Genomic DNA, 57,671 nt, shown 5'->3' with positions numbered 1-57,671 from the left:
CGGATTGACTGCAAAGTAACCATAAGCTATATCACTCTCTAACCAACCAGCTTTTATAGCTTTGGTCTCCAATTCAATATATGAATTATAGAACAGGTAGATCGGATCGATATATTCCTGCCATTCTTCTCTTCTGACCCCATCAGAACTAATAATTCTATAAAGTATTGTTGCTCCTGAAGTAGTAGTTATCAGTTCCAGATCGATCGGCTCATCAAATGGTGTACCTTGTTCTACCGGATCAAAGGTCGGAGTAACTACTTTCAGCTCATAACTGGCATAACTTATTTCTGAATCTGCCCAGTTATTTCTCGTTGCCATTGCCCAGATCTCAGTGTTTTGAGTTATATTAACAGAGTTCCCAGCAGTCCAGTCATTACCCTCTGCCGTTTTATACCAGATAGTAGCTGCCGGAGTTGCTGATGAAATAGTTACGGTAAACTCCTGATAGAACGGTTCAGCTTGTTGAGGTGGATTAAATGTCGGTGCTGCTACTGTTCCTTGGAGTGTAGTAACTTCTACAGTATTGGACGGAACTGATTCGCCATGAGTTTGATAAACAGCGGTTACATAATAACTGTAAGTGACACCATTCCCTAATCCGCTATCAGTGTACTCCGTCTCTGGAGTTGTGACATTATTTATATATGATCCGTTGCGATAAATATTGTATGATAACAATGTTCTTATTGGAGGTGCATCCCAATCCAGGAAGACAGATCCAGCTCCCGGTACTGCAGATAGATTTATCGGTGCTGCCAGAGGAGTTGCCTGTACTATGTTTGATGCTTCAGACTCGCCTTCTGTATAAACTGCCGTCACATAATACGAATAGGTCGTTCCATTCACAACTGTATTATCAGGATACTCAGTGCCGATGACTATTTCAGGATTTATTTGCACACCATTGCGATAGACATTATATCCAAGTAATGATCTTACTAACGGTGCATCCCAGCTTAAATTCACAACACCATCTCCGGCTACTGCTGACAGATTTGATGGTGGGTTCAGTACCATACCAAAAATACTAAGAGTGGCTGGAACAACAACATCAGCACCGGCATTGTTAGCAATGACAATATCTGCTGTGTGCACTGATCCGGCTGGTAGTCCTATAGAAACAAAAGAGACATCAACTATCTCACTCTGACCCGGTTGTACTATTCCACTTATCGGAGATACCGACAGCCAAGAACCTGAAGAGTCATAAAGCAAGCCGCGAATACACCAATTTGTATTGAAACCAAAGGCAGTGATCTGCGTCCATGAATTACTCCAATAGATCCACCCCCCTTTGTTTGCTACTAAAGGACCACTGTCAATACTAGCCGGGCTGCCTCCTGTTGCATTTATGGAATATCCTATCCAATATTCGTTACCGGTAATCAATGAGACCGGTGTTGTCAGGATATGAGTTGACCAGTCGTTTATTACTACAGACGATGTTACGTCTTGTGAATATATCTCAGTTCCGGAATTACCGGAACTGCCACCTTCCCAAACCTTAACTGTCACATTAGTGAATTGAGAAGTTCGGATATGATACTTAATGCCCAAAATTTGATAGTCTCCATAATAGGCAGCTAATTCATCAGCAGTAAAACGGACAGCTGAGATCCAATAAGCTGCTCCTCCGGCACCGACTCCGTTACCTGAATAACCGTTATCATAATGGATCTCTGTAATTCCTCGTGTTGTTTGATCAGCAGCACCATCGATATGCATAAAGCTGTCATCAGTATTAGCTCTTCGTGTTTCCACAACACTGATACTATATTCAAGATCAGCTTCTCCATCATTACTGATCGTCATTTGCTCTGTAGTGAATTCGCCGGTATTCAATTCTTCGAAAAAACTTACCGGAGTAACATCTATAGTTGGTAATAAAACATATTCATCACCGGTGATAAGGATATCATCTACACACCAATAATAACCCCAAGTACCTGTGTAATTCCATTTGAATTTAACCTGTGATTGTCCCTCCAAGGCAGGAATGGTTTGGCTAAAATATACTGGATTGCCTGTAGTTGATGTCCAGGATTGAATAGTTGTCCAAGTTGTTCCATTATTGATACTATAAGATAAAGTTGCTGTAGAAACATTTTGATACTGCCTGAAATAATGGGTAAAGGAAAGATTAACATTATAATTGTTACTCAAATCTAGTGTTGGAGTAACCAAGTCGGCATTCTGGGTATTGCCTGAGCCATAAGCATCACTGTTCAGATAAGCATAGTTCCCTGTAGTACCGCTCAAACCACCGGAAGTTGTACCAAATTGCCAGACCTGACCGTTACCCTGATGATCTATGATCTGCCAAAAATCGGGTAGTGTAGTTGAGGCATTAAAATTCTCGGAAAAGGGTAGCGTGAATGGTTCATAAAGAGTTGTTGCCTGGGCATTCAGTCCGGAAGAGTACTCATTAGAAGAATTATAAGAAAAAGCCCTGTAGTAATATGTAGTCCACGAATTCAGTCCAGTATGATTGTAGGAGGTAGCACTGCCTCTGTATAAAACCGTTCCGCCACCGGGAATATTTGTTCCTGCAGAATATACAGTTCCATCAACAGGAGTACCAAAAGTTCCTGTTGCAGACCAAGCAACCATAACATTATTGTTATCAGTGTTCTTGACCCAGTTAAGGTTTATTTGATGTAAACCGGCTGATGTAGCTGTAAAACTCTGGGGATTAGGAACTCCTAAACCAATATAAGTCATTGTTTCGACTAAAGCAGCATGAGCATTGAGCCGTCCGGTTCCTAACTGACCAGTATATCCGGGATTGACCCCATAATGATTATCGGTAGAATCACGTAAAATATTTTTGATATTAGAATTATTGAGAGTAAATCCGTTCCGATGAGCATAGGAAACCACGAGTGCTGCAACTCCTGATACATGCGGACAAGCCATCGATGTTCCCTGATAATAAGCATAACTGCTCCCTGCTATTGTGCTTCTTACACCTCGGGCTGCAACACTGATTACTTCACCACCGGGTGCTGACACATCTATCCAGGTTCCATAGTTGGAATAATATGCTTTTGTATCTGTATTGGTCGTAGCAGCAACGGAAAATGCTCCGCTATAGTAACCGGGATACCAAGCACCGTTGTCATCATCATTACCGGCTGCAAAGATAGTAATTCCGCCGTTTAAAACAGTTCCACCACCATTAGCATTGAAATAATCAATAGCATTCAGATCAGGTGTATTATAAACTCCTGAATTTTGATATCCCCAACTGTTCTGGGAAATGGCAGCACCATTATCAGCTGCCCATACAGGAGCTGTACTGAAACCACCCTGGGATATACCCCTGAAAACCTGACAGGTCATCAAACGCACCCCATTTCCAGAACCTGAACCACCAGCTACTCCGGCTACTCCTACGCCATTATTATTAACTGCAGATACAGTTCCTGCTACGTGAGTTCCATGATCATCAGCTGTGATGGTTGTATTATTATCGACAAAATTATATCCGATGCCACTCCACATATTAGCTGCAATATCGGGATGATTAGTTTGAATACCACCGTCAATGATGGCAACAATAACAGCAGTATGTCCCTTTTCAATATCCCAAGCTGTCACGAGTTTGATATCGGCTCCGGGAGTGCCACTCTGCTGCCCTGTATTATGGTAATGCCACTGGGTAGAGAAATATGGGTCATTGGGAGTCCAACGGTAAGTCGGATCATCTCTGTCCTCAGCGAAATATCTTACTTTCTTATATTCAGGTTCAGCTACTTCAATAAATTCCAATTCTTTATAGGCAGCAACAGCTTCCCTTATGTCCTGCTTCTCCGAAAAATAAAGCTCATACCAGAGATGAAAGCCCCAGGCACGGTGACGGTCTTTGTATTCATTATCTAAGGCAGGGCTGTCAAAAAGAGGTTTTACCTCTTTAACACTGAAATAACGATTTAGTTCGTCAATTTCTGGTAAGTCAAATATGGCATACCCATCCCTGTCATATCTAACCGGATTATTATCAAGATGACCCGTCAGATCCGAACTGAATTGGATAAGGATATGGGTTTGATGAAATGCATCATCGGAAACTCTTGTTAAATCTATTTCCGGTCTCTCGCCAAACTGAACTTCATAAGCCCAGCTTATTGTCAGCGAAAATAGGGTTAAGAAAAAAACTAACAGTACGGTTTTCATAAGATCTCCTTTAAAACTCATTTCTATACTCCTTAAAATTTTAATAAATTTCTACATGTATTCTTATATATGAGTGTTATTTTTAGTCAAGCAATAAATTTGGTTATTTTTACTAACTATCGGCACTAAAACTACTTAGAGTAAACAACGAGTTCAAGTTATAAAAAAAGATCAATAATGTACTATTCTGTTGTGGCAATAACTCTGTAGAATCTCATATCAGATAATGATTCTGAAAACAGGAGTTCATTTGTTGTTGCTATCGGTTCACCCCAATCATCCAAACTAATATCAATAGTGGCATAGACCTTATAGCTATTGGCATTCTCTACCGGAAGCCAACTCAAAATAACATTATTTCCAACTATCTCAACAGAAACGACAGGTGCTGCCAGAACAGTTTGAGATATTGTGTATTCTATTATGTCTGTCCCGTTATCACTGAATCTGATAATTCCACTACTCCAGTTATCTATGAACTGACTGGTGAAGGAAACCGTTTGGGAAAAGTCAAAAGAAGCGGGATAGAAATTGTAGGTATTTCCTGTGTCGAGTTCTATCTCCCTGATAATTGGGAAATGTCCATCAACATCAGAGTAATCTAGACTGAATAGATAAGTGTCACCATCTTGTATATATTGGATATTGTCTATTTGAGGAATATTATTGATAAAAGGATCGAGGATAAACTCCTGCAGGTAAACATTGTGGTAATAACCTTCATCCATGATAGTAATAGTAGCACCAAAATCCTCGATCTTCTGGGTCAGAGCAGTTATGATCAGTCCATTATCGAGAGAGTAAGCAGCAGCAAAGTCAGGATCATTCATTAAGTCGCTTATCAGGCACGAGAGATAAAGAGTGTTGGTATTCTGATCCACCTGTGTAGTGATAGAACCAATTTGAGTCATTTCTTCTGTTGCTGAATTAATTTTAAACAGCCCGGGATTGACATATGGTGCTAAACTTACAGTTTGGAGCAAGGTATATACATAAGGGGGAGTTCCTGTTACTGCAGGCCAAAGGTTAATAGTATAGGAGTAAAAAGGTCCAAAGAGACCGCCACTAACCGGAAAACCACCACCGAAATTGTTTAGGGCAAAATAGAGTCTATCATCGGAAAAAAGCATCTTTTCTCCGGCAATGTTGAGATGATCAGGAATAGCAGTATCTCTAACGTATTCCGACAAAGAGGTCATTTGCGTAAGGGATGTTGGCTGCTGAGCAGTAAAACCGGGAATAATATAGATATCACTGTCATTCTCTATCCGGAAACTTAAAGGTACTGATTCAACGTTAGAAAAGGGGATTGAGCTTTGAAATGATGTGTCAAAAATATTCTCAAATAGGTTATAAGACCATTCATCATTCTGATAATAGTATATCCGATGTTCGTAGCTAATATCAAGAGTACTCTCATACTGAAAAAAAATCTCACCATCAGAGGTGTATGAACTATTCCTGATATTTGACCAGACAGCAAAGAGACCGGAACAGAAAAATAAAAAAACCAAGAAAACAATAATTTTTAAATATTTCATTTTAACCTCCAAAATATATCAAAGCTTTTTTTATAACTATCTCTTTCTTTTTATCATCTATCTCCTGATAGAGTATTATCTGGAATAAGATCAAATACAGGGGCTTCTTCAGTAGATGCGATCACCCGGTAGAATTTTCTCTCTTCAGATATTATTTCAACATAACCTGGTGATCCGACAATAGCTATCTCATTCCCCCAATCTTCCTGATAAGGATTATCAGTTGCATATATTTTATAGGAATTACTCCCTGAAACAGCTTCCCAATTTAGATGAATATAGCCATCAATAATCTCTACGGAAACTATTGGTGTATCTATCTCTATCATCATTGAAGGTCGATAGGCAGCGATTATATGCCTGAGTTCTCTTAAAGTGCGGGCATTATCGCCCAGTGTAGCATGTCCAGTAGGAACTCCTTCATAATTGATCAAAGGATTAGAGAAATGAGCTACTCTGGCATGATCTAAACCATCGGGGAAATAGGAACCGCTGGTATAGGTCATTACAGAACAATATCTTTGGTTGTTATTACCTGTCCACCTCCAGCCGGCAGACCAAGTGTTTTCAGACCAATTAAACCATTCAGTTGGACCCGGTTGAAAATTCTGCTCTGCATGATGATGTAAACCCATGTTATGACCCATTTCATGGACATGGGTATATGTCCACGATGCTTGTTGCACGCGAGTCAAAGAGAAACCTATCTCGGGATAACCCCATCTATCTTGTAAAAGGAAACCGACACCACCTACATCATCTACTAAAGCGAACAAAGCAACTAAATCAGCCCCATAGATATCTCGCCAGATATGTACTTCATCGAGATATCCGGGGATATAATAACCATTCACATAATCACCCCAAGGGTTAAAATCTGGCGATGCTGCTAAACGTATTAAGTCAATTGAAGCGGATCCTGATTCTTGATAATCCACCTCGGCTGCATAGACAAGATCAACACTCATAAGTGTATTACTATTATCTAAAGATATCTGTCCGTTTTGCATGGCGCCGTTTATAACATTATATATCCCTCCACCGCTTGTGTTAGCCCAATTGGCAGCAGCTGGTGTATAAACAACCATTACATCTATCGTTGCCGGATCGGTCAGAATAACCTCTTCTAAAGATCTCCTGATCCGTTCCTGTTCATGTCTGCTGCTCTCTTGTAAAGGTGGAGGGGTAACAGGTGGTGCCGTAACCAATTCATCTGCTTCTGCTAAATTGATCTCCAGCAGATAATGAGAAAGAGTTACGGGATCACTAATGATCGTGAAGTATTCATTTCTTTCCGGTATGTAAATAATGGCTAAACTTCTATCTTCTGTAGTAGATATAATGATATAACCCATCTGGCAGTCTTCGATCCTTGCTCTGACCGTAAAAGTTCCTAACCTGTTGAGTTCAAGATGATCAATAACTGCAGGATAATTGATTTCATTAAATAGATTAAGCACTAATCTGTCCCCGACAACGATTTCGGAGGGTGTTGTTAACTCTATTGGCAATGATACCTCTTGATAGCGGGTCACAGAAGATCTATTGTCATAGAAGGACAATGGCTCGATCTGTTGAGTAGTCATTACTAAACCAGACTCTTCTATCAGTAACAACTCGTTATTAATGATCTGTCCAAAGAGAGCGATAGTGAAGTAGAAGAGAAAGAGGAAAGTGATTAGTCCTTTGGCTTTCATAAAAACTCCTTACAACACATTTATTATACCTAAGAAAATGAAACATGATATTGTCAAATCAAAAAAGAGCTACACTCTTTGATCATTGCTGAAAATCTATTGAATATTTATCCGGCTAACCATTAGGGAACCCTATAGTCGGCACCCTTCCAACTATAGGACTGCTTATTGGTAAATAAAAGTATGCAGATAGTGTAGAGACATGTTGTTTAATGGAAAGATGGTTAAGAAGAAATCTGGATAATATCTCTAACAAATGTTTACTTAACTATTGTTGCTGTGATGCTTGCCAGATCTTAGCTTCCAAGAGTGTACCTTCACCTAAACCAAAATGGAGGAACTGGTCGTTTTGTGAGGTTGTGCCTTTACCCCCGTTAAGTTCTCTAATCAGGGTTTTTTGACTACCATCAGGTAATTCGATCTTTACCTGAACTTTTATGCCAAAAGCAGGAGAATTGGGGATCGAAGAATGCCAATCCTCTCTCTCTATGATCTTGACCTCTTCCCCATCCCAGTAAGGTTTGAAAAAAACACTTGTATGCTCGTTATCAGTATCATTGCGAAATTTTCTGACTCCATTTCCGCTACCGACGATCAGATCTAATCTACCGTTTCCATTAAGATCAGCGACGGAATTACCCCAGCCATTATAAACCCGAGTTCCGGAGAGCCACGTGATATCAGTAAATGTGCCATCAAGATTGTTAAGATAAAGATAGCTACGGTCATTTTCATACACAGAGGTAATATAGAGATCGAGAAAGCCGTCATTATCGGCATCAAACCAGTTGGGGTCAGAATGAAGTTCATCGAAGGTTATCCCCGCCTCTTTGGTGACATCAGTAAAGTTATGATAAACGATAGCAGTATCTCCGATAACTCTGGCAGCGAGACCATCATTACGGAGCAGCATACTGATATCGGAAAACTCTATGAATCTGGGATGTGCTAAATTGGCGATAAAGAGGTCTAAATATCCGTTATTGTTGTAGTCACCCCAGTCAGCACCAATGGTGTGTCCGTAATAGCCAAGATGATCAGGGATGCGGTACTTATGCCCGGCAACTCCTTTCAGGGCGGCATGATCTTTAAAAACTCCATTAGAATAATCCCAGAGATAATTACGATTCAGACGATAATTGCTGACAAATATTGATTGAATGCCGTCATTGTTATAATCAGCAGGAGAGACACCTCTTCCAGCTAAACCGGGATCATCGGTGTATTCAGGAGCTAAGAAACCTAATTGGGCTGTTTGATCTATGAATCTGCCTTGGTCGTTATACCAAAAGAAATCACGAAAGCCGGGTTGAACCTGCCACATTTCATAATTAGCCGTATAAAGTGAGGGGTAACCGTTTTTCTCAAAATCTACCCAGGCAGCACCTTCTGTTGGTGAATGATTATTGATCCGATACTCCGGAGAATCCAGCATTTGAAAGCTGCCATCACCAATGTTTCTGAAAAGTGTATCTCCGGGATTTTCCCTTGATGAAGAAAGGGCCACAAAATCCAAAAGACCATCTTTATCGAAATCAGCCCAAAGACCCCCAACAAAAGAGTGATTAACAATACCGGCTTCTTCCGTGACATCGGTAAAATCAAAATTCCCATCGTTACGATATAAACGACGCCCGTTGAAGAGCAGATCTGTTTTGCCGTCATTGTTGTAATCACCAATACTTATTCTGGTGAAACGTAAATCGCTAAATCCACTCTCTTCTGTCACATCAGAAAAGATGGGACCACGGTAGTTCTTGATCTTTCTGCTCCAAGTCATCAGATCATCTTTTGTTCCGGATCGCTCATGAAGATACTTGAGATATTTGAGAGCTGACTCATCAAACCGCTTTCTGGGAGCACTAGCTATCAGGCAATCGATAAAGTATTCGGCTGTTTTTCCGAGTTTGGTCTCATCATCGAATAGTACAGAATATCTTCCCAACCAATATTTATGCTCGGCTATTTCACCAAAATCATTGTTTAATGGATTTATGAAGTGTAAAAGATCTAAGCCGGTTTGATATAGCTCATACGGTTGTTCAAGTATTCCAGCGATCAAATCTTCATCTCCCCAGTAATGATATTCAGATATCAGCTGATGATATATTATTCTGGCTTTCTGGAGAGCTCTTTTATTTTCCCACTGCCGATCATCCCATTTTTGATATAGCACTGAGATGGTTTGAGTATCAAATGGAAATGCAGCATTTTCTGTGATAAAAAGAGCTTTATCTAAAAGTTCTTGATTATCTGCTCCATTATGAAAGGATTTGCGGAGATTTGAGTCGGTCAAAATTCCCGAGACCAGAAAAGAGAGAGCAGGAGAATAGTCATTTTGGGAATCAATCAACTCAATAGCATCAGTGTATTTTTCCAGATTGAGCAGTGAAATGAGAAGATAGTAGATATTTGTATCTTGCCAGCGTGATGCGGGGAATTTTCGATAGAAATCCTCAGAGAGATTGACCCTTAAACTATCACTTCGTTCGACTGCAATTTCATTTACAAATGATTGGATATAATTATCAAAGAATTGCGGATAAGATGGCAGCTGAGACATCTCATGATACAATTCTTCTTCCTCAATATCTCCCATAGCCCATTTGATGAGGTTTTTATCACCTGTCGAATCAAATATCTCTTCTATTAGTGATCTCTTCTCTATTAATGCCACTGTTGATAGTGTATATTTTTCTTTGAGAAATTTGAGTAACCGAAAGGCATCGTTAAAGTCTTGAAGATTGATCACTCGTTGTTCAAGAATATTTATAAAAGCTAAGGTGTCTTGTTTCGCGATTGCCATATCTTCCAGAACATCATAGAGTAAAGAATTCTGAGGATCGTTTATGGCCAGTTCCCTGATCTCCGGTTCATAACGATTCAACAATTGCCATAATTCTCTATAGTAGCAGAATTCGACATCGTCTATGCTGATCGCACTAATAAAAGTGATAGATAGGACTACGTGAATAATGAATATAAAGAGTATCTGTAATCTCACTCTAAAGAAAGACAAAAATATCCAGTTCAAGATCTTTTCCCTATCAGATTCTCTGTTTATCGATCAATTAATAAAGCAGAACTATTTAGCTGATTCATCCAGATGCTTGATAAGTTTCTCCACGACAGTCTTGGCTTTCATACCTTCAGCTTCAGCAGCAAAGGAAACGATCACTCTATGTTGCAGAACTATCACCGCTACCCTTCTGACATCTTCTTCCGCTGGAGTCGCTCTCCCATCGAGAGCAGCTTTGGTTTTGGCTGCTAAGACCAGATATTGAGAAGCACGAGGACCGGCACCCCAACTAACCCATCTTTTAATAAAGTCTTGTGCCTCCGGATAATCAGGTCTGGTAGCCCGGGCAAGTTTTACGGCATAATCAAGAACATGTTCACTGACTGGCAAAGTAAGGATCATTTTCTGCATTTCAAGTATTTCGTCAGCGGTAAGCACCGGTTCTATATTAATCGGATCAGAACTGGTAGTTTTGATAACTATTTCACGTTCTTCTTCATAAGAAGGATAGTAGATATTGATATTAAACATAAATCTATCTAATTGTGCTTCCGGTAGTGGATAGGTGCCTTCTTGTTCAATGGGGTTTTGCGTAGCCAATACCAGAAACGGTTGATCAAGATTATAGGTGCTGTTTCCGGCGGTTACCTGATATTCCTGCATTGCCTGTAGGAGAGCGGATTGGGTCTTGGGGGGTGTTCTGTTGATCTCGTCGGCTAAGATGATATTGGAAAAAATAGGACCTTTGATGTATTCGAAATATCTTTTCCCATCTGCCTTACTTTCCGCCAGAATATCGGTTCCGGTAATATCGGAAGGCATTAAGTCGGGTGTAAATTGAATCCGGCTGAACTTGAGATTCAACGCTTTAGCAAGTGAGGAGATCAACATAGTCTTTGCCAATCCGGGTACACCTTCAACCAGACAGTGCCCTTTAGCAAAGAGGGCTATCATAACCTCTTCGATTACCTTATCCTGTCCTATTATCGCTTTTCTTAATTCTTGCAAGATCTTCTCTTTGTCGGTCTTTAATTTTTCCAGAAGTGCAATCCTGTTCTTTTCGTTACTCATTTAAAACTTCTCCTTTATTAATTATCGTCAATAATTGTACTCCACTGTAACTGTAAGAGATTAACCCGATAGTTACAATGATCAATCCTGTCAAGATATGAGAAAAAAGCATAATGGCCCCTGCTTTATCTGCCTGCATGCCAAAACCGGCTGCAAAGATAAGAAACATCAATAACTCATTGCTACCCAACTGAGCTGGAGGATGAGGAATTATATAGGACAGGTAGATCAGAGTATAACCGAGTAAAATGTAAAAATAGTTTATGCTAATTCCAAATGCTAAAAAGAGAGCAAAAAAGAAAAAACTATCGAAGAAGATGGCGATGATCGAAAAGAGTATCACCGGGAGCAGCAGTTGCTTATGGTCTTTGAAAACTGCTAAACCTTCAACAAACAGAGATAGAGTCTCATCTAACTTAACCTCATATTTAGTCGGAATGAAAAAAAAGAGTTTTTTTAACAAACTTACTATCTTGCTTTCGGCATAAATGGCTGATATGAGGATTATACAACCAATTATCAATAGCAAAGAAATCAATATTAGCAAGATATTCAAAGTAGCAGGTAAAGAGACCGAAAGAAGCGGGACAAGCAATAAAACGAACAAAATCCCGATCGAGTCAAAGAGTTTATCAACAAAAACAGATGGTAGAGTTTTCGTCATTCTGGTTCCGTGCATTTTCTTGATGAAATAGCAGCGCATCAATTCTCCAACTCGGAGAGGAATCAGATAATTAGTGAAGTTTCCTGCCATCATGATCAGATAAGATCTCATTTTTGATAACGGTTGAACTCTTTTAAGCAGGAGATTCCATCTTAAAGAACGAATAAAATAAGCAGATAAATAAAATAGTATACTAATGATCACATACTGCAATTTCAAATCTTTGATCATCTGGGAGATCGTACGGAGATCAACTAATTGCAGCCAAATAGCTGTAAAAATAATGCCGATTAATGTGCCTATTACTATAGTCAGTATCTTCTTTTTCATATCAGTTCGAGATAAATAAGAATCGGACTATTATCTTTAGAGATAATAATCTTTCCTCAGTCAAATATCTATTACCTGCCTTTCTTTACGTATAGATAATAATGATGATGTGACCAAAACCGTTTCAATAAATTTGGCAGTTTTTTTTCCAAGCGATTGTATTTCATCATTTTTTCGGGGAATTGGTCATCATCTCCACGATAATAGTCCATTATAGAATTCTGATGCTGTTGCTCAGTATGCCTATCAAGCAAAAAACTTAAGAAAAGTTTCTTGGCTAAAACTTCTTTTTTCATCCCTATATCAGGCCAAGGAGGGCAATCTATCAAACCATGTTCGACTTCTTTCCAACCAAGATCTAATAAAATCTTGGAAAAACAAGCAGGTCTGATCCATTTAGTATTAACTATATCTTTATAACCCCTGGAACTGCTTAGAGACTGAAAAATGAATCCTAAACCGCTTCTATTAGGAACTATCAATAAAATCACTTTCTTAGCCAGGCGGTTAAACTCCGCGAGAAAACTGCTTAAATCTTTAACAAACCAAAGGGCTGAAAAATTCCAACAGAGATCAAACTCTGCATCATCATAAGGCAAGATCGAAAAATCTTGTGAGTATTTGATATCAACAGGTAGTTTTCGTTCCTGCCAGATGGTTTCGACCATTACTAAACGTTCACTATTACTATCTATCAGGGCAACTTCTTTACCTTTAAGCGCTAGATTCATACTATTAATACCTGATAAACCGGTGAATCCAAACAGAGGTGCCTCTAAAACCTTTTGAATACTATACTGATCGCAGACCCTCTCCAGAAGCTGATTAATAATTACTCTTTCGTAAGAAGAGCCGAGCCCTTCATTCTCATCTGTAAAATAGTTCTTCCAATTGGTTATTATCGGGATAGCCATTATTAAATACCTACTTGATATGATGAATTTTCTTGTACCAGTCTATAACAATCTTGAATTCAGGAATGGTTTTTCTGGGTTGGATGGTCAGCTCCTTGTAGCTTGGTGTAACATCATAGAACCAGCTATAATTTATCAATCTGAGCTTGGTATGTAAGCTGTTGAATCCGTATCTTTGGCATAAAGTTGTTATTTTGCGAAATTTTCTGGCAGAGATATATCTGTTTTCAGGATAAGGATTGTCTCTCAATCTATGACTGATGAAATCCACAAGTTCTTTTAGTTTAACTGGTGAAGGATCCGCAATATTGTAGATCTTATTCCCGGTATAATCCTCTACTGCAAGCTTGTAGAATGCTTCAACGACAGTATTAATATGCGCTAAGTGGATTCTGATTGCCAGATCAGGTAAAAGAAGAAGCTTTCTGTGAATCAACTTCACTAATGTATAGGGAAACCCATAATCATTTTCACCATAAGTTATTGTCGGTCTCAAGATGACACTCTTTAGTCCGGAAAGAGCATATTTTTTGATGATAGACTCTGCTTTAATCTTTGTGTAATGATAAAAATTATCAGATTGATATACCGTATTAACATTTGCAGGCAATTCTTGAGGAATAGCACCATAGACACCTACAGACGAACAAAAAAGTAATTTGGAATCATTCTTGAGACAGTTTAAAATGATCTGTTCAGTAGCTTTGACATTCGTATCGTAATAGGTTTTCTGAGGGTATTTACGACCACCTCGTAAAGCACCAATATGAATTACCGTCTCGAATTTGCTCTTATCTAAAAAATCCTTTAAAGAATCAACTGATGACAAATCCAGTTCAACTATCTCACATTTATCGGTTAAATCTTTTAATTTGGTACTATTCGTACCGGGTCTGACCAGTACTGCGAAATCTTGTTTTTTAGAAGCTAATACTCGGGCTACATTCCGACCAATAAATCCGGTTGCACCTGTTAGTAAGATACTTTTATTCATCTCTCAAGAAAACTTAGCAATTTATGCAGAATATTTCCCGAATTCTTTCTCTCGTTTAGAGGTGATATTTTTTGATTAAATAGAGCAATTTTTTCATTAGAAATAATCTTCGCCGCATTATCATATATGAGGGTATTTATTTGCTCTTCTGAATAATTATCCAAGAGCATATTTCTGAGTTTCAATAAAGAATACGATTTGCTGATACAATGTTCATCAGAAGCTATGAAATGCAAAAATCCTCTATGAAACAACTTCCAGACTGTCTTAGAAATAGTCGGACCATAATGACCTAAAAAACTACCGGAATTTGCCTGTAGATAGACATTTCGATATATGAGGTCTTCGGCAACTGAGATATCTTCAATTATGTTTACATACCTTTCCGGATGAGCAAATATTGGTTTATAACCCTTTCTGACCATATAAAATAGTACGTCTAATAGATTCATTGGAAAACCGTTGAGTGCGGTCTCGACCAATATGTAGTCACTATCTCCCATACGAAAATCACTAAAGTTAATATTCTGGGCTTGCGAATCGGTCAAATAGAGCTCCAATCCGCAATGTAGTCTGATGGTGATATTCTCCTGCTCTGCTGCTAACTTCAAAGAATAACATTTATCCAGAATATTATTTTTGGTATTATTATACTCGCCAGGAATATAATGTGGTGTAAGAAAAAGATCAGAGACCCCGCTATCCTGAATCAATTTAAGATATTGCAAAGAAGTCTCTAAATCAGGTGAACCATCATCAACACCTGGAAGTATATGGGAATGGATATCTATCATTTTCGCCATCTATGAATTGCTTCCACAAAATCAGCTAATAACTGGTGATTCTCTTCGTCTTCCATGACTGTACCGGTTACAATAATATCTGCTCCGACTGCAGCAATTTCTGATGCTGTATCAGCTTTTCTTATTCCTCCACCGACGATAATCGGCAGATCTGTTGTTAACTTTACCTGTTTTATCATTTCCAGAGGAACTGGTTGATTGGCTCCACTACCAGTTTCTAAATAGATCATCTTCATCCCAATATACTCAGCTGCTAAAACATGGGCTATTAGGATATCGGGTTTGTCTCTCGGAATGGGCAAGCTGTTGCTGACATATTGGACAGACGTCAATTTCCCCGATTCAATGAGTATGTAGGCAGTACTTATCGACTCCAACCCTAATTTCTTTAGCAAAGGAGCTGCTCTTACCTGCTCACCTATCAATAACTGAGCATTACGGCTGCTGATCATATTAAGGAATAATATAGCATCAGCTAATGGTGAATAAGTATTCAAAAGACCAGGAAAGATTATGATAGGGATTTTGACCAGTTTTTTCATTTCACGCAAGCAGTTATCTAGATTGTCGTGAAGAAGCAAACTGCTCCCTATTAAAAGCCCATCAACACCTTTTTGTTCTGCTAAAACTGCTAAGCTTAAAGATTCTTTAACTCCAGTTTTATCAGGATCTATAAGCACAAAATAGGCAGGTTTGGGCATTTGTAAGATTTGTGAGTAGATCTTGTCATTCTGATCTTTAGAATACAAATTTCCGTTAATACTGTCTAAAGTACTCATCCCAATTCTATCCTTAATTTATTATTGAACTATCTGAGGTAAAAAGTTTCTCAACCTCAAATTACTATGATATATGTTATCAATAAAATCAACATATGGATCTTAATAAATACTGAGCTGCGGTGTAACCTTTCCGGATTAATCTTGATTAGCAGATATAGGTAAATAAAAATCAAAGGGATCAAATAGACTAATATAACTATCTCGAAGAGACTTTTCGATATTAGTTTCTCAATATAATAAATATACAAACTGATAGCAAGAAGTAAAGCTGGTATTAGAGAAATATAAACAGCTTGCTTTTGTCCGAATGCTGTAGCATAAGTCTTAACACCGATTATTCTATCTGCCTTTTCATCCTCAGCATCTTTAATGATCTCTCTCACGAAAGTATACAAAATTGTAAATATAATAAGAGGCAGTATATTAAGAATATTGTTAGTAATTACGGCACCATACAATAAAGCACTACCTGTGATATAAGAGATAACCAAGTTACCCCAAAGAATTGTGTTCTTCAAAGATTTGGCATAATGATAGAGAAGTATCGAATTGAGAACTGCTATAAAAATCGCCCAGAAGTTGATCGTAAAAATGCTGATCGATATCCCGAACATGAATAAGAAGAGGGCATACATGAAAGCAAATTCCGGTTTGAATACCCCTCTGGGTAATAACCGATGAGGTTTATTGATCGAATCAATTCTTATATCGAAGAAATCGTTAATTACATAACCACCTGCACCGATTAACATCGCTACTAACATTGCTATTAATAGTACAGGATAGCTCTCAACTTCCGTGTTGAGCCAACCTCCAACAAGGACAGCAAATCCAATGAACAGACAGTTAAGCGGTCTTATAATTAGAAGATAATTTTTCATATCGGGATTCTTTCTCTTATCATGTAAATGTATTCGACTAAAACTTCGTTGTTAGGCATATTTTTAATCAGTTTGTAAGAATCATCCAGCAATTTCTCAGCAGTTTTCCGCGCTTTATCTAAGCCAAGTATCGCTGCATAAGTAGCTTTGTTGTTACGAGCATCTTCTCCGGGCTCTTTGCCCAATATCTCACTCGTTCCAATCTCATCAAGAATATCATCTATAACCTGATATGCTAATCCGACATTGAGAGCAAAACTCTCTAACGCTAAGATAACATTCTCCTCTGCGTCAGCTAAAACACAAGCTAAGTCCATAGCTGCTTGTAATAACGATCCTGTCTTCTTCATATGGATATACTTCAGAACATTTATTCTTGCTTTGGTACTAGTAACTAATACGTCAACAGTCTGACCACCGATCATTCCTCGAGTAGAAACAGCTCGAGCCAATACTCCGATGCAGCTTATTGCCTTCGAAGCATTGTTTATATCGGTTAAAACCTCAAATGCTTTAGTCAGCAAAGCATCTCCCGCTAAGATTGCTGTTGCTTCGTCAAACTTCTTATGACAGCTTAGTTCGTTACGCCTTAAATCCGAATTATCGATAATGGGCAGATCATCATGTATCAAGGATGCTGTATGAACCATTTCTAAAGCACAGGCAGCAGGTACAACAGACTGTAATATTGCGGCATTTTTCTTCTCTTTTAACATTTCATAGGCAGCAAAAAAAAGTATCGGGCGCAACCGTTTACCACCAGAAAAAAGAGCATAGTGCATTGCCTCATATAACTGCTCAGGATAGGTTTTTATCGGCGTTAAGTAGTCCCTTAGTGCCTTATCAACAATCAATTGTCTTGACTCAAAATATCTTTCCAATACCAAATTCTACCTCTCTTATTTGAAGTACTGTAGTTTGTCTACTCTAGTTCATACTTTTAAAGGAAGATTTATCTTCTTCCCACTTTTAACCGATTCATAAAAAGCTAAGATGATTTCCAAGGAACTTCTACCATCACGTCCATTAGTATAAGGATTAGTCTTTCCTTTAAGTGATTCTATCACATTTAAGTAATAGGGTAAATGACCAGAACCGTAGACTGTCAATGGTTGATAATTTGCCTCTTCCAGTAAACGATCATCATCATCATAATCTTCAAATTCCCATTTATCTATCTTATTTAATGCTATGCCCCCTACTTTTACTGTTCCTTTTTCACCTATTACTGTTATAGAACCTTCGTAATTTTTAGGATAAGTGAGCATGGTTACATTGATTGAACCTATAACTCCATTACTAAATTTTAATAAGGCAACACCGGTATCTTCTGCTTCGATCTTCCTCGCCATAGTAGCAGACTCTGCCATAACTGAATTAACAGGTCCAATCAACCAATAAAGAGCATCAACATAATGACTCGCCTGATTGAGAAATGCTCCACCATCATATTGCCATGTTCCCCGCCAATCTGCCATATCGTAGTAAGTTTGAGGTCTTTGCCAAAAAACATTAGATTGTACTAAATATATCTTGCCGAACCTGTTCTTAAGTATTGCATTCTTTAATAGCAACATTGTTGGATTCAAGCGATTCTGCTTTACAACATAGAGATGAACTTTGTTAGCTTCACAAGTTTCAATCAGTTCATCTGCAGATTTTAGATTTATTGCCATCGGTTTTTCTGTTAAGACATGAATCTTTTTCGTGGCTACTGCTATGCCAATCTCGGGATGTAAGCCGCTCGGAGCACAAATAACTCCCAGATCAATCTTCTCTTTGGCTAACATTTCATGATAGTCTGTGTAATAGGATGATAAATTGTATTTCTCAGCTGCAGCTGCAGCTCTTTCTGGTATGATGTCGGCACAGGTAACAAATCCAGCATTTTCCAATTGTTCTGCTGCTTCGAAGTGCTTTCCGGATATTCTTCCGCACCCTATTAATCCCATTCTTAAGATACTCATTAAGACTCCCAATAAACTCCCAACAGCTGACAATATCCTAGGTCATTATAAAATATTTGTTTCACTTCATCCTAAGTATATTTAAGTCAGTATTTCTCACATATTACTACCATACTTAACCTTATCAAATTGTCAACAAAAATTTGTCGGATAAGGAGTTAGAAACCTGAGTTTATAAAAATTCTCTTAAACTCGGTCAGATGAATGATACTAATAAACAAAGATGCGTTAATCAATATGAACTACGAAGGAAATGAGAATTAACTCAAGGGGTTCGCTGCTTAAGAAACTCTTTGACAAAAGAATGAAGTGTAATATCTTGTAAAAGAGAGGAGGAAAAGATGAATAGGATAATCTTATTAATAATCGTGTTCTTAATGTTTACTGCAATATCCTTATATTCTGATGAATGGAGTTTAACTAATAGTAATCCTTATATGAATTTGAATGGCATTTTAAATCCAGCTAACATGAGGATGAATCATACTATGTCTTTTATGACCGGTTTCTCATCTGATGGACAAGGATTCTATCAATCAGTTTATACTAATCACCTCTTCTATAAATTTCATCCGAAGCTTGATTTTAAGGTTGATCTTAACTTTGTGAATTATGGGACTGCAAAGTGGGAAGATAGTTTTTCTGTTAAAGCTAACAATGATAATAGAAGTCAGATCATACCTGAGTTTTCTCTTCACTATCGTCCTTCTGAAAATACAAGTATTAGATTCGAATTTCGCTCGATGGGTTTACATCAACGCAGTAACGATTGGTGGTGGTAAGTATTGCCCATTGCTGTCGAAATCATTTTAATCATCATCATTGGTTCCTCCTTTGGGAGTTTTTTCAATGTCTGTATTTATAGGTTACCCCAAAAAAAATCCATAGTTTATCCTTCATCTTATTGTCCCAATTGCTCACAACCGATCCCCAAATGGCTTAATATGCCAATAATCGGTTTTTTTCTTACAAAAGGAAGATGTCGGGAATGTAAAACAAAGATACATTGGCATTATCCTGTGGTAGAATTTATCTCTGCTCTATTGTTTCTGTTGCTTTTCTTCCGTTTTGGGAGCTATTTTTCCTTTATATACTTTAAATATGCCCTCTTAATAGGTTTCCTTATCATCATCTTCTTTATTGATCTCTATCATAAAATCATTCCGGATACTTTGTCTCTACCACTAATCATTATTGGATTGATAACTATCTGGCTTCCCTATAACGATGTATCTGTAAAATCAGCTCTCACGGGTGCTGCATTTGGGTTCTTACTATTTTTTATTATCCCTTATGTTTTTTGGAAACTAACAGGTAAAGTGGGAATTGGTGGTGGTGATATTAAACTTATTCTTGGAGTAGGACTATTTATTGGTTTTATAGGAGTAATTTTTTCTATCCTTGTCTCTTCAATAATAGCTCTGATTACTCTTCCGTTAATTAGATTTGATTTGAAAAAGGAATTTCCATTCGGAACCTTTATAACTATAGGAGTACTTCTCTATCTTTTTATTGGTAAGCAGATAATTGACTGGTATCTTGATCTTATTCTGTTATAAACTCAATTAATGTATTATTTTCCAGTCAGTCCATAGTTCATTAATCACTAATACTTTCCGTTGCCATCGTTCACTTAATTCATCTTGATGGATACCATCTAAAGTGAAGCCATCTACATTGAACATATTGCTGCTGAAGGCAAGGTAATCGGGAAGAGATTCTCTCTTCGACAATTCTCTTTCAATATCTTGATATGTTAATAAACCGGATACCGTAACAGTATCCCCAAAGAAACTATTCTCAACTACCAAAACTTCGGCTCTTTTCTCACCAAAGATATGATTTATACTCCCAGCAATATGTCTGATGTATTTGGCAGCAAGTATACCGGTTACAAAGAGTAAGGATTCATCTGATAGGAGCTTAGCAAATCTTTGTTGTTTCCTTTGCCAGTTTTTTAGCATAGCCCTTAACATACCAATACCGTTTTCTATCTGACAAAAGTCGTCATAATACTGAATAGAGGGTATTTCTATCCCTGATAATATAAAAAGCTCATCAGCACAATAGATCTGACTGAAACCTGTAGAATTTGCTAAAAAATTAGCTAAATTTATGACTTCTTTTGCTTCATTCGCAGTGATATTTCTTAACGGATAAAGATCATCTCTATGTTTTGTCAATCCGACAGGTACTAAGCCGATTGAAAGGGTGTTAATATCAGGATGAGTTAAGTCAATGATTGTCTTTCTTAATTCTTCTTTATCATTCATCTTGGGAATAACGACTATCTGGGTATGAAAGCTAATCCTATTCTGTGATAGAAACTTAAGCTTATCCAGAATATCAATTTCTTGCTTATATCCCATGATCTGCTTTCTAAAGGTCGGGTTTGTAGTATGAACAGAGATATAGAGGGGACTGATCCGTTCATCAACTATTCTTTTATAGTCTTTGTCTTGCAGATTGTTCAAAGATATATAATTTCCATAAACAAATGAGAAAAGATAATCATCATCTTTCAGATATAGACTTCTTCTTAGTTGAGATGGCATCTGATCAATAAAACAAAAGATGCATTTATTGGTACATTTACGTATTTGATATTTTCCCGGTTCAATACCTAATTTTGACTGCCAATCTTGGGTAATTGTTACCTTCCTTATCTTTCCGTCTGCTTGTTGTATATCGAAATTCAGTATAGGATCTGAACAGTAAAACTGGAGCCCTATGAAATCATCTATGACATTTCCATTGACACTAATAATTACATCATCGTTGGTAATTCCTGCTTTATCAGCAATACTCCCTTTGACGACTCTGGCTATTCTTAAAGGCATAACGCTTGCAATATTATAAGCTATAAAATCAGTGAAAGATGACTAACTTATTCGTCGCTTATGATAGCTGATATGATGCTAAATTCGTTTACTTCTTTGATGATAATGTTTATTGCTGATGTTATTGGTATTGCCAGAATCATACCGACAGCTCCCCATACCCAACCCCAAAAGATAAGTGAGATCAAGACAATTATCGGGGAGAGATTAAGTTTTTCACCCATTAAACTAGGTTCTAAAATATTCCCAAATACCATTTGAGTCATGGTCAAACTAATCGTAATACCAATAAACTGCCAACCAAATCCGTATTGTAGCAAGCAGATAAATATTGGAAAAGCAGAGGCAACAAACGAACCGATATTGGGGATAAAATTCAGAACAAATAAGAGAATCCCTGACATCAGAATAAAGTCGATCTTGAAGAGCAACATAAATAACATACCGGTCAATGCGGTGCCTAAACTAATCAATGTCTTATTCAGAAAGTATTTTGTCATTTGAAGTTGAATATTATTAATCAACTTAAGTGTTTGTTTATTACGACTCTCAGTCAGTACTTTCTTTACTCGATTACCTAATCTATCTATTCCTGCGACTATGAAGATCAAGAAAATCAATGTTAAGAATAGTTTTATAAAAAAGTCAAAGAAAGTACCCATTGTCCCTGTTACAAAACGGGTAATGGAAAAACTCCCTGGCGATAAAATTTGAACCTGATTAAACCAATCTGGCATTTTGGAAAAAACTCCTTCCATTTTCAAAATCCATTCCTGTAAACTAGCATATGATTGATTTATTAGTTCAATCATCTTCTCTTGATATTTAGGGAACTCAATGATCAAGGAATAGATAGCCGAGTAAAAAATGAACAGGATCAAAGCAAAGAAAACAAAGATGATCGTCATCATTATTAGAATAGCAATCAATTTAGGTATCTTTCTTTTATAAAGAGCAGTATTGAGCGGTGCAAAGATAAAAGTCAAAAATATAGCAAAAGTTAAGGGGATGAATATTGACCTTAATTCTTTGAGGATTACTACTATGATTGTCATAGCAATAATGCCGAGAGAGATTTTGATCCACTTGTTATCGTTCATATTATACTACCTGCTTTTATTGAGTAATTTCAGAACCCATCAAATATTTTGTTTTTCTTCAATTAGCTAACCACATCCATTTGTCAAGTACAAACTACTATTCAAATCCAGAGAAAATCAAAAGAGGTAAAAACTCAAAGAGCACGGATTCTAAGATTGAAGCTATACAATAAGAGTTTCACACTATTAATGAAGGATGCTCTTCTTAATAGTTCATCTTTCAAGGTAGAAAGAGCTAAGTTAAGATTTTATGATTGACAAAATAATGAGAGAAAGCTTAACTTAAAAACTAAGTAAGAAGAGGTATAGATGTCTTATATCGTATTGGCAAGAAAATACAGACCACAAACTTTCGATGAGGTCTTTGCTCAAGAACACATAACTACAATACTAAAAAATGCAATTACTTTTAATAGGATAGCCCATGCCTTTTTGTTTACCGGTTCAAGAGGAGTTGGTAAAACTTCATTAGCCCGCATATTAGCTAAAAGCTTAAATTGTATGGAGGGGTTATCAGCTACTCCCTGTAATAAATGTGAAAATTGCAGGGAAATAACTCAAAGCACTTCCACAGATGTAGTCGAGATAGACGGTGCTTCCAATACCGGAGTAGAAGATATTCGAGATTTGCAAAAAGAATTGATGTATGCAACGTCTAAATCGCGATATAAGATATTTATCATCGATGAAGTTCACATGCTCTCCAAGAATGCCTTTAATGCGCTGCTTAAGACTTTGGAAGAACCGCCTGAACAGGTTGTTTTTATCTTTGCAACAACCGAACCACATAAAGTTTTACCGACAATAATTTCTCGTTGCCAACGATATGATTTTAAAAGAATCCCTATAGATGCTATTGTTGAACATCTCAGAGCTATTTGTTCAGAGGAAAAGATAAAAGTTGAAGATGAGGCCTTATACTTGGTTGCCAAGAAAGCAGAAGGGAGTATGCGCGATGCTCTCTCCTTAATGGATCAATTAATTGCTTTAGGTAAGCAAGATACTAAAACAAATGATGTTCTAGCCCTATTTGGTATTGTCTCTACTGATATATATCATAAAATTACCGAGTATATCTATCAGAAAAATGCAGCAGCCATTATTGGTCTGATCCATAATATCTTAGATAAAGGAAATGATCTGCAAGAGTTTATTAACGGTTATCTCGATTACATCAGGACAATGCTCTTGATCAAAACCAAGGTTCCCTTACCGGAACTACCCCCAACAGTTCGAGAAGAGATGGAGAAGATCAATCAGAATTTCAGCGAAGATACACTTCTCTACATTCTTTCGATCTTGATCAAGACAAAGAGCGAGATCAAATTTTCTGGGAATCCGGTTCTCATAACCGAAATGACTTTCATCAAGTTGACTAAAATTGATAATATGAAATCTTTAGCAGAGATTCTTAAATCCCTTCAATTTTCAGATATTTCTCCAATGAAGAAACCGGTTACGACAACTCAAAAAACCCGGAGTGAGAAACTACAAGACACCCTGAAAGAGAAGATGGACAAAGAGATCGACGAAGAGATGCCAAAATATACTGAGATCACGGAGCAGATATACAATGAAACAAAAGATAAGTTAAGGCGTCGTTTGGAAAATGCTCTTCCCTGGGCAGCAGACTTCTTCTCTGATATTAAACTAATTAAGATCAGGAACAATATTATTCATCTCAAAACTACTTCTCAGATGGCTTATGATTATTTAGAAAAGAACCATCAGAAAGTATCCGATATTGTTTCCCAGTTTTATAGATTAGATGTAAAATTACATTTTGTCTTAGAAGTTGAGAAAAAGGACAAGCCAGAAATAATAAAGAACCCTACTTTAGAAGACATCAAAAGAGAGACACCGGAGATAGCTGAGTTTATTGAACTAACAGATGCTACAGTAAGACCTTTGTATGACTATAAACCTGATAAGAAAGAACCGGAACCAGATAAGTAAGTGTTTCTCATCGTTCTTATTCTATCTATTTATTACTTTTCAGTACTCTTCTTTTTATCTCTGGGAATATGGAAGTTAAAAAGACCATCTGTTTCCAGTACTCAACATGAAATTTCTGTTATTGTAGCAGCTCGCAACGAAGAAGCTAACATCTTGCGACTAATAAATTGTTTGCTACAACAAAACTATAGCCCCAAGAGATATGAGTTAATTATAGTTGATGACCGCTCTGAAGACAGAACTGCAGAGATAGTAACAGAGGCAATAAAAACTACTGAGAACTTAAGATTGCTCAGAATTCCTATCGAAGAACAAGGGGGTAAGAAACGGGCTTTAGCAAGGGGGATCTCTCAGGCAAGATATTCTATCCTTGCTTTTACTGATGCGGATTGTCTTCCATCTCCAGACTGGTTGCAAGAGATTAGTAATCACTTTACCCCCGAAGTCAGTTTTATCGGAGGATATTCACCTTTAATTTCTGATAAAAACAACTTCTGGATAAGATTAAAGAATCTGGAAAGATTATCAATTTTTGCGGTGTCAGCAGGTAGTATGGGTTGGAATCTCGGCTTAACTATTACGGCAAGGAATATGGCTTATCGAAAAGAGCTTTACAATAAAGTTAATGGGTTTTCCGGATTAGAGAATATCCCCTCCGGTGACGATGATCTAATGCTGCAAAGAATGTCTCCCTATTCAAAGAAAATGAACTTTATGTTTACTCAAGGCTCTATAGTACCATCTTATGATAATAAAAATCTAAGCGGACAGATCAATCTGGAAACTCGAAGAGCTTCTAAATGGCGATATTATCCTTTTTATATAAAGATTGGAACAGCATTGGTTTTTCTCTATTATCTAGCTTTCTTCTTGATGCTCCTATTCTTTTTGATTGGCAAATTATCTTTTCACACCTTTATTCTTCTTTTATTGATCAAGATATTAGCTGAACTGATAATTTTAATACCCTTTTTCCAGAGAATACGGACTTGGCAATATCTTCCCTTATACCCTGTTGCTCTGATCTTACATCTTCCCTACTTTATATTCTTTGGCTTGAAAGGAACTTTTGGAAAATACAAATGGAAATCCTGAAAAAAAAATATCAAGTTATCTTATCTCGTTTAGAGCAACAAAGAGAAGAAAGCAGACGACTCTGGAACATTGGTCAAGAAACGGTAGATTTTCTTGCTCTGCTTCTCAAACTTAAGAAGCCAAAAAATATCTTGGAATTAGGAACTTCCAACGGTTATTCTGCATTTTGGATAGCTACAATAACAGAAGATTTTGCTAGTAGTATCGAGACAATCGAATGTGATGAAGAGAGATACAATATGGCAAAAGAAAATCTCGCTACTATCAGTAATATTAAAATACACTTCGCTAAAGCAGAGGAAATAATACCTAACTTAGAGAATAATTACGATTTCGTTTTTATTGATGCCAATAAAGAACAGTATCATCATTATTTAGACCTACTCATACCTAAACTGAACGATCAAGCATTAATTGTTGCCGATAATGTCTTGTCTCATCAGCACTCAGTAAAACTTTTTTCGAAAAAACTTCACAATAATCATAACTTTGATAGTATTACCATACCTATTGAATCGGGCTTAGAAGTTGCTATTTATAATTCTTTTTAATTAGATGATTTTCTTGGAGGATAAACTTTTATGAAGACACCTTTATTGATCGGAATTGCCGGTGGTACAGGTTCTGGGAAGACGACAATTACCGAAAAAATTATCGAAAAATTCCCTGATCAGATCACAATAATTAATCAGGACTCATATTACCGTGCTTTCAATGATTTACCACTGAAAGCGAGAGAGAAGATTAATTTTGATCACCCTGATTCCTTCGATTGGTTGCTACTGTTTAAACATTTAGAGAATCTGAAAAACAATGTACCGATAGAATCACCGATCTATGATTTTAAGAAACACTGCCGTTCTTCAGCAACAATAATGAAAAAGCCCGCTCCTATTATCATTATTGAAGGGATTCTGATCTTTGATAACCCGCAATTACGAGAGTTGATGGATATCAAGATATTCGTTGATACTGATTCCGATATCAGAATTCTCCGTCGTATTGAAAGAGATATTGAGGAAAGAGGTCGTTCTCTGCCCTCAATTATTGCCCAATATTATGAAACAGTCAGACCGATGAATATCGAGTTTGTTGAACCTACAAAGAGATATGCAAATGTTATAATTCCGGAAGGGGGTTATAATCTCATCGGTATTGACATGATCATAGCAAAAATTAAAAGTTGTCTTTGAGATAAGGATAATTCAACTTATATTATTGAATAAACCCGACTTAGATATTAACCGAGAAAGGAGTATATATGAAAACATTGAACTTATTACTGACCTTTGTCTTATTGATTGGCTCTTTAACACTCTTTGCCGAGAACCGCATTATTTTTTATCATGGAAATTACGGATTGATCAATGAAACGCTTGAATTGAACCTAAAATCCGGTACTAATACTTTTTCTTATGATAACATCCCCTCAGGAATAATTGATAATACAATTATACTTTTGCCTGCTCGACCAAACACATTTTCAGTACAATCACAAGGATACATTCAAGAAAGAAGAGGATTTGCCAATATATTACGAAATCATATCGATAAAAATATCGAGATAGTCACCAAAGATGGCAGTTTTATTAGTGGACGATTGTTCTATTACGATAATGAGGTATTGGCAGTTGATGAGAAGAACAGTAATAACAGCATATTTATCAGAATAGCAGAAGTGCGGAATTATATTCTGAAATCAGAAGATTTCCAACATGAAAGAGCCCCGAAACTGGATTGGATACTAACAGCAGACAGAGCCGGTAATTATCAAGCTCAGTTATCATATCTGACTACCGGATTGAGTTGGACCGGACTATATAAAGCTGTATGGGATAATGAATATTTACAGTTAGATGTTTTAGCAAAGATAACTAATAACACTGGCGTTGATTACCAGAAATTTAATATCGGGTTGATCGCAGGAGACCCTAAAAGAGTCTCACAACCACAAATCAATTATGGCAGAGGATATAGTGCCTTTGATGCTGATATGATGATGGCGGAATCAGCCCCTGCTTCCCCTCAATTTACAGCAGAAGCACTTGATGAGTATCATATGTATACCTATTCTGTTCCTGTAGATCTAAGACATTCCGAAGCAAAACAGATCAGACTATTTCCTGCTAAAAGGATCAAACCAGAAGTTTATTACGAATATGTTACGAATACAAAGAGCTTACAAACTAAGCTTAAGATAGTTAATGATGAAGATAGTGGACTAGGGTTTGTGCTTCCCCGTGGTTCTGTTCAGATCTATCGTCAGACAGGAAATATTGCTAATCTAACTTTTGTCGGAGAAGATAATGTAGCTCAAAAACCGGTAAATGAAGAATGGATCATCTCTCCCGGCATCTCTTCTGACCTTGTCGGAGAAACAGAACTGATAGCTACCAGAAGACCTGCTAGAAATGTTACTGAGAATGATATGCGCGTTAAACTCCGTAATCGGAGTAATGAAACAAAAAAAGTAGTAGTGATCCACTATATCCGAGGTACATGGATAATTCAGAGAGAAAGCCTTCCCCATGAGAAAATAGATGCAACCCGAATGGAATTTCACAAAGAGTTACGACCTAATGAAGAATATGAAATTACTTGGACTGAAAGAATTGAATATTGATATAGAGAGGTAAAAATATGCTTCTTCTGTCTCGTATAGAAGAAATAGTGCGTCAATTGCAGAAGACCGAGGTCTTAGAAGAGCAACTCAATAAGGTCTTAGGGTTTTTGCAGAAGGATCTCTCTGCTCTCAGCAGCGGGATTTTCCTACTTAGTGGTGGTAAATACCAGCTCAAAATCGGGAGAAACATCAGTCATACTTTTACTAAAAACACTATTTTTCAGGATGATAATACTTTCATCAAGGAATTGAAAGCTAATCGTTTCTTATCGTTAAAAGATTCAGTATCATGCCGGTTTGAACATGAATGCCGGCATATACTGGTTCATATTCTGCAAGTACAAAAAGATATCTACGGATTCATTTTTACCGACAAAGCAACCGACTTCTTTACAGAAGAGGAAGAATTAGTTTTCGTTATCTTAGCAGAAATTACAGCAATGCAGCTCGCTATTAATAAATTGAACCTCTCACTTGCGGAGAAAAGAGAACTAGATGAAACCACTCTAATCTACCGTTATCGTACTTTTATGGAGAAGGGTTCATACCTCTTTCATCTCTTATACAATACATCAATAATTCTCTCTATTGCTTTACTCAAGATCAATAAATATAATGAATTGGTAAAAGTCTATGGACATCAATATACAGGTGAGTTTATTATAGATGTTCTCTCTGTCGTACAAAATAATATCAAACCGATTGATATACTTGGTAAGATCTTTGATGACACATATGCCATTATCTTCCCAAATAAGCGTGCTAAACAGGTCGAGAAGATACTTGAAAGCATCCATAAACTACTGTTAGAAAAGATAGATAACAAGGAAAAGAGATTAAGTTGGGGTATTGCTACCATGGGAAAAGATAGCAAGAGTTTCGAACAAATGATCAGTGATGCGGAAGAGGCAGCTTTTGACGCTTCTCGTATTGAAGAGAATCCCATCGTTATCTATGAATAATCAATGAAAGGTCTCTTGATATGAAAAAAACTATTTTTGAAGATATTCTCAATCTCCAGAGAGAGGTTATAAGACTGATGAATGAAATGTCAATGTTCCCTTCAAAAACGCTCAGTCTCTCTCATTCAGCAGACGATCATTGGCAACCTCATTGTGATATTTATAAAACAGAGGACAAATTACATATTATATTCGATCTCTCGGGAATAAATAAAGATACGGTCAAAATTAGAACGTCTCAGGAATATCTTATTGTTTCCGGACAAAGATATCTTTCCGCAGAAGGTTCTAATCCATCTTACTTTACTATGGAGATAGAGTCAGGTCCTTTTGAAAGAATCGTCTATTTTCCTGAAATGCCACTTAATTTTGAACAGCCAGTTGTAAATTATGAAGAGGGTCTTTTAAAAATAACTTTTGATATCCCCGTCAAAGATGAAAGAATATTTGAGATAGAAATTACCTGATCTAACTAACCGAAATCAATACCCAGATATCTACCAAACAATTCTCTCCACATCTTTTACTACACATCTCACTAATATTTTAACCTTGTTGTCTTCCATAGTAATTTCACTCAAAAGTACGAATAAACAGTAAAATATTATGATTTGACTTCAATCATATCTCTTGACGTTTTAACCTGAGATTATTTTTTTGACTGTAACAAATCTGAAATTCATGTATATTATCTATGAAGGGTCTTTTACAGGTAAATATTGGGGGTGATCGGTTTCGACAGGGATATAGAGGATTGTTGATGCATACCGGGGAGATTACCTACCCGTAAAACACGGTGATACTTAAATGTAAATGCAAACTATGATTATGCATTAGCAGCATAAGCTGCTACGTTTATGTCCGATTTGCTGTCGGTTGGATAATAAGCGTCGTAATTGACAGCTGCTCAGTTGAGAGTCGTCATGGTTCAACTGCTAAGATTAGTGACTGGCTTCTTTGCAACTGGTTTGATTGTTTCCCTGCATAGCAAGTGAGATCTAAAAACAACTAAGTATGTAGAGTCAGCTTTTGGCTTATCTCTGGACGCGGGTTCGATTCCCGCCACCTCCACCAATTTATCATCTTTCTTTTTCTTTCTATCTTATCCCTCTATTACCTTTAGTCACTCTACGAGTTGGATAGAGCCGACTCGTGTACTCGCAAGAGATTACCCAAAGAAACATCTGTCGTTATACAAATATCAAATGAGAATTGATTAACTGTTTTAGCGGTTGACAATTTTAAAGCTTGTTCTGATACTGTTAGTTATTATACTATCTAAGTATTCAGATAAAAAGTAAGGAGTTATTTGATGAAGAGGATATTGGTTCTGATAACTATGATGATATTCTATGTAATACTTTATGCAAAACTAGATATCATTGCAGAAACCTCCGATTATTTACTCATAGAATTTAATCTAGGTGATTACTCATTCATAGAATTAGATGAGTATATATATTTGAATTCTCCGGGGATAGATTTTTCCGATGATGCTGGTGCTCCAATGTTACCTTATTTAACAACATATATAGGAATACCGGAAAATGGGGTAATTAACCTTCAAATAATGAATCAAGAAAGAGTTGAGCATCGGCTCTCTAAACCATTAATGCCGATCCCAGAAGTTATTCAAGGGGAGCAAGTCAGTGAGTATGTTTATTCTATAGATGAAGCAAAATATCGTCACCGTTCTGAGCAGATCTTGAATCAGGGGGAGCCGACATACTTTCGTTATAATGCTGTCATCCCAGTAACTATCAATCCATTTTCTTATAACTATGAACAGGGGCGATTAACAGTAAGCGAAAAAATCACTATCGGTATTAGAATTACCGGAAATACTTCTCAGCGTAATAATCAGATTGATGATATCGATCTGAGTTTCAATATTCTGAATTATGACACTGCAAGGTATTGGCAGGTAAGAGAACAGATAGATATTAATCATGCACCATTTTATCAGTCAGAATTTTGGTATAGTTTTGAGATATCTGAAAACGGGATGTATGAATTAACCTATCAGCAGCTTTCTGCACTCCCTTTAGACATTATTGATCCTCGCAATATTCGTATTTTTTCTACAGGCGGGAAATTACTTCCTAACCTGTTGAGTAACAGCGGTTATCCTTTTGAAGAGATACCATTGTTGATCATAGGTGAAGATAACGGACAATTCGATCAGGGAGATAGAATAATCTTTTATGCCCATAAAAGAGATGGATTTGCCCAAAACGAGTATTTATCATCAACAGTAAATCATTATTTTAACCCCTACTCAGGAAGGACTGTATATTGGTTAACATTTGGAGGTGATTTTTCTGAACCACCAAAAAGAATGCCACTGCAGAATCATGGGCAAGCATCAATAACAAGAACTAGTAGCCCGCAATTCTTCCATTATGAATCTGAAAGCGTCAGAAGAGACCAGAGAGGATTTACATGGTTTACTTCATTATTGACCGGTGTTACCGACACAAATCATAATTATAGCTTCAACCTTAATAATGTCGATACAAGTAAAGAACAGAAATTTATTATAGCAGTACAAGCTGGCGATTCAAGCACGCACAGTCTATCGATGAATATCAATGGCAATACGATTATTAATCGCCAGAGCTGGGTTGGTAGCGGTTACCGAACTTTTCAGAGAGATAGTAACTTTCTACAAAACGGAACTAATAATGCTGTTTTGACTATCCATCGTACCGGTAGCAGCTCGATCTATTTTGATTATTTTACTGTTTATTATCATAGATTGCTCTCCAAAGGGAATAGCCAACTACTTTTTTCTATCAATGAAGAGGATTTTAATCAAACTGTGCAGTATAATCTAACAGGTAGCAATATACAGAATCTACGAGCGTTTGAGATTGTTGATTTCCACCAAGTCTCTCAGTTAGAAGTTGATTCACCACAACCCGGAACAGGATATGATTTTTCAATTACAGGTCTCGGTGGTCAAGATACTCAATATGCTGTTGTCAGAGACGGTGAATACTTAACTGTAGGTAACTTTCAAGAAGATTTCCCTGTTGATCTAACTATCCAGAACTTCCCTGTTGAAGCAATAATCATAACTCCGGAGATTTTTAGAGGATATGCAGATCAACTCGCTCTTAAATATCAGAATGAGAGGGGAATTGCTACCAAGATAGTTGATCAACAAGAGATTTTTAATCAGTTCAACAGTGGCATGCCTGACCCCAATGCCATTCGACTTTTTATACGTCATGCCTTTTATAATTATCCGATTATTGAAGGAACTACCTCTTTGAAGTATATAACCCTTATTGGTTCGGGATCTGTTGATTGGCGTAATTTTTCCGGACTTGCTGCCGAGAAGAATAAACTGATCCTCTTTCATAAAGGAGTTGAAACCAGTGAAGATTTCTTTGTTGATCAATCAGGGAACAATCTTCCCGATATAGGCATAGGTAGAATAACTGTTGAAAATATCAATCAAAGTGATATCGTGTTTGATAAGATCTTCAACTACTGGATTAATCCTACACCGGGATTATGGAAAAACACTCCTCTATTTTTCGCTGATGATGAATATAAAGGTACAAACAACGAAGAGATCGGACATTCTTTGGATATCCAAGAGATATCCCAACTAATGTCACCCAGTGTGATAGTTGATAAGATTTTTGGATTTAACTATCCTTTTGATCCTTTTGGTAACAAACCTTTGGCACGTGAAGAGATGATATCAACTATAAATGAAGGTAGATTGATCTGGCTTTATATTGGTCATGGTGCTCCTCATATGTTAGGGGATGAGAGTTATTTTAGAATGATAGATATACAGTTATTAAAAAACAGAGATCATTTACCTCTTTTTATTTCAGCATCATGCAGCGTCGGTAAGTATGATTATTTCGGGTTAAGTAGTTTAAGTGAGAATCTACTTTGGCATCCCAATGGTGGCTCTATAGCATCTTTAGCCGCTAACTTTGATACATCACCGGGACCTAATCGTCGTCTTATGCGGAACTTCATGGTCAGTATTATCAACAACTATGAATCGCCTGGAATTGCTTTAATGCAAGCTAAGAACTCGTTGTCAGAGTCACAGCATAGATATTATACCTATATGGGAGATCCGGTGTTACCAATCGTAACTCCACAAAGAACACAAAATATTAGCATTTATAACAATCCCGACAGTCTCTTTGCTTATCAGCTAGTCGAGTTGAGTGGTTCTTTTTCCGAATCCGGTACTGATAGCATTATAGATATTATTGCTTATAGTTCTGAGCAGGATCTAAAATACACCGGGCAAGCAGACCAACTCGATTTCGACTATACGCAATGGGGTAGTATATACTACCGAGGTCAGAGTAATTTAAATAATGGAAGTTATGACTCCTCTTTTATGATCCCAGGTGATATTTTACCCGGTAATAGAGGAAGGATTGTATCTTATTATTTTAATCCGGGCACTAAAAAGGATTTCGTTGACTACTACTATCCAAAACGTCTGACTAATATACCCTATGCCAATGCTGTTCCTGACACACTTCCTCCAGAAGTGACTATTTGGCTCGATACACCCAATTTCCGTAATGGTGATATTGTGTCTCCCAATCCTATACTTTATGCCAGAATTCACGACGATAGTGGCATTAATATACTTGGTGAATTGGGGCATAAGATACTTATTCTCTTTGATAATCAGAGTTCACCAATAGATGCTACTTCAGGATTCATTTATGATGTAGGTTCATATCAAACAGGTACTCTAACTTGGCAATTACTGAACCTGGCAGAAGGTGAACATAATCTACAACTTATTGTTTTTGACAACTACAATAATCCTGCGGTTACCAGAGTTAACTTCATTGTCAGAGTCACGGAAAGTATTGTTATTGAAAAATTACTACCCTATCCAAACCCGATGAGCAGTGATGGCTATTTTACCTTCCTCTTAAATGAAAATGCTCAGATCACAATTACGATCTATACAATAACTGGAAGAAGGATTAGAACACTAACAGCACAAGGTGTAAAGGGCTATAATCAAATATATTGGGATGGTAGAGATCAAGAAAACTCCCGACTGGCTAATAATACTTACCTATATAGAATTCGAGCTCGAGATCTTGTAACAAACAAAGTAACAGAACAATTAGGTAAAGTGATAATCTTAAGGTAAATAATTCGATATTTTAACATACTGAGTTGTCAAAGCTAATGAGAGTAGAAGAAAATACGATCCCGACTACTGATAAAAATCAACGCTTGAAAGGTGTGCTGTCCATAACCCTTAAGGGGTTGGCGATCAATCTATTACTTGTTATTGTGAAAATATCCAGTGGTATTTTTGGTAGAAGTGGTGCTATGATAGCTGATGGTATTCATTCTCTTTCTGATTCTGTCTCTGATGTATTTCTCTTTCTCGGTTTTAAGATTGCTGATAAACCTCCTGATAAAACTCACAAATATGGTCATGGTAAATTTGAAACACTATTGACTGTGATTATTAGCTTAATGATCATTTTTGCAGGTGCTTTGATTCTTTACAGGAACAGCTCACAAATTTATCGGCATCTAATTGATTCTGAACCTCTGATCAGACCGGGTTGGATCGCACTCTTTGCTGCTGTTCTATCTTTGATAGTAAAGGAATACTTATATCGTATTACGAAAAAAGTAGGTCAAAAATATCATAGCAATGCAGTAATAGCTAATGCCTGGCATCATAGAACAGATGCCTTGACTTCGATAGCAGCTTTTCTCGGTATAGGGGGAGCAATCATCCTTAACGATAATTGGTTGATCTTAGATCCTTTAACTGCTGTTTTGGTAAGTGTTTTTATTCTGTTTATTGGCTTTAGATTAATAAAAGATAGTTTTATGGAGCTTCTGGAGACCTCCTTGAGCGAAGATAAAGAAAGAGAAATAATTAAGATAGTCAAATCTGTTCATGGGGTTCTCAATCCTCACAATCTAAAAACAAGAAAAGTCGGTAACTATATAGTAATTGATATTCATATAGAAGTTAATAGTTTTCTTAATGTTATTCAGGCACACGACATAGCTACGGAAGTGGAAGCTACTTTACAAAATAGGTTTGGTATCGATACACTTGTTTCAGTTCATATAGAACCGTTTGATTTCGTTAAATGAAGTATCGAAGAAGATCTCAACTGACTTAATATAATAAAAAACCAATTTAATGCTGAGTTAACTAAACAGTAACTTGCGACCTTTTTCAGTTATGATCCGATAATCTCCCTTACGGATAGTTATCCCCTCACCATCGAAGCGAGCTAACAGCAATAAACAAATTTTCCTGTTACCGGAAATGATATCTCTGTATTCAGCAACTGTAATTCCCTCTTTTTTATTCAACAAACTCTCTAACAACTTGATACGGCATTTATCTACGATATCACTATGAATATAATTATCTTCTATCCGGTAAGCTTTTTTTCTATAAACTAGGAGCTTGAGGATCTGATAAAGTAATTTTTCATCTATACCCTTCTTCTCCGCTGCCGGTAATAGTTCAGACATTAGAGGGGTCTTCATTCCTGAATCGAGTAGGTAGTTTTCAACAAAGTACACTTGATTTGCCAGTTCTTCACTAAATTTGACATTATGAGTATATAAAGTCCACGTGTTATCAACTTTCTTTAACTGTTTCTGAGACACTAAATCAGCTAAAACAATTTCTATATATTTTTCTAGACCCTCATCTCTATCTTTTCCATAAAGACCCATTAACTCGTCAAAACTTCTACCAGTTTCTTCTAATGGATTATTCTTATGATAGGTTGTGAGATTGTTAATGATCTTGTTTCTTGTTTTTATATACCTTTTTTGTTCTTGAAGAAACAGCTCATCTTGAGAACTTACTACTACTATATCTTCCGGCAGAGAAGAATCTACGATTTTGAGTAATTCGGAAACCGGTTTGTTAAATGTACCGGCTAAATACTCTATAGATAAAGGATTGACGTTTTTCCTTACTTCAGCAGCAATTAGCTCCTCTAAATTACCTAATAGGATCCGTTGTAGATTAGATAAGAGTTTAGCAGTTCTACGGCGATGATGTAACGGTTTAACATCAATTATCTCTCCCCCACCAATTGTCTTATCGGCAGAACTGTTTCTGATAACAAATCTATCACCATAACAAGCATAGAGTGAGTTTTTGAAATGTATCTGAGCTATTGACTCATTACCCGATTGAAGTTTATCAGTATCCAGAAGATGAACTCTTACTTCAAACTGCTCTGTTCCGTGTAAGAAAATACATTGCGACCACAAAGGTAGCTCTCCCCCCTCCGGGAATAAAGAGAGTTTTACATCGACTAATTTTGTGTCCTGCAAAACTCTATCGGTAACTAACATCCCCCTAGTGATCTTGCTTCGATCAATACCGGCTAAATTGATAGACCCTCGATCTCCTGCTGTTAACTCAGATACTTCTTTACCATATCTTTCTAATCTGCGGATCCTAACTTTTTCTGCTTTAGGTAGCAGATAAAGTTTGCTATCTTTGTTGATGTGACCACTTTGTACTGTTCCGGTTACTACTGTACCAAAACCAGTTATATTAAACACTCTATCAATATACAATCGGAAAACTTCGTCATTGGGTCGTGGTAGTATCTCACTTTCAATTCCCTCAAGAGCTGCAATGATCTCTGGTAATCCCTCACCTGTAACTGCAGAAAAATTGATTATAGGAGACTTCTCCAAAAATGTCCCCTTTACTAATTCAGCTACATCTTCTGTTATCAGCTGCAGATACTCGTGTTCAACCAAATCAGTTTTAGTGATGACGATCATCCCTTTTTTAATACCCAGCATACCCATGATCCGGAGATGCTCTAAGGTTTGTGGCATTATACCGGCATCAGCCGCTATAACCAGCAAAACAAAATCAATTCCGGATGCACCAGCTATCATTGTATTGATGAAATCGCTATGTCCGGGTACATCAACAATTCCGATAGTATTGCCGTTCGACAATGTATAATGGCTAAAGCCCAGATAGATCGTTATGCCACGTTCTTTCTCTTCTTTGTGAGTATCACAGTCATAGCCGGTCAATTGTTTGATCAGAGTTGTTTTGCCATGATCAATATGTCCAGCAGTACCCATGATAAGATGTTTCATTTTATCACTCGCTATAAAAGTATCTAACTGTCAAAAAACTTAAGAACAATGACTCTGTTCTTCATTCTACCAAAATGGTATCAACTGTTTTACACTTTTACCTATTAATTCTATATCCTTATTTTCCAGAGCTAAGACATCAAACATTAATGTTCCTTCCCTTAAAATACCTAATACTGGGACATCAGAGGTTAACAATTTATGATACAAATTCTCTGCAAAACTTTTTTTAACACTCGCTGGACAACCTTTTGGAGTTATCTTTACTATCTTGCTATCAATAAAATGATATGGAAGAGTTCCACCACCACATTGAGCTTTACTATCAAGGATAGTAACATCAAGATATCGACTTTTAAGTTTACTGGTGAGAGCTTTTGCTAGTGTTTCAATCTCTTCCATTTCACGGTTTATATAGCGAAAAACCGGATTATACTCCTCGATAAAAGATTTTTCATGAAGGAATGATATCAGAACCTTATTTAAGAGACTTATAGTCAACTTATCGACTCTTAATGCCCGCATCATAGGATGTTTCGATATGGGTTGAATAAATTTATTCCTGCCAGCAATTATACCAGCTTGAGCTCCTCCCAGTAATTTATCGCAACTGAAAGTTATAACATCAGCTCCATCCTGCAAACCATTCAAAGCATCTGGTTCATTCTCCATACCCTTATACAATTGCCTGTCTATGAGACCGGTACCTAAATCATATATCAAATTAAGATGATTTTTTTTTGCTGATTTAGAAAGCTCTTTTAGAGAAACTTCTTCCGTAAATCCATACATATAGTAATTTGATTTGTGTACTTTGAGATAGAGGGCTGTATTTTCGGTGATTGCTTTCTCATAATCACTGAGCCGAGTTCTATTCGTAGTACCTACTTCGATCAACTTAGCTCCACTTGCTTCTATTATTTCAGGGATCCTAAAACTACCACCTATTTCAACTAATTCACCCCTCGAGATTATAACCTCTTTGTCAGCAGCTAAAGTTCTCAATGTGAGCATTAATGCAGCTGCATTATTATTTACCACAACACTATTTTCACAGTTCAAGAGCACTTTTAACAGCTCATTAAGATGTACATTTCTACTGCCACGCTGAGCTGTTAAGAGATTAAATTCCAGATTACTGTATCCATTTAGTACGGGAATTATCTCAGTCAAGATCTTATCATCAAATGGTGCTCGTCCTAAATTTGTATGCAAAATGACACCGGTTGCATTAATTACAGGACTTAGAGATGAACGCAAGAGTTTATTAATATGTTCTTTAATCTCTTTTACAATAGTTGTTTCTTCTGGTACTAAGTTACCTTTAACTATCTCTTCACGTATTTGTTCAAGTTTAGAACTAACAATCCTCTTTAAAATCGGAGCTCTAATCTTGGTTCGATAATCAGACAAAATATCAGAAAGTATAATCCGGTTTACTGAAGGGATCTTTCGGTAATCTGTTTTCTTCTTTTCTTTATTCATCGGTTATTTCCCATGCCTTACTTTTTTTAAATAACATGACTAATTCAGAGTCTAATTTACCATTACTGGCCATCTTCTCCAACTCCATGAGAGCTTCTTCAATTGTTCGGTGTTTTTTATAAGGTCGTTCATTAGAAATCAACGCCTCGAATATATCAATAATAGTCAATATTCTTGTTTCTGTAGATATTTCATCTCCTTTCAGACCCTGATAGTATCCCGAGCCATCAAGCAATTCATGATGATCATTACACCATTTACGGATTTCGAGCTTATCAGGAGAAAAAGGTATTTTACTTAGTAACAGGTCAGTTAATCGAACGTGATTCTCAATCTCTTTTCGCTCACTTTCGGTCAGAGTACCCTGTTTAATACTGAGAGATTCTACTTCTTGATCTGTTAACCACTGTTTTTTTTCATCTGCCGGATCAACATAGGACAAATTAGCATATTCTTTTAACAATTTGATATCACTCTCTTTTACTTTGTTTTGTGGATCATTTAGCCGTTTTACTAACTCTGATGCCTTTATACATTTACTTATCAAAGCGGAATCAGCATCTATTGATTTCAAATAATAATATACCGCATCCAACTTTTGAATTACTTCTGGGAAGCGATCACCTAATCTGGTAAATTTATTCATTAACCTCAATGGAACTGTTATCTTACCGATATCATGTAACCAAGCAGCCATAATTAGATTCTCTTGACGTTCATTATCCTGACTAAGTTGATGATATTTATCCGGACTATCTTTACTAATGAATACAAGAAAATTCTTAACCATCTCAGCTACTCTTTGAGTGCTTTCATAATTGTAAATGGACAAAGCATCAATAGATGTTGCCATCACTTCAATAAAAGCTCGGAAAAGAAGCTCAATATGTTGAAAATGCTGCTCCAATTCCTTCTCTTTCAACTTAACGTCAATCTTTAAAAGATCGCGTTCTTTTCGTATTATGTCTTCCGCTTCTTTCAGTCTTAACAATGACTGAACTTGAGCAATAAATTCAGGAATATCAAAAGGTTTTTTCAGAAAAGCTTCTGCTCCCTGTTCTAAACTCTTTACTTTAGCATTGAGATTAGAACTCTCCCCCGTAATAATCAAAATCGGGATGTTCTTGAGCAAAGGATCAGATTTCAATGTGCGACAAACTGTATGGCCACTAACTGAAGGCAAATTGATATCTAAGATGATCAAATCTGGTTCATGTTTTCTAATCATCTGCATGCCAACTAATCCATCTAAAGACGAATAAATAGTAGAATTAGGAATGCTTTGCTCAATTATATTCTCTAAAACTCCAACTATCTCGATATCATCATCGATGATCAAAATCTTGGACATCATTGTCTCCTTAAAGACATTTGTGTTAAATTTTTTGTTTATCAACAGTTTTGCACTTAATGATTGTCAAGGAAAAGCTTCGATAAAGTTTACTAACAAGAGTATATCTTCAATAGATTTCATGTAATTGTTTCTAAGAATAACCTAAAAATGAGATAAGTAATTAATCTTGCAAGTAGACTAAACCAAAACGTAAAGTCAACCTTAAATCTTGACAAAAGATTTTCAGTCCAAGTTTGTGGGTTAAAGGAGTAGTAATGAAAAAAATTTTAACAAAGAAAGGATTCACATTTGATGACCTCTTGCTCGTACCGGCAAAATCTGACATCTTACCCAATAATGTAGATCTAAGAACTCGCTTAACAAAGGAAATCGGACTAAATATTCCCATCATAAGTGCTGCTATGGATACCGTTACAGAATCCACATTAGCAATTAGTCTTGCTCGGGAAGGTGGTATTGGTATTATACATAAAAATATGAGCATAGAACAGCAAGCAGAAGAAGTTAGGAAAGTAAAACGGTTTGAAAGTGGAGTCATTACTAATCCCATTACATTAACCCCAGATGATACCATTGCTGATGCCATTAATCTATCCAAAGTTCATCATATCGGAGGTTTCCCGGTGGTTAAGGATAAGGTACTGGTTGGTATCTTAACAAATCGTGATATTCGTTTTGAAACAGATTATTCTAAGAAAGTCTCAGCGTTAATGACACCGAAAGAGAAACTGATTACCATTGAAGAAGGGACCAATATAGAGAGTGCGAAATCACTGCTGCATGCCAATCGCATCGAAAAACTACCAATAGTCAGTAAAAATGGTATGTTGACCGGCATGATAACTGTTAAAGATATTTTAAAGAAACTCTCTTATCCTAATGCTGCTAAGGATTCGGCTGAACGACTCCTTGTTGGTGCTGCAATAGGTGTCAGAGGCGATTATTTTGAACGAGCAGCAGAATTAGAACAAAAAGGCGTTGATGTTTTAGTAATTGATACTGCTCATGGTCATCATAAAGATATTGTAACAGCAATACAAAAGATAAAAAGAAAACTGAAAACCGCTGTAATTGCCGGTAACATTGCCACTTCCGAAGCTGCTAAAAACCTGATAGATATTGGAGTAGATGCCTTAAAGGTTGGAATAGGACCCGGTTCCATCTGCACAACGAGAGTTATTGCAGGTGTAGGAATACCTCAGATGACAGCAATTTTCGATTGTGTCGAAGAAGCTGAAAAACAGAACATTCCGGTAATTGCAGACGGAGGCATTAAATACTCCGGTGATATAGTTAAAGCTCTGGCAGCAGGCGCTAATTCTGTGATGTTAGGCAGTTTATTTGCCGGAACTGATGAGAGCCCCGGAGAGTTTATCATTATTCAAGGAAGAAGATTCAAGGCATATCGAGGGATGGGGTCTATCGGAGCTATGAATAGAGGCAGTAAAGATCGTTATTTTCAGGATAGTGTTGAAGAGAATAAACTGGTTGCTGAAGGGGTTGAAGGAATGGTACCATACAAAGGACCATTAAAAGACTATTTATATCAGCTATTGGGTGGTATTCGAGCCGGTATGGGATATTGTGGTGCTCCTGACTTATCTTATTTGAGACAGAATTCTCATTTTATAGAGATCACCGTTGCAGGGTTAAAAGAGAGTCATCCTCACGATGTTACCATAACCAGAGAGGCGTTAAACTATCATCATGAAAAAGATAGTTAATGCACCCAAAACAACTGCATTCATCAACAGCTTTCTTTTTTATTTAAAAACCGAAAAGGGGTTGACTGAGAATAGTATAACCAGCTATCAATCTGATCTCTGTGATTTCTTTGATTATCTGAAAAAAGAACCAACTAAAACTGAACTTAATGATATAATTCGCTACTTCAATGTTCTACAGGAAATTGGGTTGGTTAACAATTCCATAGCCAGAAAGAGATCTTCGTTGAAATCTTTCTTTAGCTTCTTGATAAATGAAGATGAAAAAATAACCTTTGATCCGATGAATATCCCATCAGTGAGGTACAAACAACATATCCCGGACATCTTATCAGTTGATGAAATGCTTCATCTGTTAGATTCTATCCCTTTAGAAAAACCTCTTGATGTTCGTAATAAAGCTATGCTGGAATTAATGTATGCAACCGGTATAAGAATTTCCGAGATGTTAAATCTGACAATTAATGATATCTTCTGGGATGAAGAAATTCTCAGAGTTTTTGGTAAGGGTAGGAAAGAAAGAATCATACCTATAGCCAGTAAATCGTTAGATTTTGTTAAACATTACTATCAAGCAATTCATCCACTGTTGACTTCTAAAAAACCTACTATGATACTCTTTCTGAATTATAGCGGTAATAAACTGTCTCGAATGGGCTTCTGGAAAATACTGCAACACCTTTCTCGTAATGCTGGGATACGCAAAGCTATTTCTCCACATACCATTAGGCACTCATTTGCTACTCACCTGTTGGAAGCTGGTGCTAATCTCCGTATTGTCCAAACACTTCTTGGCCATACAAGTATTAACACCACACAGATCTATACTAATATCGATCTGAGATTTATAAAGGAGAACCACTCTCTATATCATCCACGTGCCTAAAAAATACGTAATATGGAACAAGATTATGTGTTATACGTTATAAAATAAAGTGATGGTTAAGTAACTGATTCATCACAAAGGAGATATGAATTAAGTAGTTGACAAATGTCCATATTAAAATAAAAAAGAACAGATAAGAACTACGGGAGGAGATAATGAAGTTACATATTCTAATATCATTATTCGTTGTGCTGTTATTAACATCTACATTTTTAACGGCTGATCCGGATAAGCCTTTAGAAAGACTCGGAAATGAAGCAGCTGTTGAAGCTGATTCTCTCTACAGTATGAATAGATTTAATGAAGCAGCAGCAAAATATGAGGAAGCTTTTGAATATTTCACCAGAGCAGAAGAGGAAGATAATATCCCTTTACAAGACAAGATTGGACAGATGTTAGCTAACATGCAAACTGCTTACTATCAAGCTCAGGACTACGAAAATACAATAAGAGCGATCAATAAACGGCTAACATTAGAACCACAAAATGATGTTTATGTTCGACAAATCGCCCAAATTTACGAACGGGATTTAAATAATCCGCAAAGAGCGATCGAAGCTTTAGAGAGTTTTGATAACAGAGTTCCTAATTTCGTGGTCAGGAGAACCCTTGGTCGTTTATATACATCTATAGAAGATGATGTTAATGCTCTTCATTGGTATAATAAGGCATTTGAGATCAGACAGGACGCTGATGTTCTGCAGAATGTTGCATTACTTCACTACCGTACAGGTAACCCTGAAGCAGCTATTGCTGCTTATGAAGACTTCATAGCCACTGAACCATCAGAGAGTATTTTAGTTAATATTTACCGTAATATGGGAAAATTCTATGAAGATACCGGAGATGAGTTGAAATCAATCGAGTATTATGAACGATCAAATCGTCTTAGATTTAACCGTGACATCACCCTGTTGCTCTTATCAAAATATTACGATCGGGGAGATTTTCTTAATGCTAATGAAAAAATTAATCAATTACTGAGAGATGATCCTCAAAATAGTAATGCTATTTACTACAGAGCTTTGATCCTTTTTGAAGAAGAAAGATTCTCTGAAGCCCGGACTGAATTCGCCAAAATTCAAAACGACAGACGGCTTGGAGCAACTGCCCGACGATATATTGAAAGTATCGATTCCATGTGAGCAGAACTATGAAGAAAATAATACTCATAATATGTTCAGTTGGCCTTCTCTTCTTCCTTACATCTTGTGATGAAAGAGAAGGTGTGAAACCGGTTATGGAGATATTGGTTGAAAATAATTATCTTTATGGCGAAGGAATTGACTGTGAGATCAATTACACAGATATAACATTCAAATTAGAAGGTACTCCCAGTTTTATCTCCGAAACAAAGATATTTATTGATTTTGATGAAAGCCAAGGTCTATTTGTCGGCGATGGAACTTCTCAATTTGTAATCACTAATACCCAAGGCATTGCTATTGGAAGATTTATAGCATATGAAACCGCACTTGGAGCAACCACCATATCGGCTTCAATGGAAGTTTTCCCTTCAGTGCGTGGTGAAGCAATTATATACTTACTTGATTTGCCGGGCATAGAAACTTTCGAAGCTGAAAGTACTACTCTTAGTCCCAATGGAGAAACAGAACTATTTATTCAGCTTGCAGATCAGTCTGGTTATATTGCTGATCTGACAATCAGTTTCTCTGCTACTGCGGGATCTTTTGAGTACAACAGTGTTCAAACAGATGAAAATGGCTTTGCTCATAATACTTATTATGCTGACGAGGAAATAACTATAGCTCTTATTACTGCGTCGTTAGATATCTGTCCTAATGTGAATGAGAATCTAACTATTACGATCAGGTAAAACAATTAACCACGGAGGCACAGAGGGCAAGGAAAGAAAAGACATTGTAGGGGCGGTTCACGAACCGCCCTTTTTAATGAATAGAACACGGATTTGACAGAAAAAGAGGATTGATACGGATATAAAATTTGGTTTTAGGTGTTAGGTTTTAGGGATTAGGGGAATAATTGCAATACAGTATCTTGCGGTGAAATCTCATTAATTAACGATACAGTGTCATCATGAGTGTTCTGCTATTTATTTCATACTAATAGTGGCAATGGTTCTCTCGTATTTATTGCCTCAAGTGATGAGGGGTCATGTTATTCAGGCATAGTCAGAATTTCAATAAGTAGCTCTTTCACCCCTCTATCAATCAATCCTATTCTCTGGGCAGCTCCTTGAGCTAAGTCGAGATCACGACCTTTCACAAAAGGTCCACGATCATTGACTCTGACTGTTACTGACTGGTCAGTAATAGGATTTGTAACTTTCAGTAAAGTATCAAAAGGGAGTTCTCTGTGTGCACATGTTAAACCATTCATATTGAATATTTCGCCATTAGCAGTTTGTTTCCCATGAAATTCTTCACCGTAATATGAAGTTAACCATCTAAATGTCGAACCTACACGGTATACTTCTCCCGAAGGTGGGAATGAATCAGTAGTTCTGGCAGTCTGGTAGTACCTGCTCCTAGGGGTTGTCCTCGTATTGGTAGTATATCTATCAGCCGGAACACAGGCAGATAATATCAGAATAATTAGTAACATAAATAACATCAATCTCACACGATACCTCTTTTTCACTTCTCAAGAATTTCCTTTTAAAAGAAAAAACAGATGTCACTGATATCTTGAAGAGGAATGTTATCCAAGAATATCAGCAACATCTGTATTAACATATATTTTCTTTACTTGATCAGGATCATACGACGTACTTCTGTTTCATCCGGAGTAGATAACCTATAGAGATAGACTCCACTACCTACACTTTTTCCTGAATGATCTGTTCCATTCCAGACAAATCTATGTAGTCCGAAATCTAATTCTCTATCAACGAGAGTTTTTACTTTCTGCCCGAGGATGTTGTAAACATCAAGAGTAACGAAGCTTCTATTGGGTAAAGAGAACTCAATAACTGTTTCGGGGTTGAAAGGATTCGGGTAATTTTGGAAGAGAGTTAATCCAAGATTGGGATTGATCAAATCATCTGTAGAATAATATTCGTCTGGTGCAGAAGTTGTAAAGCGTATAGCTAAACCTGCCTGTATTGGCGTAGCTGAAAGAGGATAATGATTAGCATAGGCATACTGTAAACCTACGAATCTGGTGTGGTTCATAATACCTGTTGTTGAATAATTACGGGTATGATTCTGGTTCCAGACAGTGTGATACTGAAAAATAATATCTCCATCATCATCAGCTTTAGGTTCAAGAATTACCTGTATCTTTTCCAAACCACTGGGTGTCAAATTAGCTACACTATAGGCATCTAACCAACTGATGATCATTCTGTTATTTATCTCATCATGATAGTAGGCAACTCGAAGCTCATTATCAACTTCATCTAAACCTTTCAAGTCGTCCCAGTAGGGGGCTATTATACCCTTAGGTACTATTGCTGATGGTATAGGCCAATTACGGAAATTAATTTCCTCAGTAGGGATGAATGTAATCCAACCGTTAGAACAGATAGAAATTTCATTATAATCGATACCATAATAGCGAAAAGTGAAAGGCATATCCATTGTCATAGTGCCATCATCCGGTAACCAGACAGCCGTTCCGGGTCCACCATTATCAGGATCAATATCAACCCAGTTATACAAAGGTGCTTGACTATAATCGGTATCATAACTGTCAAAGGCGTAATAGCCATAATAACATGGACCTGTAGGCGCTGTATTGGTTACTTCCCCTATTGTTGTGTTAATGAATGCGTAAGTAAACCTTCCATCAGCATCAAAAAAATTCAACTTAAAATATGCTTCTCTTCCAACATAGGTATCGTCATGAACTACTACTTCAAAGGAAAAAGTGCTTGATTCTCCAGCAGATATATCTCCTATATTGACCATATCTTCACTTATATATACAGCATCAGTATAAGGTTCTATAACTGTGCTGAGATTTAAAAGATCAGATATGCCATGATTACTAATTGTTACGTCAATAGTTGCTGTTTCTCCTGGGTCTAAAATACTATTAGGAGAGTTAATTACAAAACCATCAACTTCTATATGAATACCAACAACCAATACCTGTAATTTTGCGACATCACCAGTAGGTGAAATATTTAACGTAAATTGTAGCACTGTGTGATGAGGACAATTCCCTGCTATTTCAAACTCGAAGCTACCAGATGCAGTCCCTCCTGCACTAATATCTCCATAATTAACAGTCTCTTCTGTAATTGTGATAAAATCTTCAAAATTACTACTCAATGTGGCTGAAACATCAGCGACATTATTATTACTATAATTTTTGAGTGTAGTGTTAAGTGTAATAGTTTCACCGGGATAAATAGCCGTACCGGCAAAATCATATTCGAGTAATGTGATGTTATTTGAAGAAGTAATCTCAATCGTCTGTATTGTAGGCAAATAATTCTTAGCAGTAACCGTTAGAATGATATCTCCCTCTTCATCTGGATTAAGAGGAATAAAAGCATAATCATTTTCTATTCGGTGAGTAATAAAATTTTCTTCATCACGAGTTATCGTAACATATCCACCTGTTAAGTTAGGAGCATCAAATTCCAGATAGTTTGTCCCCTGATCAATTTGAGTAGGTAGTGTCAGATTCATATGATAAGGTATCAATTTCCATAAATTGAGCGACGGATCTGCCAGAGTATTGTAGACCCTGAAATAGAAATCAACCCAATCACCGGGATCCAGATTATTCGGGTAGCCATTATAAATTTCCATTTTACCCCTTAGAATAGCAGCTCCGAAAGATCTAATGCCTTCCCTTTGAATCCCCCAGTGATAACCGGAAGCAATCGCATTGTTATATTCAGTACTAGTATGAAGATCACTGGGACCAACAAAGCCAACTGCCCCGTTTGGAGTGGTTGGAGTACCCATGGTCATCCAATATTCACCAAAACATGGATTAACGTTAGAATTAATAAAGTCACCTGTATTACAAACGAATGATGATACAACTGGAGATTTTCTACCAGCATTAGTATTAGCTAAATGATTGATATGAAACAACGGATAATGCCACCCGTTTGCATCACCCCAACCTCGGTAGTTTATATATTGCCCGCTTCTATTGACAGCATCAATGACCGGCTGTGTCAATGATGATGAACCGGGATACCAGAAAACAGTATCTACTTCAGTATATCCACTCTCATAAAGTAACTCCACTAGCCACTTTGACATCAGAACCGGAGTAATAGGGATCGGTAAAGTTGATGCGTAATTGCCGGCAATTACAATTGCTCTTTCCATCCATTCGGTCTCATCCATGAATGGTTCTTTCTCATAAGCAACTGTTTTATTAACTATCGTTGCCAGCTGATAGCTGTTATTCACCGAGAAACGTCCAACCATTACTTCTGGGAAATAATCATCACCTTCAATCAATCCATAAGGCAGATCATTAGCATTATTAGCGGCCCCAGTGTAGAATGTCGGTATTGGTAATGAAGCTCCTGTTCGAGCACCACCAATCAAAAGTAAATACTCAGGTTTGTTATCAGTAGTTTGATAATAATTGATAACGTAATTCCTGATCATATTATTGGTTGGATTAGCACCAATATCTGTTCTGTTAACTACTGTGATTTCCATGCCTGTTGCTCTTTTCCATCTAATAAATGGTTCTAAAGTATTAGTTATCTGAGCGCTATCGTGACTAATGATCATCATTGCCGGTTGTTTGAAAGGTAGATTAACTAAATATGAAGAGTCAAAATTCAGAGCGAGTGATTTATAAACAGGATAAAATGCCTCACTAATCTCTTCTGGTATAGTTCTATTCCCAGTCCCGACAATGTTATAATTCAATTCTTCAATGACAGATTTAAAATTACTTTCTTCTTTTACCAGTTCTACTGCAGATGTAAACCCATACATCTCTCTCATAGTAAATTGATTAATTAATCGTACTCGGTCTGAATCAATTACACTATCCCTTTCGATCAAGTCACCATTACTATTATAAGTAGCAATTTGCATGCTATTTATCTCTATATGGGCATCTTCAGCCAATAAAGCTACTGTATGTGAAATTGTCTCTTCATTTATCTCTTCTCTATTTGTACTAATCTGGATATTTACAGAACTCTGTGAAGTTTGTATAATATCTTGATGGATAGCACTAAGAGAAAAGACCAATATTACTGATAATAACATTAATATATGTTTCAACATTTATCCTCCGGAATATCTAATCTATTTAATTAACACTGCTTTTTTTATGTCTTTATGTTTTCCATTAACGGAAAGACGGTAAAAGTAAACACCACTGGCGCGCTGTCCTGCTTCCCATACAATTTGTCCCTGCTTGATATCTTCATCGCTTAATCTAATATGATCAACCAAAGCCCCTTTGATATTAAATATTGTGATTTCAGCAGTTTCCAAATCAGGTTTGGTGATTGAGAAAGATATAACTGTTTGTGGATTAAAGGGATTGGGATAGTTTTGATTTAGTACGATCTTCGGAGATGGAACTTCCAAATCATCGGAATCGATGCTAGTTAATGAAGCATTTCCGGCTATGATCTTAAGGTCGTCTATTATCCAACCCGGATCAACTAACCGGCTATCAGGTGAATCGGAAGTTAACCTAAATCGTAGATAAAATTCTTCTCCGACTAATGGTTCTAAGGAAACATAAACAGGATGCCAGCAATCAAACTTACCTGAATTCTTATAGACAGTAATCCAATCTTCAGGATCTGCATAGAGATCAGGAGATGCTTGTACGTAAACAAAATCATGATCCCATTCAGTATATAAATGCTGCCAGAAAATCAGATAAGGGGTCTGATAATAAGGTGGTATATAAGAAATCAAATTTATTGGAAAATTGGTTGTTATATAAGTATCAGTGTTTGGTGCATAGAAGTTCTTGCCACCATCCCAACTGTCAGTCATTGCTAAACCGGACATTGAATTTTCGCTGATAGTCTGCCACGGACCATCTATAATCCAGAGACAACAACCCGTGTCCCAGTCTTCCATAAAAATCAAGTGTTCTTCACTTAAGTTGATCTCGATATCATGATGCCCCGGTTCCAGATAAATCGTTCCAATATATGGATAAGCGCCGTCGGCAGTGATCAAAATCCTTCTTTCACCTGCATAAGTATCATATATAAAGGAACCATCTTCAACTATTATTTTGTGATCTTCTATATCAGTCAGAATAATTTCTGCATCTACTGGGTTATTTTCCATAAGAACTGTTCCGGTAAAAACAGTTTCTGCTTTTTTGACTAGATCAATGTTGAGGATTCTCCAAGCGGAATTATTAACAGCCACACCTTCAATTATCTGTGTTTCATAACCCTCTTTTCTAATAGTTACTGTATATATACCAGCAAGCAATGGTCGCCAATACCTGCCGTAAAGTTGATCACTCATTCGTGGAGTGAGAAATCTACCATGATGTTGTTCGATGATAACCTCTGCTTGTAATGGCTGGTTTGTTGTTGCATCTCGAATATGACCGGTTAACATAGGACTTTGTGATAAATAACCATTAAGGGCACGATTGAAGAGCCATCTTTGACCTTTTTTTGCTTCTGAAACGATTGACAACATCTGTGCTTCACTTTGTGGTTGGATATTAGATGTACCACATTCTACCAAGAGCTGAATTGTGCCATATTCTTTATAAAACCAGTCATGAGCATTACCTGTTCTTCCTAACGAAGGTAGATTTTCATAGAATAATGAACTCCCATATTTCCTTATCTGGCTAGCTACCCCTTGCCCAATTGATTGTGCTAAGTAATAATCGGGTGATGGACGAACATTATACCAATCATAAGAATAAAAGACCTTTTCAGAGAAATTGCCGGTTCTGGAAGAATGCCAGACTATAGAGTAAACGAAATGTTGTTGGTCAAGCAGGTTTAGTAATGCTTCAATCTCTCCCTCTGACATCGGATATGGGCCTCGATAATAGTCAAATGGTTCATTGCCTCCTGGATGATATAATGTATCTCCATGCACCCAGTTAAAATCAAAATTCCTATTGAGATCTACACCATCAATATCTTGTCCTATACCGGGCACATAATCAAAAATCCCGTTGCCGTTGTTGTCGCGTTTATTCTTACGATATGTAACATCCCAGTCATCCATAACAACCTGTAATCCTTCAGGATTGAGAGTTGGGATAAACCAAAGTTCCAGATCTGATAACCATTGACTATAGGGTGGTGCCATACGATATTGAAGTATCTCTTCAATATGATACATTATGACCTCAATTCCCAAAATCTCTTCTGCATGTACCTGCCCAATTATTAAAATTGCCGGTTTATCTTCGTTTACTTGTACATTTGATGACACTTTAACAGCGTAGATTGGTATATCGTCTTCTTGTGAATAACCTATTTGTTGCACCATGACCGTATCCGGATAGATATCTTGCCAGAGAAAGAGTTTATCGAGGATATCATCATACCGATGGTAAAAATCAGGTATAGGCAGATATTGTGCTCCTAAAGCGCTGCTTAGTATAATGATTAACATTATAAAAAATATTCTATGCAAAACATATCTCCTTTAAAGTTTTTTATTAGAGAGGTAGAGGTTACTCTACCTCTCTTTCTCAATTCTATTTCAATAAGAGCATTTTTCTTACTTGGCTAATGTTATCACTCTCCATTTTGTAGAAATAAACACCACTACCGACAGCTTTGTTACTATTATCAGTCCCTGACCAAACAAGCTGGTAACTACCGCGAGCCAAATACTCGTTGTCAATGAGTGTTTTTACTAATTGTCCCTTTAGGTTATAGATCTTTAATGAGACATAATCGTTACGAGCTAAATCGAAAGAGATATTCGTTTCCGGATTAAAAGGATTAGGATAATTAGCGTAAAGCTGCAGATGATCAGTTGGTTTGATAGTTATTTCATCAGTATTGGAAAAAGTTGCATCTATTTTTTGCGCATATAAACCTTTGATGTCCTCTTTTCCGCTTGATCTAAGGTCTGACCAAACAACGAAACCAAATTGATTATCAAATGGTACGATCTTAGCCATAATCTGTCTCTTCTCAGCATCACAGAGAGTTTCACCATCGACAGCCCATAAAAGATCGCCATTCTGCGCATTTGCTAATTGGATGAATAGATCAGATCCAATCTCGCCATAATTATTCTCCCAGGCAATAAGCAGATTATCACCTATCTTAGCCATATTTGGATTGTCTTGCTCAAACTGATTACTAACGACAAATGGTGAGGGATCTCCCCATTGCGAATTACTGTTTAGATCAAATTTCTGCATTGCCACATCTTGAGCTCCCGGATCTAATCGGGCATCACGCCAACTGAGATAGAAATATCCATCATCATATTCGATACTTATTATTGATTGATCGTTATCATAATCGATAAGAGGAATACCATTCTCTTGCCACTGAACCTGACCATTTTCATTTATCAGCTGACCGTAAATACTGGATGTACCACCTCTGTTATCTTCCCATACTATCAATAGACCTTCAGGAGTTAAGACAGATTTGGATAATCTTCTATTAGAAGGAGCAGTGCAGATCAGGTTTCCATAGTCATCCCAACCGTCAGCTACTGTTCCATCTTCATTCAATCTTTTAACATAAAGATCAGCTCCACCACCTCTAAACCAAACAAAATATCTTTCCGTTACGCTTTCTAAGAAATGATTAACTGGTGATCCAGTCTGATAAGCAATTGTAATGCCTTCATCATCCCATACTCTCTGTCCGTTAACTATACGTTGTGCCTTAATGTTCCGAATAAAGCCCCCTAACTGATCTGTTTCATCCCAAGCAACAATATATCCGCCATTTCCGTCATAGGATATTCTTGGGACATTAGGGTAGGCCTGAGAAAAATTAAAATCTAAAGTCGAAGGTCGTACTCCAAAGTCACCCCATAAAAGGTTACCATTGGCATCAATTGCTTGGACATAAACCAGATCAAACTCTTCCGGTTGTTCAGTCCAAGTTAGCGCTAATCCACCCTCGTGGTAAGGTATAACTCGAAACGAGGTTTGATGAGTTCCAGAATGCCCATCAACAATCGAAATTCCGTTCTCTTCAAAAAGTGCATTACCAGAACTATCGATCTTCTGGACTTTGATCTGATTGCCAAAATTTGCATAACGCGAATCTTCCCAGATAACATAAACATAATCTCCACTGTGTACTGCTACATGTTCTGTAGCATCACCACTTAACCCCCAATACACCGGAATTCCATTATCCTGTAGCACAGCATTCCCTGCCAGATCATAAGCTTGATAGTAGATTCCAATAGATCCTGTCCGCATATCACCCCAAACAACGATGATATTATCACCAATTGGTTTAATCAGAGGCGCAAAAGTTTCTCCGGGAACCTGAGCAACTGGTCGACCATTTTCTTCCCAAGAAATATCGCCATCAACAGTAACATGCTGCATATAAATATCTACTTCAGGATGACCGATTCCTCTGGCATCATCCCAGACAACATAACAACCACCGGTTGCATCCCCTTCAATACGGGGATTTTTTTGGTTATTCTCATCAGTCACTATGACCATAGGTCTCTGACCCCATAAGAAATCGCCGTTAATATCAAGTTTTTGAATAGCTAGATCTGATGATCCTTCAGCCCAATCTTCCCAGACAACAATAAAATTACCATCTGCAGAGGCAGCAACTCGGGGGTTTACTTGCAGATAAAAATCCGGGTTGATACCAATTGCATCACCATTCCATAAAAAATTTCCGGCGATATCAATAGCTTTTACATATATATTCCTGTTCCCATTTATAGCATCTGTATAGGCAAAACCAAAAGCATTTGCTCCAAAGGGAGACATTCTTACACTTTGCTGTTCCTGATTACCGGTTGCTAAAGGATAAGACCACGCTATTTCTCCATCAGATAAAACTCTTAAAACATATATATCTTCAATTCCTGAATCTTGATTAACATAAGCCAGGATTGCTCCACCCTGTCCGTCTTCCCAGAAGGTATGATTTTGCTGGTTACCGGGTCCGGAAGCCAATGCCAGTCCATTCTCCGGCCAGCCTGGATAATTATTACCATCACTATCTATGTGAACTCCATATATATCAATCGTTCCTGAACGTTGATCTTGCCATATAATGTAAGCTCCACCGTCATTATCGGGAACTATGTTTAATGATATCTGTACTCCGTCAGCTAAACATAACGGAACACTCTCATCCCATAGTAGTTCTCCCTGTGGATTAATCTTCTGCGCAAATACTCCACCATTAACCGAATCGAAATGAAAATCTATCCAAGCAATAATCGCATTGCCATCACTGGTTTTGATCACTACAGGGTCTTCTTGCCTATCATCTTTACCGTCAACCATAACTCCCGATGGACCCCAAAGTACTCCAGTTTCGTCTACTGCTTGTGCCCAAAGGTCTCTTCCTCCATATCTGGTGTCTGACCAGACATAGATGACAGTTCCATTGTCCAAAACTGCTGATGCTCTGGACCATTCAATATTTACACCTTGCCTGATAGGAATACCGTTCTCATCCCACATGAATGGTGGTGTTGCTAATATAAAACTTACTGTCAATAATGTTAACATTAATATCAACATTGGTTTCATCTTCATAATCTTATTTCCTCCGTTATCTATTTCTAAACTATTTTCTCTTACCTTAACCAAAATCTTCATTCAACAATAATGAACTTTTCATGTCTGTTATCTATCAGTAATATAGACAGAATGACCCTATAAATCAATTTTTGACCCTCTGTTAGTATCAAAACGAATTGTCTTATATCTTGTTCTTACGAGTCTCTCGAACCGCTAATTATTCCTTGTATTATGTCACTGCAATGTCTATATAACCATTTATTTATCAAATCATTCTTATTTGAAGCAATTAATCTTCCAAATCGATAGTAAAAATTTTTAGTGGTTATATTGCTAAGCCATCAATGTTTAAGCTTGGACTTAGCTTCCTTTATCCCCTTTTTCAAAGCACTCCATGATTCATCAATACCATGCTTTAATTCATTCCAGGAATCTTCTCCAGATTCCTGGATATCAGCTATTTTGCTTTTAATTGTTTCGATACTTTTCTTTACATCTTGTATCTTGGATTCATATTTTGACTTAGCATCTTCACTCACATGTTTAGCTTTTTCTTCTAATTTACTAATCTTATCATTAAACTTATCAATCTGAACCTTCGCCTTCTTTACATAAGCATCTCTCTTACTCATTTTTTCCTCCACATTAATTTTTGTTTAAGCTTCTAACTTATTGCCTATCTTAATAATATATCACATTTTTTCTTTAAGTCAAGATATCTTTAAAGATCATATACACAACGCAGGGTTCAAAGATATCTAGTCTGTATAATATATTAACTATTGTCTTCTAATGTATGTTTATTCCCAGTTTCTAAATAAATGGTAGATATCTGGCTTTTATCAATGTCTCTGATGGCTAAAGTAACGCTTGATCAAGAAGCTTCAACTTTAAAGTTGGTCGACAAAAAAGGACTTGACAGTTGTTTCGCTTATTTGTTTTAATTTTGCAGAAAATGATTCTGATTCAGGGGTGCCTATTTATTGGCTGAGAAAATACCCTCGAACCTGATCCGGGTAATGCTGGCGTAGGAAGTAGAAAAAACCTCAAAACTTACTAGCATTACCCTCCTAAAAAAAGAAATTGGAGGAGTAATGGAAAAAAGAGTATCACTAGGAATTATCGAATCTTATTTTAATAAGCTTAAAATCCATCTGGATAATGATGTAGTAGTTGCCGGTGGAGGACCTTCGGGACTAATCGCTGCCAAGATATTAGCAGAAAAGGGTTACAAAGTAGCTCTCTTTGAGAAGAAATTAGCGCCCGGAGGTGGTATGTGGGGCGGGGCAATGATGTTCAACGAGATCATCATTCAACGTTCTGCTATTCATTTATTGGCAGAGATTGGAGTTTCTCATCATAATTTAACAGATGATTTATGCACCATTGATTCTGTAGAAGCTACATCTGCTCTAATTTATCAAGCTATCAAAGCTGGAGCAACTTTATTCAACTGCATCTCGATTGAAGATGTTATACTTAAAACTGATAGAGTTCATGGTGTCGTGATTAACTGGACACCAGTAAATCTGCAAAATATGCATGTCGATCCTTTAATGATCTCTGCTAAAGTTACTTTAGACAGTACCGGACATCCGTCAGAAGTCGTGCAACATCTGGAAAGGAAGAATGATATTAAACTTAAAACACTCACTGGAAAGATATTGGGAGAACACTCCCTTGATGTTGCAGAAGGTGAGAGTGGAACAGTCAAAAATAGCGGTTGTGTTTACCCCGGTTTATATGTTAGTGGAATGGCTGCCAATAATGTTCATGGTCAGAGCCGCATGGGTCCTATTTTTGGTGGAATGCTCTTGTCAGGTTGTAAAGTAGCAGAACTCATTGATAAAGAACTGCAAGGGCGAAAAAATGTCTGATTTCGGACTTTATATCATTATCTCTGACCCGGTACTTCCCTATGATAAAATAGCAGAAATCTGTGTCGAAGAAGAGATAGAAATGCTCCAGTTAAGAGCAAAGAAACTCTCTGATCAAGAGGTCTTATCTATCGGTAATACCATAAATAGTATCATCCAAGATTCAAAGACAAAGCTAATCATAAATGATAGACCGGATTTAGCAATGTTAATTGGAGCAGATGGTTATCATCTCGGACAGGACGATCTATCACTGCAAGATGGAGAAAAGCTCTATCCTAATGCTAAAATCAGAGGGTTATCAACTCATAATCTACAGCAAGTCAATACAGCGATATTAAATAAACCCGATTATATTGGTTTTGGACCTATCTATGCTACTCCGACAAAAGAAAATCCTGATCCTGTAGTAGGAACAGAAAAGTTAAGAAGTATTATATCTCTCGTTAACATGCCTGTTGTTGCCATAGGCGGCATAGATGAAAGCAATATTGAAAAGGTATTACAGACAGGTGTCAAGAATATCGCTATGGTTCGTTATTTTATGCAATCGCATAATTTAAAAGATAAAATTCAGAGAATAAAAGCAATCTGTGAACAATACTGGAGGTAAAAAATGACTCAAAAACAGTATGCAAAACAAGGCAAGATCACTGATGAAATGCATGAAGCAGCAAGATATGATAATGTCACTCCACAATTCATCAGAGAAGGATTAGAAATGGGATCAATAGTTATCCCGAAGAATATATATCACAAATTCCCGGCTAGAGCAATTGGTAAAGGTTTGAGTACAAAAATAAACGCAAATTTGGGAACTTCTGAAGTTAGATGTAATCTCAAGGAAGAAATCGAAAAACTACATATCGCTTTTAAATATGGCACTGACAGCGTTATGGACCTATCCACGGGAGGTAATCTGGAACATATCCGAAAAACTCTACTCAAAGAATCTCCGATCATGTTTGGTACTGTCCCGATCTACTCCGTTATCTATGAATTACTGTGCCAGGGCAAAGAGATCACCGATATGACCAAAGATTTGCTCTTTCGTGAAATAGAAAAGCAAACTGAAGCAGGAGTAGATTTCATCACTGTTCATTGTGGAGTTACTAAGGAGACTATTCGACATTTAGAGAGATCAGAAAGAGTATTAGGTA

The 57,671-nt window shown here is 37.0% G+C and carries 41 protein-coding genes, 1 other RNA gene and 1 riboswitch (1 of these 43 running past the window's edge); of the genes, 19 read left to right on the top strand and 23 right to left on the bottom strand.

Annotation, left to right across the window (positions count from 1 at the left end; all coding sequences use genetic code 11):
- The 13 genes from K0B81_05510 to K0B81_05450 form a co-directional block, all read right to left on the bottom strand.
- Nucleotides 1-4,200: the 5' portion of a S8 family serine peptidase gene (locus K0B81_05510; GenBank protein ID MBW6516058.1), read on the bottom strand. The gene continues 1,788 nt to the left of window position 1, outside the view; 4,200 of the gene's 5,988 nt are visible here — the first part of the coding sequence; its start codon is at nucleotides 4,198-4,200; its stop codon lies beyond the left edge, outside the window.
- Nucleotides 4,201-4,361: 161 nt separating this feature from the next.
- Nucleotides 4,362-5,720: a hypothetical protein gene (locus K0B81_05505; GenBank protein MBW6516057.1), complete on the bottom strand. Its 1,359-nt coding sequence runs from the start codon at nucleotides 5,718-5,720 to the stop codon at nucleotides 4,362-4,364.
- Between the two features lie 53 nt (nucleotides 5,721-5,773).
- Nucleotides 5,774-7,417: a zinc-dependent metalloprotease gene (locus tag K0B81_05500; GenBank protein MBW6516056.1), complete on the bottom strand. Its 1,644-nt coding sequence runs from the start codon at nucleotides 7,415-7,417 to the stop codon at nucleotides 5,774-5,776.
- 268 nt (nucleotides 7,418-7,685) lie between these two features.
- The gene (locus tag K0B81_05495) at nucleotides 7,686-10,421 is read right to left on the bottom strand and encodes a CRTAC1 family protein (protein MBW6516055.1); all 2,736 of its coding nucleotides are present in this window, start codon (nucleotides 10,419-10,421) and stop codon (nucleotides 7,686-7,688) included.
- A gap of 81 nt (nucleotides 10,422-10,502) precedes the next feature.
- Nucleotides 10,503-11,507 (bottom strand): MoxR family ATPase, encoded by a 1,005-nt coding sequence (locus tag K0B81_05490; protein MBW6516054.1) that lies wholly within the window; start codon nucleotides 11,505-11,507, stop codon nucleotides 10,503-10,505.
- Nucleotides 11,500-12,501 carry a flippase-like domain-containing protein gene (locus tag K0B81_05485; GenBank protein MBW6516053.1) on the bottom strand — a complete coding sequence of 334 codons (1,002 nt, stop codon included), beginning with the start codon at nucleotides 12,499-12,501 and terminating at the stop codon, nucleotides 11,500-11,502. Before K0B81_05485 ends, K0B81_05490 begins: the two co-directional genes overlap by 8 nt.
- Before the next feature lie 71 nt (nucleotides 12,502-12,572).
- Nucleotides 12,573-13,415, bottom strand: coding sequence for a class I SAM-dependent methyltransferase (locus tag K0B81_05480; GenBank protein MBW6516052.1), 843 nt, complete (start codon nucleotides 13,413-13,415; stop codon nucleotides 12,573-12,575).
- Nucleotides 13,416-13,425: 10 nt separating this feature from the next.
- Nucleotides 13,426-14,409, bottom strand: a complete 984-nt coding sequence (locus K0B81_05475; GenBank protein ID MBW6516051.1) for an NAD(P)-dependent oxidoreductase — start codon at nucleotides 14,407-14,409, stop codon at nucleotides 13,426-13,428.
- The gene (locus tag K0B81_05470) at nucleotides 14,406-15,212 is read right to left on the bottom strand and encodes a hypothetical protein (GenBank protein ID MBW6516050.1); all 807 of its coding nucleotides are present in this window, start codon (nucleotides 15,210-15,212) and stop codon (nucleotides 14,406-14,408) included. The genes K0B81_05475 and K0B81_05470 overlap by 4 nt, the downstream gene beginning before the upstream one ends.
- The gene (locus tag K0B81_05465) at nucleotides 15,200-15,991 is read right to left on the bottom strand and encodes a geranylgeranylglyceryl/heptaprenylglyceryl phosphate synthase (GenBank protein MBW6516049.1); all 792 of its coding nucleotides are present in this window, start codon (nucleotides 15,989-15,991) and stop codon (nucleotides 15,200-15,202) included. Before K0B81_05465 ends, K0B81_05470 begins: the two co-directional genes overlap by 13 nt.
- A gap of 56 nt (nucleotides 15,992-16,047) precedes the next feature.
- Nucleotides 16,048-16,875, bottom strand: a complete 828-nt coding sequence (locus K0B81_05460; protein ID MBW6516048.1) for a geranylgeranylglycerol-phosphate geranylgeranyltransferase — start codon at nucleotides 16,873-16,875, stop codon at nucleotides 16,048-16,050.
- Complete coding sequence (locus K0B81_05455) at nucleotides 16,872-17,762, bottom strand: polyprenyl synthetase family protein (GenBank protein ID MBW6516047.1); 891 nt, start codon at nucleotides 17,760-17,762, stop codon at nucleotides 16,872-16,874. The genes K0B81_05460 and K0B81_05455 overlap by 4 nt, the downstream gene beginning before the upstream one ends.
- A gap of 45 nt (nucleotides 17,763-17,807) precedes the next feature.
- Entirely contained in the window at nucleotides 17,808-18,842 is a 1,035-nt protein-coding gene (locus K0B81_05450; protein MBW6516046.1) for a Gfo/Idh/MocA family oxidoreductase, read from the bottom strand.
- Between the two features lie 341 nt (nucleotides 18,843-19,183).
- Between K0B81_05450 and K0B81_05445 the strand changes: the two genes are divergently transcribed.
- Both K0B81_05445 and K0B81_05440 read left to right on the top strand, forming a co-directional pair.
- Nucleotides 19,184-19,624 (top strand): hypothetical protein, encoded by a 441-nt coding sequence (locus K0B81_05445; GenBank protein ID MBW6516045.1) that lies wholly within the window; start codon nucleotides 19,184-19,186, stop codon nucleotides 19,622-19,624.
- Between the two features lie 3 nt (nucleotides 19,625-19,627).
- Nucleotides 19,628-20,401: a prepilin peptidase gene (locus K0B81_05440; GenBank protein ID MBW6516044.1), complete on the top strand. Its 774-nt coding sequence runs from the start codon at nucleotides 19,628-19,630 to the stop codon at nucleotides 20,399-20,401.
- A gap of 6 nt (nucleotides 20,402-20,407) precedes the next feature.
- On the opposite strand, the gene K0B81_05435 is transcribed toward K0B81_05440, so the two are convergent.
- Nucleotides 20,408-21,682 (bottom strand): DUF512 domain-containing protein, encoded by a 1,275-nt coding sequence (locus K0B81_05435; GenBank protein MBW6516043.1) that lies wholly within the window; start codon nucleotides 21,680-21,682, stop codon nucleotides 20,408-20,410.
- 47 nt (nucleotides 21,683-21,729) lie between these two features.
- On the bottom strand, nucleotides 21,730-22,782 hold the full coding sequence (locus tag K0B81_05430) for an AI-2E family transporter (GenBank protein MBW6516042.1): 1,053 nt from the start codon (nucleotides 22,780-22,782) through the stop codon (nucleotides 21,730-21,732).
- A 309-nt stretch (nucleotides 22,783-23,091) separates the two neighbouring features.
- Between K0B81_05430 and dnaX the strand changes: the two genes are divergently transcribed.
- From dnaX to K0B81_05380, 10 genes are all read left to right on the top strand, one after another.
- Entirely contained in the window at nucleotides 23,092-24,738 is a 1,647-nt protein-coding gene (gene dnaX / locus K0B81_05425) for a DNA polymerase III subunit gamma/tau (GenBank protein MBW6516041.1), read from the top strand.
- Nucleotides 24,739-25,833 (top strand): glycosyltransferase, encoded by a 1,095-nt coding sequence (locus K0B81_05420; protein MBW6516040.1) that lies wholly within the window; start codon nucleotides 24,739-24,741, stop codon nucleotides 25,831-25,833. It begins immediately after the preceding gene.
- The gene (locus K0B81_05415) at nucleotides 25,821-26,384 is read left to right on the top strand and encodes a class I SAM-dependent methyltransferase (GenBank protein MBW6516039.1); all 564 of its coding nucleotides are present in this window, start codon (nucleotides 25,821-25,823) and stop codon (nucleotides 26,382-26,384) included. Before K0B81_05420 ends, K0B81_05415 begins: the two co-directional genes overlap by 13 nt.
- 30 nt (nucleotides 26,385-26,414) lie before the next feature.
- On the top strand, nucleotides 26,415-27,026 hold the full coding sequence (gene udk, locus K0B81_05410) for a uridine kinase (GenBank protein ID MBW6516038.1): 612 nt from the start codon (nucleotides 26,415-26,417) through the stop codon (nucleotides 27,024-27,026).
- Nucleotides 27,027-27,094: 68 nt separating this feature from the next.
- Nucleotides 27,095-28,456: a hypothetical protein gene (locus K0B81_05405; GenBank protein ID MBW6516037.1), complete on the top strand. Its 1,362-nt coding sequence runs from the start codon at nucleotides 27,095-27,097 to the stop codon at nucleotides 28,454-28,456.
- Between the two features lie 17 nt (nucleotides 28,457-28,473).
- The gene (locus K0B81_05400; protein ID MBW6516036.1) at nucleotides 28,474-29,418 is read left to right on the top strand and encodes a diguanylate cyclase; all 945 of its coding nucleotides are present in this window, start codon (nucleotides 28,474-28,476) and stop codon (nucleotides 29,416-29,418) included.
- Nucleotides 29,419-29,438: 20 nt separating this feature from the next.
- Entirely contained in the window at nucleotides 29,439-29,885 is a 447-nt protein-coding gene (locus K0B81_05395; protein ID MBW6516035.1) for an Hsp20/alpha crystallin family protein, read from the top strand.
- Nucleotides 29,886-30,139: 254 nt separating this feature from the next.
- Nucleotides 30,140-30,492: a transfer-messenger RNA gene (gene ssrA, locus K0B81_05390) on the top strand.
- 238 nt (nucleotides 30,493-30,730) lie between these two features.
- Nucleotides 30,731-34,579 carry a type IX secretion system sortase PorU gene (porU, locus tag K0B81_05385; protein MBW6516034.1) on the top strand — a complete coding sequence of 1,283 codons (3,849 nt, stop codon included), beginning with the start codon at nucleotides 30,731-30,733 and terminating at the stop codon, nucleotides 34,577-34,579.
- Nucleotides 34,580-34,617: 38 nt separating this feature from the next.
- A complete protein-coding gene (locus tag K0B81_05380) occupies nucleotides 34,618-35,553 on the top strand; it encodes a cation diffusion facilitator family transporter (GenBank protein MBW6516033.1) in 936 nt (311 codons plus the stop codon).
- A gap of 57 nt (nucleotides 35,554-35,610) precedes the next feature.
- Here K0B81_05380 and selB read toward each other — a convergent pair whose 3' ends face one another.
- The 3 genes from selB to K0B81_05365 form a co-directional block, all read right to left on the bottom strand.
- Entirely contained in the window at nucleotides 35,611-37,554 is a 1,944-nt protein-coding gene (gene selB, locus K0B81_05375) for a selenocysteine-specific translation elongation factor (protein MBW6516032.1), read from the bottom strand.
- A 66-nt stretch (nucleotides 37,555-37,620) separates the two neighbouring features.
- Nucleotides 37,621-39,039 carry an L-seryl-tRNA(Sec) selenium transferase gene (gene selA / locus K0B81_05370; protein MBW6516031.1) on the bottom strand — a complete coding sequence of 473 codons (1,419 nt, stop codon included), beginning with the start codon at nucleotides 39,037-39,039 and terminating at the stop codon, nucleotides 37,621-37,623.
- The gene (locus K0B81_05365) at nucleotides 39,032-40,390 is read right to left on the bottom strand and encodes a response regulator (GenBank protein MBW6516030.1); all 1,359 of its coding nucleotides are present in this window, start codon (nucleotides 40,388-40,390) and stop codon (nucleotides 39,032-39,034) included. Before K0B81_05365 ends, selA begins: the two co-directional genes overlap by 8 nt.
- A gap of 257 nt (nucleotides 40,391-40,647) precedes the next feature.
- On the opposite strand from K0B81_05365, the gene guaB reads away from it, so the two are divergent.
- The 4 genes from guaB to K0B81_05345 all read left to right on the top strand — a co-directional run bounded on the left by guaB (nucleotide 40,648) and on the right by K0B81_05345 (nucleotide 44,840).
- Nucleotides 40,648-42,117, top strand: a complete 1,470-nt coding sequence (guaB, locus tag K0B81_05360) for an IMP dehydrogenase (protein ID MBW6516029.1) — start codon at nucleotides 40,648-40,650, stop codon at nucleotides 42,115-42,117.
- Nucleotides 42,101-43,003: a tyrosine recombinase gene (locus K0B81_05355; GenBank protein MBW6516028.1), complete on the top strand. Its 903-nt coding sequence runs from the start codon at nucleotides 42,101-42,103 to the stop codon at nucleotides 43,001-43,003. Before guaB ends, K0B81_05355 begins: the two co-directional genes overlap by 17 nt.
- 155 nt (nucleotides 43,004-43,158) lie before the next feature.
- The gene (locus tag K0B81_05350) at nucleotides 43,159-44,148 is read left to right on the top strand and encodes a tetratricopeptide repeat protein (protein MBW6516027.1); all 990 of its coding nucleotides are present in this window, start codon (nucleotides 43,159-43,161) and stop codon (nucleotides 44,146-44,148) included.
- A gap of 8 nt (nucleotides 44,149-44,156) precedes the next feature.
- Entirely contained in the window at nucleotides 44,157-44,840 is a 684-nt protein-coding gene (locus K0B81_05345) for a hypothetical protein (GenBank protein ID MBW6516026.1), read from the top strand.
- A 302-nt stretch (nucleotides 44,841-45,142) separates the two neighbouring features.
- Here the strand turns inward: K0B81_05345 and K0B81_05340 are convergent, their stop codons facing one another.
- The 5 genes from K0B81_05340 to K0B81_05320 form a co-directional block, all read right to left on the bottom strand.
- Nucleotides 45,143-45,589, bottom strand: coding sequence for a septal ring lytic transglycosylase RlpA family protein (locus K0B81_05340; protein MBW6516025.1), 447 nt, complete (start codon nucleotides 45,587-45,589; stop codon nucleotides 45,143-45,145).
- Between the two features lie 140 nt (nucleotides 45,590-45,729).
- Nucleotides 45,730-49,206, bottom strand: coding sequence for a T9SS type A sorting domain-containing protein (locus K0B81_05335; protein ID MBW6516024.1), 3,477 nt, complete (start codon nucleotides 49,204-49,206; stop codon nucleotides 45,730-45,732).
- 21 nt (nucleotides 49,207-49,227) lie between these two features.
- Complete coding sequence (locus K0B81_05330; GenBank protein MBW6516023.1) at nucleotides 49,228-51,564, bottom strand: T9SS type A sorting domain-containing protein; 2,337 nt, start codon at nucleotides 51,562-51,564, stop codon at nucleotides 49,228-49,230.
- A 64-nt stretch (nucleotides 51,565-51,628) separates the two neighbouring features.
- Nucleotides 51,629-54,712 carry a T9SS type A sorting domain-containing protein gene (locus K0B81_05325; GenBank protein MBW6516022.1) on the bottom strand — a complete coding sequence of 1,028 codons (3,084 nt, stop codon included), beginning with the start codon at nucleotides 54,710-54,712 and terminating at the stop codon, nucleotides 51,629-51,631.
- A gap of 263 nt (nucleotides 54,713-54,975) precedes the next feature.
- The gene (locus K0B81_05320; GenBank protein ID MBW6516021.1) at nucleotides 54,976-55,266 is read right to left on the bottom strand and encodes a hypothetical protein; all 291 of its coding nucleotides are present in this window, start codon (nucleotides 55,264-55,266) and stop codon (nucleotides 54,976-54,978) included.
- Between the two features lie 326 nt (nucleotides 55,267-55,592).
- A riboswitch (TPP riboswitch) is annotated at nucleotides 55,593-55,685 on the top strand.
- 43 nt (nucleotides 55,686-55,728) lie between these two features.
- On the opposite strand from K0B81_05320, the gene K0B81_05315 reads away from it, so the two are divergent.
- The 3 genes from K0B81_05315 to K0B81_05305 all read left to right on the top strand — a co-directional run.
- The gene (locus K0B81_05315; protein ID MBW6516020.1) at nucleotides 55,729-56,511 is read left to right on the top strand and encodes a sulfide-dependent adenosine diphosphate thiazole synthase; all 783 of its coding nucleotides are present in this window, start codon (nucleotides 55,729-55,731) and stop codon (nucleotides 56,509-56,511) included.
- Nucleotides 56,504-57,124, top strand: coding sequence for a thiamine phosphate synthase (gene thiE / locus K0B81_05310; GenBank protein ID MBW6516019.1), 621 nt, complete (start codon nucleotides 56,504-56,506; stop codon nucleotides 57,122-57,124). The genes K0B81_05315 and thiE overlap by 8 nt, the downstream gene beginning before the upstream one ends.
- A 3-nt stretch (nucleotides 57,125-57,127) precedes the next feature.
- On the top strand, nucleotides 57,128-57,671 hold a 544-nt coding region (locus K0B81_05305; GenBank protein MBW6516018.1), incomplete at its 3' end, for a phosphomethylpyrimidine synthase ThiC.

The sequence above is a fragment of the Candidatus Cloacimonadota bacterium genome, assembly GCA_019429305.1.
In the GTDB taxonomy this organism is placed as follows: domain Bacteria; phylum Cloacimonadota; class Cloacimonadia; order Cloacimonadales; family JAJBBL01; genus JAHYIR01.
Note: the sequence above shows the minus strand (reverse complement) of the source record. Positions and strands in the feature narration are given on the sequence as shown.

Excerpts from the sequence above, each read along its gene's own strand:
- K0B81_05415 (MBW6516039.1), top strand. The coding sequence starts at position 25,821 with ATGGAAATCCTGAAAAAAAAATATCAAGTTATCTTATCTCGTTTAGAG.
- K0B81_05345 (MBW6516026.1), top strand. The coding sequence starts at position 44,157 with ATGAAGAAAATAATACTCATAATATGTTCAGTTGGCCTTCTCTTCTTC.
- K0B81_05430 (MBW6516042.1), bottom strand. The coding sequence starts at position 22,782 with ATGAACGATAACAAGTGGATCAAAATCTCTCTCGGCATTATTGCTATG.
- K0B81_05405 (MBW6516037.1), top strand. The coding sequence starts at position 27,095 with ATGAAAACATTGAACTTATTACTGACCTTTGTCTTATTGATTGGCTCT.
- K0B81_05365 (MBW6516030.1), bottom strand. The coding sequence starts at position 40,390 with ATGTCCAAGATTTTGATCATCGATGATGATATCGAGATAGTTGGAGTT.
- K0B81_05340 (MBW6516025.1), bottom strand. The coding sequence starts at position 45,589 with ATGTTACTAATTATTCTGATATTATCTGCCTGTGTTCCGGCTGATAGA.
- selA (MBW6516031.1), bottom strand. The coding sequence starts at position 39,039 with ATGAATAAAGAAAAGAAGAAAACAGATTACCGAAAGATCCCTTCAGTA.
- thiE (MBW6516019.1), top strand. The coding sequence starts at position 56,504 with ATGTCTGATTTCGGACTTTATATCATTATCTCTGACCCGGTACTTCCC.
- K0B81_05325 (MBW6516022.1), bottom strand. The coding sequence starts at position 54,712 with ATGAAGATTTTGGTTAAGGTAAGAGAAAATAGTTTAGAAATAGATAAC.
- K0B81_05460 (MBW6516048.1), bottom strand. The coding sequence starts at position 16,875 with ATGAAAAATTATCTTCTAATTATAAGACCGCTTAACTGTCTGTTCATT.
- K0B81_05320 (MBW6516021.1), bottom strand. The coding sequence starts at position 55,266 with ATGAGTAAGAGAGATGCTTATGTAAAGAAGGCGAAGGTTCAGATTGAT.
- K0B81_05350 (MBW6516027.1), top strand. The coding sequence starts at position 43,159 with ATGAAGTTACATATTCTAATATCATTATTCGTTGTGCTGTTATTAACA.
- udk (MBW6516038.1), top strand. The coding sequence starts at position 26,415 with ATGAAGACACCTTTATTGATCGGAATTGCCGGTGGTACAGGTTCTGGG.
- K0B81_05380 (MBW6516033.1), top strand. The coding sequence starts at position 34,618 with ATGAGAGTAGAAGAAAATACGATCCCGACTACTGATAAAAATCAACGC.
- K0B81_05475 (MBW6516051.1), bottom strand. The coding sequence starts at position 14,409 with ATGAATAAAAGTATCTTACTAACAGGTGCAACCGGATTTATTGGTCGG.
- K0B81_05505 (MBW6516057.1), bottom strand. The coding sequence starts at position 5,720 with ATGAAATATTTAAAAATTATTGTTTTCTTGGTTTTTTTATTTTTCTGT.
- K0B81_05450 (MBW6516046.1), bottom strand. The coding sequence starts at position 18,842 with ATGAGTATCTTAAGAATGGGATTAATAGGGTGCGGAAGAATATCCGGA.
- K0B81_05500 (MBW6516056.1), bottom strand. The coding sequence starts at position 7,417 with ATGAAAGCCAAAGGACTAATCACTTTCCTCTTTCTCTTCTACTTCACT.
- dnaX (MBW6516041.1), top strand. The coding sequence starts at position 23,092 with ATGTCTTATATCGTATTGGCAAGAAAATACAGACCACAAACTTTCGAT.
- porU (MBW6516034.1), top strand. The coding sequence starts at position 30,731 with ATGAAGAGGATATTGGTTCTGATAACTATGATGATATTCTATGTAATA.
- K0B81_05335 (MBW6516024.1), bottom strand. The coding sequence starts at position 49,206 with ATGTTGAAACATATATTAATGTTATTATCAGTAATATTGGTCTTTTCT.
- K0B81_05480 (MBW6516052.1), bottom strand. The coding sequence starts at position 13,415 with ATGGCTATCCCGATAATAACCAATTGGAAGAACTATTTTACAGATGAG.
- guaB (MBW6516029.1), top strand. The coding sequence starts at position 40,648 with ATGAAAAAAATTTTAACAAAGAAAGGATTCACATTTGATGACCTCTTG.
- K0B81_05400 (MBW6516036.1), top strand. The coding sequence starts at position 28,474 with ATGCTTCTTCTGTCTCGTATAGAAGAAATAGTGCGTCAATTGCAGAAG.
- K0B81_05395 (MBW6516035.1), top strand. The coding sequence starts at position 29,439 with ATGAAAAAAACTATTTTTGAAGATATTCTCAATCTCCAGAGAGAGGTT.
- K0B81_05465 (MBW6516049.1), bottom strand. The coding sequence starts at position 15,991 with ATGAGTACTTTAGACAGTATTAACGGAAATTTGTATTCTAAAGATCAG.
- K0B81_05445 (MBW6516045.1), top strand. The coding sequence starts at position 19,184 with ATGAATAGGATAATCTTATTAATAATCGTGTTCTTAATGTTTACTGCA.
- K0B81_05355 (MBW6516028.1), top strand. The coding sequence starts at position 42,101 with ATGAAAAAGATAGTTAATGCACCCAAAACAACTGCATTCATCAACAGC.
- K0B81_05470 (MBW6516050.1), bottom strand. The coding sequence starts at position 15,212 with ATGGCGAAAATGATAGATATCCATTCCCATATACTTCCAGGTGTTGAT.
- K0B81_05435 (MBW6516043.1), bottom strand. The coding sequence starts at position 21,682 with ATGCCTTTAAGAATAGCCAGAGTCGTCAAAGGGAGTATTGCTGATAAA.
- K0B81_05490 (MBW6516054.1), bottom strand. The coding sequence starts at position 11,507 with ATGAGTAACGAAAAGAACAGGATTGCACTTCTGGAAAAATTAAAGACC.
- K0B81_05485 (MBW6516053.1), bottom strand. The coding sequence starts at position 12,501 with ATGAAAAAGAAGATACTGACTATAGTAATAGGCACATTAATCGGCATT.
- selB (MBW6516032.1), bottom strand. The coding sequence starts at position 37,554 with ATGAAACATCTTATCATGGGTACTGCTGGACATATTGATCATGGCAAA.
- K0B81_05315 (MBW6516020.1), top strand. The coding sequence starts at position 55,729 with ATGGAAAAAAGAGTATCACTAGGAATTATCGAATCTTATTTTAATAAG.